Consider the following 56,991-nt stretch of genomic DNA (forward strand, 5'->3'; position numbering starts at 1 on the left):
CCGCCGCCGGGTACACCGCGCCGTCGCTGCTCGGTCTGGCGGGGGCGTGGCTGCTGGCCGCCGGGCACGTCACCGCGCTGCTGTGGGGGGCCACGGCGCTGCTGCTGGCGATGCTGGTGATGGTGCGCAACGCCTACGGGGTGCTCACCGTCGTCCTCACCGGCGGGGCGTTCTTCCTGGTGTCGTGGTTCGCCGGGACACAGGTGCAGGCGGCGTTCGCCTACGGGGTGGTGTGGTTCCTGCTGCTGGGCGGTGTGCGGCCCGTCTTCGAACTCCAGGCCAAGCGGCGCCGGGGCGAGGCCCCGGACTCCGACGCCGACCAGCTCGCGCGGCTGACGAACGCGCCCGCCCCGCTGTGGCTCCTGCTCTTCCACGCCGTCGCGCTGTGCTCGCTGACCGGCGGCGGACGGTGGCTGCTGGGGCTTTGACGCCCCGCTCCGGGCGCCCTTGCCGGCTCCTCCCGTCCGGCCCGGCCCGACCGGACTCCGTCCGGGCGCCCTTACCGGTGTCCGGCCAGGATTCCCGTCCCGCAGGAACCACTAAAGTTGGCCCCATGACCGACCACACCACTGTCTGGCCTGCGCCGCTCGCGTCCGGCGCCGTCGACGCGACCGTCACCGTGCCCGGATCGAAGTCGGTCACCAACCGCGGTCTGGTGCTCGCCGCCCTCGCCTCCGAGCCCGGCTGGCTGCGCCGCCCGCTGCGGTCGCGCGACACCCTGCTGATGGCCGAGGGGCTGCGTGCCATGGGGGTGGGCATCGAGGAGACGGTGTCCTCCAGCTCCGCGCCCGTCGCGGGCGGCCGCACCGCCCCGGAGGCCGGCGGCGAGGCCTGGCGGGTCATCCCCGCGGGGCTGCACGGCCCCGCCGGCGTGGACGTCGGCAACGCCGGCACCGTGATGCGCTTCCTTCCGCCGGTGGCCGCCCTGGCCGACGGCCCGGTCCGCTTCGACGGCGACAAGCGCTCCCACGAGCGCCCCCTCCACGGTGTCATCGACGCGCTGCGCGCGCTGGGTGCCCGCGTCGACGACGGCGGGCGCGGCGCGCTGCCGCTGACCGTGCACGGCGGCGGCTCCCTGACCGGCGGCGCGGTGGAGATCGACGCCTCCTCGTCCTCCCAGTTCGTCAGCGCCCTGCTGCTCTCCGGCGCCCGCTTCAACCAGGGCGTGGAGGTCCGCCACACCGGCGGCCCGCTGCCGTCCATGCCGCACATCCGGATGACGGTCGAGATGCTGCGCGCCGCGGGCGCACAGGTGGACACCCCCGAGTCGGGGGGCGAGCCGAACGTCTGGCGGGTCACGGCCGGCGCACTGCTCGGCCGCGACCTGGTCGTCGAGCCCGACCTGTCCAACGCCCAGCCCTTCCTCGCCGCCGCGCTGGTCACCGGCGGCCGGGTGACCATCCCGGACTGGCCGGCCCACACCACCCAGCCCGGTGACGCGCTGCGCGAGATCTTCACCGAGATGGGCGGGCGCTGCGAGCTGGACGAGCACGGACTGACCCTCACCGGCACCGGCCGGATCCACGGCATCGACGTGGACCTGAGCGAGGTGGGCGAGCTGACCCCCGGCATCGCGGCGGTCGCGGCGCTGGCCGACTCCGAGTCGCGGCTGCGCGGCGTGGCGCACCTGCGGCTGCACGAGACCGACCGGCTGGCCGCCCTCACCAAGGAGATCAACGGGCTCGGCGGCGACGTCACCGAGACCGGGGACGGGCTGGTCATCCGTCCGCGCCCGCTGCGCGGCGGGATCTTCCACACCTACGAGGACCACCGGCTGGCCACGGCGGGCGCGGTGCTCGGCCTGGTCGTCGAGGACGTGGAGGTGGAGAACGTCGCGACGACCGCCAAGACCCTGCCCGACTTCCCCGAGCTGTGGAGCGCCATGCTCGAAGGGGACGGGGCCAGAGGATAAGAGGCGGACCCGCCATGCGCCGCTACGGCAAGCACACCGACGAGGACGACATCCGGATCCGCCCGGGCCGCCGGGGCAGCCGCCCGCGCACCAGCATCCGGCCCAAGCACGAGGACGCCGCCTCCGGCTTCGTCCTGACCGTCGACCGGGGCAGGATCACCTGCCTGGTGGACGGCCGCACGGTCACCGCCATGAAGGCCCGCGAGCTGGGCCGCAAGGGCGTCGTGGTCGGCGACCGGGTGGCGGTCGTCGGCGATCTGTCGGGCGCCAGGGACACCCTGGCGCGGATCGTGCGGGTCGAGGAGCGCTCCTCGGTGCTGAGGCGCACCGCCGACGACAACGACCCCTACGAGCGGGTCGTCGTCGCCAACGCCGACCAGCTCGCCATCGTCACCGCCCTGGCCGACCCCGAGCCCCGCCCCCGGCTGATCGACCGCTGCCTGGTGGCCGCCTACGACGCGGGCCTCGAGCCGCTGCTGGTCCTCACCAAGTCGGACCTGGCGCCGCCCGACGCGCTGCTGGAGACGTACGCCCCGCTGGGGGTCCGGCCTGTGGTGACCGACCGCGACGAGCTGGCCGACGGCGCCGCCGCCGACCGGGTGCGCGAGTTCCTGTGGGGCCGGACCACCGCCTTCGTGGGCCACTCCGGGGTCGGCAAGACCACCCTGGTCAACGCGCTCGTCCCGCCCGACCGCCGGCGGGCGACGGGCCGGGTCAACGCGGTCACCGGGCGCGGCCGCCACACCACGACCTCGGCGCTGGCGCTGCCGCTGCCCGGCGAGGTCTCCTTCCCGCCGGTGGCGGAGGGCGGCTGGGTGATCGACACCCCGGGCGTGCGGTCCTTCGGCCTGAACCACATCGACCCGTCCCGGGTGATCCACGCCTTCCCGGACCTGGAACCGGGCACGGACGGTTGTCCGCGCGCCTGCAGCCACGACGAGCCGGACTGCGCGCTGGACTCCTGGGTCGCCGACGGCCACGCGGATCCGGCCCGGCTGTTCTCCCTGCGCCGCCTGCTGGCCACGCGGGAGCGCCGGGAGGGCGACTGACCCGGGTACGCCGCCCGGCCCGGCCGTCCGAGTGCGAGCTCAGCCGAGCAGTGCCCGCAGCACCTGGGTGACATGGGCGCCCGCGGCCTCCTCCGTCGCCCCGGGCGGGCCGTCGCAGGGCGCCACGACGTAGGACAGCGCCAGCCGCAGGCCCACCTCGCAGGCGTGGCGCAGCGCGGCGGGGCCGGCCGCGCCGTGACCGGCGGCCGCCCCGGCGGACACCAGTGCGGCGGCGGTACGGTCGCGCAGTCTCGCCCCCGCCCGGTCCGGTTCAGGTCCGGGCGGGGGCAGCCGGGACTCCCAGCAGCCGGTGAGCGCGGCGCGCACCAGCGGGTCGCGGTGGGCGGCGCGCACCACCGAGACGGCCGCCGCGGCGCAGCCCTCGACGGGGGCGTCTGCCGGGTCGGCGGCGGCCCGCGCCGCCCGCTGCGCGGCACGGGCGGTGCGGTCGAGGAAGGCCTCCAGCTCACGGGCCACCAGGGCCGTGCCCAGCCCCTCCTTGGAGCCGAACTCGCTGTAGAGGGTCTGGCGGGAGAAGCCCGCCGCCGCGGCGACCTCGACCATGCGGACACGGGGCCACGGCCTGCCGGAGAGGGCGGCACGGGCGGCGCGCAGCAGTGCCTGGCGCGCCGGGGGCTGCGGCACGGTCGCCGCGGCCGGCCCGGCGGAACCCGCGGCAGGGGCCCCGGCACGGTTTCCGGCAGGGCTTCCAGCACGGCTTCCGGCACGGTTTCCGGCGAAGTCTCCGGCAGAGGGCATCACCGAGGTCATCAACACCTCCCCGGACGCGGCGGGTGGCGCACAGCATCGGTGCGGTCGCGGAGGGTGTCAAGACGCCTCGCACCGCCTCACCGCCGCGGGTGTAAGCCCGCACACCCGGTTGGCCACTCCCGTGTGGCTGGCCGGCCGCACCGCTGGATACTGTTCGTCCATGCCCGACTACCACGATGACCTGCGTCTCGCCCACGTGCTGGCCGACACCGCCGACGCCACGACGATGGAGCGGTTCAAGGCCCTCGACCTCAAGGTCGAGACCAAACCCGACATGACGCCGGTGAGCGAGGCCGACAAGGCGGCCGAGGAGCTGATCCGCACCTCCCTGCAGCGGGCGCGGCCGCGCGACGCGGTGCTGGGCGAGGAGTTCGGCAGCGAGGGGCGCGGGCCGCGCCGCTGGGTCGTCGACCCCATCGACGGCACCAAGAACTACGTGCGCGGCGTCCCGGTGTGGGCCACGCTGATCGCGCTGATGGAGCGGACCGAGGAGGGCGACCGCCCGGTGGTCGGCGTGGTGTCGGCCCCGGCCCTGAACCGGCGCTGGTGGGCCGCGCTGGGCGCCGGCGCGTACACCGGCCGCAGCCTGACGTCCGCGACCCGGCTGTCGGTCTCTCGGGTGGCCCGGGTGCAGGACGCCTCGTTCGCGTTCTCCTCGCTCGGCGGCTGGGAGGAGCGCGGCAAGCTCGGCGGCTTCCTCGACCTGACCCGGGACTGCTGGCGCACCCGCGGCTACGGCGACTTCTGGCCGTACATGATGGTCGCCGAGGGGTCGGTGGACATGTGCGCGGAGCCGGAGCTGTCGCTGTGGGACATGGCGGCGAACGCGATCGTCGTCCAGGAGGCGGGCGGCACCTTCACCGGGCTGGACGGGCGCGAGGGCCCGCACAGCGGGAACGCGGCGGCCTCCAACGGGCTGCTCCACGAGGACCTGCTCGCCTACATCGGCGACTGACCGGCGGCTGACCGGCGACCGGGCGTACCACCACTGGACCTCGCCGGACCCAGCGCCGGCTTACGGCCAACTCACCTCCGCACGCCCCTTGTTGCGGCTCCGGCGGCATGTGAACATGAGAATCCGCCCGCTTGTGAGCTTGTGAATCCCTTCTCCAGCGCGGGATTCGCCAAGGAGGTGGCACCAACCGCCATGACCACCCTCGTCCGTGACGCCATGAGCACAGTGGTTCTCACCATCGGCCCCGCCCACACCCTCCGCCAGGCCGCCCGGCTGATGTCGGCCCGGCGGGTCGGCGCGGCCGTCGTCCTCGACCCCGACGCCGGCGGCGTCGGCATCCTCACCGAACGCGACATCCTCAACTCCGTCGGGGCCGGGCAGGATCCCGACCGGGAGCCCGCGCATCTGCACACCACCACCGACGTGGTCTTCGCCGCCCCCGGCTGGACCCTTGAGGACGCCGCACGGGCCATGACCCGCGGCGGATTCCGCCACCTGATCGTGCTCGACGACCGGGAGCCGGTAGGGGTGGTGTCGGTGCGCGACATCGTCCGCTGCTGGTCCCCGGCCCTCGCGGACTCGCCGGCCGCACCCGCCGGCACGGTGGCCGCCTGAGGGCGCCCGCCCCCGCCCCGGAACGCACCGGGGGGACCGGAGCCCACTGGCGTCCGGTCCCCCCGGGTTCATACGGCGAGGAGCCGATGGGTCAGCCGCGCAGGGCCTTGACCGCGGCCTCCAGCCTCCTGCCGTAGTCCTCGTCGGCCTGGCGGAAGTTCTCGATGGCCCGCTTGACGATGTCGTCGCGCGAGACCTTCGCGATGAAGCCCGCCAGGTTGTCGATCAGGCGCCCCTTCTCCTCCTCCGTCATCAGGCGGTAGAGGTTGCCCGCCTGGACGAAGTCGTTGTCCTCGGCGTGCGAGGGGGCGGGGATGTCACCGGTGGTACCGGCGACCGGGACCGGCTGCCACAGCGCCCGGCCGGTCTCGCTCGGGCCGCCGAAGCTGTTGGGCTCGTAGTTCTTCGCCCCGCCGTGGCGGCCGTCGTACATGAAGCCGTCGCGGCCGTGGCTGCGGGCCTCGGTGGCGTGCGGGCGGTTCACCGGCAGCTGGTCGGCGTTGATGCCCACCCGGTAGCGGTGCGCGTCGCCGTAGGCGAACAGCCGGCCCTGGAGCATCTTGTCCGGGGAGGGGCCGATGCCCGGCACGAAGTGGTGCGGGGAGAAGATCGACTGCTCGACCTCGGCGAAGATGTTCTGCGGGTTGCGGTTCAGCTCCAGCTTGCCGATCTCGATGACCGGGTAGTCCGCGTGCGGCCAGACCTTGGTCAGGTCGAACGGGTTGAAGCGGTAGTTCGCCGCCTCGGCCGCCGGCATGATCTGGACGCCGACGGTCCAGCTCGGGTAGTCGCCGCGCTCGATGGACTCGCGCAGGTCGCGCTGGTGGCTGTCGGGGTCCTTGCCCGCCAGGATGTCGGCCTCGTCCTGGGTGAGGCACTTGATGCCCTGGTCGGTCTTGAAGTGGTACTTGACCCAGAAGACCTCGCCGGCCTCGTTGTTCCACTGGAAGGTGTGCGAGCCGAAGCCGTCCATGTGGCGGTACGAGGCCGGTATGCCGCGGTCGCCGAAGAGCCAGGTCACCTGGTGGGTGGACTCCGGGCTCAGGCTCCAGAAGTCCCAGACGTTGTCGGCCTCCTGGGAGCCGGTGTACGGGTCGCGCTTCTGGGTGTGGATGAAGTCGGGGAACTTGATGGCGTCCTTGATGAAGAACACCGGGGTGTTGTTGCCGACGAGGTCGTAGTTGCCCTCCTCGGTGTAGAACTTCACCGCGAAGCCGCGCGGGTCGCGCACCGCGTCGGCCGCGCCCAGGTTGCCGGCGACGGTCGAGAAGCGCAGGAAGACCTCGGTCTCCTTGCCGATCTCGGAGAGGAACTTCGCCCGGGTGTACTTCGTCACGTCGGCGGTGACGGTGAAGGTGCCGTAGGCGCCCGCACCGCGGGCGTGGACGACCCGCTCGGGGATGCGCTCGCGGTTGAAGTGGGCGAGCTTCTCCAGCAGGAGCTGGTCCTGGACCAGGACCGGGCCGCCCGAACCGGCGGTCTCGCTGTTCTGGTTGTCCGCGACGGGAGCACCGGCCTCCGTGGTCAGCGGCCCGGTGTTCTCGATCTGGGCAGTCACATGCGCCTCCTGAATCTGTCCTGTCCCCTTGGCTTGAGCCGAACGCGATCCTACATTGGACATTGTCTAAGTCAAGAAGACGATGAAGACCGTACACGATCCGGCCATGGACACGCGCTGCTAAGGTGGAAGCATGAGTGACCTGCTACAACGTCTCCGGGATCGCGGCTGGCGGCTGACCGCCCAGCGGCGAGTGGTCGCCGAGGTCCTCGATGGTGAGCATGTCCACTACACCGCCGACGAGGTGCACGCGCGTGCGGCCGAGAAGCTGCCGGAGATCTCCCGCGCCACCGTCTACAACACCCTCGGCGAACTGGTCTCGATCGGCGAGGTGCTCGAGGTCAGCACGGACGGCCGCGCCAAGCGGTACGACCCGAACGCGCACCACTCCCACCAGCACCTGGTGTGCTCGCGGTGCGGCGTGATCCGCGACGTCCGCCCCTCCGGCGACCCGCTCGCCCTGCTCCCGGAAGGGGAGCGCTACGGCTTCACCCTCGACGAGGCGACGGTCACCTACCGGGGCCTGTGCCCCTCCTGCGCCTCCGCCTGACGGCCTGACCGCCTGCGACCGCCTGTCGGCCCGGTGCCTCCGGGGTCCTCCCGAGGCGGGGCTCTCCGACGCCCCGCCCACGGCACGGCACGGCACGGACGGCACCGAACCGCACTCATGACATCGCGCGCACGGCACTCGCGCAGCACCCATGGCGGCCACGCGAAAACAGCCGGGCCCTGATCCCTCACTGGGATCAGGGCCCGGCCCATCAGTAGCGGGGACAGGATTTGAACCTGCGACCTCTGGGTTATGAGCCCAGCGAGCTACCGAGCTGCTCCACCCCGCGCCGTTGTGTTCACGACCTTAACCCCACCGCGGCGATCAGTGCAAATCGCGGACGCGCCCCGCTCCCGCCTCAGGCCGTCAGCTCCTCGTGGAGTGCCTCGCTCAGCCGCGCGGCGCGCTCGGCGACCTCCGGCGGCCCCAGCTCGACCGCGCGGGCGCACCAGTGGCGGCCGGCGGCCAGCTCGCCACGCCGGGCGTTCAGCAGCGCCAGGCGCAGGGCGGCCCGTCCGTGGCCCGCCTCGGCCGCACGCGTCCACCACAGGGCGGCCTCCGGCTCGCTGCCCTCGCGGGCCAGCAGCAGGCCCAGGTTGAAGGCGCCGTTGCTGCTGCCCGCCTCCGCCGCGACCCGGTACCAGTGCGCGGCCCGCACCACGTCGCCGCGTGCCGCCGCGCACATGCCCAGCCGGACCTGCGCACGCCGGTGCCCCTGCTCGGCGGCCCGCTCGTACCACTCCTCGTACTCGGCCGGCGGGCCGTGCGCGTCCAGGGCGTCGGCCGTCGGGGCCTGGCGCTCCAGCAGCGCCGCCAGCCGGAAGGCGCCCTCCACGCTGCCCCCTCCGGCCGCGCGGCGCAGATGCCGCTCGGCGGTGTGGGCGTCGCCCTCGCGCAGCAGCGCGATGCCCACCTGGAGCGCCGCCTCGGTGTGACCGGCCGCGGCCGCCTGCTCGTACCACCGCCGGGCGGTCTCCTCCTCGCCGCGGCCCGCGTGCAGGATGCCGAGGTTGAACGCGGCGTCCACGCTGCCGGCTTCGGCGGCCTTGGAGAACCACGGCTCCGCCCCCGCCGCGTCGCCGCGCTGGAGCAGCAGCACGGCCAGCGCGTTGGCGGCCTCGCGGTGCCCTGCGTAGGCGGCACGGCGGTACCACTGCTCGGCCTGGGCGGTACGGCCCTCGGCCGCGCACAGCAGCGCGAGGTTGAAGGCGCCGTTGATGTCGCCCGCCTCCAGCGCGACGCGGTACCAGCGCTCCGCGGTCTGCCGCTCGCCGCGCTCGGCGTGCAGCGCGCCCAGGGCGTTGGCCGCGCTGCCGTCGCCGTCCTGGGCCGCGCGGCGCCACCACTCGGCGGCGCTGTCGGTGTCGCCCGCGTCGCGCAGCAGGAAGCCCAGGGCCCGCGCGGCGCGCGCCTCCCCGTCCTTGGCCGCCGTCAGGTACCAGCGGGCCGCCTCCTGGAGCTCGCCGCGCTCCTCCAGGAGCGTGCCCAGCCGCAGGGCGGCACGCCGGTGGCCGCGCGCCGCGGCCTGGCGGTACCACTGCTCGGCCTCGGCGCCCCCGTCCTGACGGCGCGCCAGGATCCGCGCGATGCGGTAGGCCGCCTCGCGGTGGCCGCGCTCGGCGGCGGCCCGGAACCACTCCTCGGCCCCGCCCTCGCCCCGGTGCTCCAGCAGGTCCGCGAGGGCGTACGCGCCGAGGGGGTGGCCGGACTCGGCGGACTGCCGCAGCCAGTACTCGGCGGCCGTCTCGTCGCCGCGCTCGCGGTGGTGGCGGCCCAGGGAGTGGGCGGCGGCCGCCGAACCGGCGACGGCGGCGACCCGCCACCAGCCGGCGGCCTCCTCGGTCTGGCCGAGCTGGTGGAGCAGGACCCCCAGGTTGTTCGCGGCGGCACGGTCGCCGGCGGCGGTGGCGGCGCGCAGGTACGGCTCGGCCCCCTCCAGGTCGCCCCGGCGCAGCAGCCGGGCGCCGAGCACGCTGATGGCGTTCGTGTCGCGGTGGTCGCGGAGGTCTGTGCGGCCCGCACCGCCCCCCGTGCCCTCATCTCTCGCCTTGTCCCCCATGAGGCCCATCGTCGCACCACCCGCAACCCGCGTACATCTGGTATACCGCCGCCAAGGAAGTCACTTCAGCGTTTTGTCGACTTCCCGATACAGCTACCATCCAAACGCAAAGCGCTACCACGCGCCTCTTTTCTCGCATGCCCAGCACACGAAGAAGGACCCGGAGTCATTGACTCCGGGTCCTTCCCGATCAGTAGCGGGGACAGGATTTGAACCTGCGACCTCTGGGTTATGAGCCCAGCGAGCTACCGAGCTGCTCCACCCCGCGCCGTTGTGTTCACAACCTTACCACGGCGCGAAGGGAGCCCGCTCACCACCGGTTCACTCTTCCCTGCGTCCCTCGTCGTTCCTGTTGTCGGATCCGCCGCCACCGCCGGCCGACTGCTCCGCCTCGGCGGCCCGCTCCAGCGCGTCCTCCAGATCCTGCTGGGCCTGGCCGTAGGCGTCCCAGTCCTGGTTGCCCAGCGCCTCCTGGCCCGCCTCGAACGCCTCCTGGGCGTCCTGGAGGGCCTCCTGCACCGTCGCGTCCCCCGAACCCTCCGCCGGCGGAGGCGTGGTGTCCTCCTCGCCCGCGGGCGGCTCCTCGGTCTCCGCCGGCGGTTCCTCGGAGCCCTCGACCCCGAAGACGGCGTTCAGCGCCTCGCCGAGGGTGTCCTCGAAGGCGGTCTCCTCGCCGTAGGTCACCAGCACCTTGCGCAGCAGCGGGTAGTTGGTGCCCGCGCCGCGGACGTAGACCGGTTCGACGTAGAGCAGGCCGCCCTCCAGCGGCACCGTGAGCAGGTTGCCGTACTCGACCTCCGAGTCACCGCGCCTGAGGATGTTGATCTCGTTGGCGATGTCGGTGTCGGAGTTGAACCGGCTCTGCACCTGCTGCGGTCCGGACACCGTGGTGTTGGAGGGCAGCTTCAGGATCCTGATGGTCCCGTAGTCGTCGCTGCGGGCGTCGGCGTTGACCGCCATGAAGGCGCCGAGCGTCTCGCGGCCGCTGGGGTTGAAGGTCGTCGTCAGGGAGAAGGTCTGCTCCTCCTGGTCCGGCATCTTCATGCTCAGGTAGTACGGCGGTACCGCGTTGCCCTTCTGCGTCGGGTCGTCCGGCACCTGCCAGCGCTCGCTGCCGCTGTAGAACTGGCTCGCGCTGGTGACGTGGTAGCGCGTCAGCAGCTCGCGCTGGACCTTGAACAGGTCCTGCGGGTAGCGGAAGTGGTCCACCAGCGAGTCGCTGATCTCGCTCTTCGGCTCGACCGTGCCGGGGAACGCCTTCATCCAGGTCTTCAGCATCGGGTCCCGGGTGTCCCACTCGTAGAGCTTCACCTCGCCCGAGTAGGCGTCCACGGTGGCCTTGACCGAGTTGCGGATGTAGTTGACCCGGTTCTGCTGGGCGATGACCGCGCGCTGGCCGTCGGTCAGTGCGTCGGCCGTGGTCTCGCCCAGGGTGGTGCGGGACGAGTAGGGGTACTGGTTGGTCGTGGTGTAGGCGTCCACGATCCACTGGATGCGGCCGTCCACCACCGCCGGATAGGGGTCGCCGTCGATGGTCAGCCAGGGGGCCACCGCCTCGACGCGCTCCTTGGGCGTGCGGTTGTAAAGGATCCGCGAGCCCTCGCCGATCGCGCCCGAGTAGAGGATCTGCGGCTCGTTGAAGGCCACCGCGTACGCCGCGCGGTTGACCATACCGCCCAGGCTGACCCCGCTGTCGCCCTTGTAGCTGTAGGTCTTCTCCTCGCTGCCGGCGATGTAGTCCAGCTCCTTCTGCGGACCGCCGACGATGGAGTACTGCGTGGTCTTCTCACCGTAGTAGACCCGCGGCTCGTAACCGTCCTCGGCGAGTTCGCCCTCCGGAGGGAGGTTCTTCTCGATGAAGGCCGGCGCGCCGGTCGAGGCCACCTCGGTGCCCTTGCCTGCCACCATGCCGAAGCCGTGGGTGTACTTGAAGTGGTCGTTGATCCAGTTGCGCTCGGTGATGCCGTTGATGTTGATCTCGCGCAGGCCGACGACGGTGTCCTGCTCCTCGCCGTCCTCGGTGGCGTACCGGTCCACGTCCAGGGTGGCCGGGAACTGGTAGTAGCTGCGGACCTGCTGGAGCTGCTGGAAGCTGGGCGAGACGACGTTCGGGTCGAGCAGCCGGATGCTGGCGGTGGTGTCCGCCGCGTCGCGCAGCTCCTCGTTGCTCGCCTCGCTCTCCCCCGAGTAGTTCGAGACCTTGGCGTCGTCGATGTCGTAGGCGTCGCGGGTGGCGTCGATGTTCTTCTTGATGTACGGCGCCTCCTTGGCCTGCTCGTTCGGCTGGACCTGGAACTTCTGCACGATCGCCGGGTAGAGGCCGCCGATCAGGATGGCCGAGAGGACCATCAGGCCGAAGCCGATCACCGGCAGCTGCCAGGTGCGCCGCCACAGGGTGGCGAAGAAGAGCACCGCGCAGATGGCGGCGATGAAGAACAGGATCGTCTTCGCCGGAAGGTAGGCGTTGGCGTCGACGTAGCGCAGACCCGTCCAGTTGTCGGTCGCCTTGAAGTCCCCGGACTTGACCGCCAGGCCGTAGCGGTCGAGCCAGTACGCCACCGCCTTGAGCGCCACGAAGACGCCCAGCAGCACCGACAGGTGGCCGGTGGCCTGGGAGGTCGCGCGGGCGCCCGGGGTGGTCAGGCGCAGCCCGCCGTAGAGGTAGTGCACCAGCCCGGCGGCCAGCAGGGAGAGCACCGCGGCCGCGAAGCCGAAGCTCAGCAGGAAGCGGTACCAGGGCAGGTCGAACGCGTAGAACGCCACGTCCTTGCCGAACTGCGGGTCGGCCGTGCCGAACGGAACGGCGTTCACCCACATCAGCCAGGTGCGCCACTGACCGGCCGCCGACGCGCCGGCGATCAGCCCCACCAGCGCGGTGACCCCGAGGAGCACCCATTTCTTGTACGGGGCGATGCCCATCCGGTAGCGGTCCAGGCTCTGCTGCTCCAGCGACATCGCGCTCAGCGGAGGCCGCAGGCGGTGGGCCAGCCAGATGTTGAAGCCGACGGCCGCGGCCATCAGCAGACCGAAGACGGCGAACATGCCGATCTTGGTCCACAGGGTGGTGGTGAAGACGGTGGTGTATCGGACCGAGCGATACCACAGCCAGTCGGTCCAGAACCCCGCGAACATGACGAAGAGCATGGCCAGCACGGCCAGCGCGCCCACCGTCATGAGCAGGGTCTTGGCGCGCCTGGAGGGCCTGCCGACACTGATCCGTGGTCCTGAGGGCCCGCCTGGGCCCCGGTCCGGCATCTGGAAAGCCAAGGTGCGCACCTCGAAGATCGCAGCGGATGGGACTGGCCCCGAATGCTAGGGCCCCACCCATGCAACTTACTGAACCTTTACCCGGTTCCCGTTCCCGGGGGGTTCGGCGGCACGATATGAGGATGAACAACCTTCCAATCGACGGCACACCCCTGGCCGCCAGCCCGCTGACCCGTGCCGTGCTCGAGATCGACGAGTACGTCGCGGGCCTGGGCTGGGACCAGCCCGCCCGACTGTTCGCCCTGGTCGACACCGACCGGCTGCGCGCCGAGGAACCCGCCCTCGCCGAGCAGCTCGGACTCGGCGGCGAGGACCGCCGGGACGGCGAGGCCCCACTCACCCCGGTCGAGCAGGACGAACTGCCCGCCGGAATCCCTCTGGACGAGTTCCTCGGCACCATCGCCTGGCCCGACGCGGTCTCCGGATGCGCGATGACCGTGGAACGGCTGATGCTGCCGCCTTCGGCGGAGGCCTCCGTCCCGGAGAACCTCCAGGAGGAGGGCGCCGAGGAGCGGCTGGCCCGCTGGGTGGCCGAGCACCCCGAGCGCCAGGAGGTCCGGATGACCGTGGCGGTGCTGCGCGACGGCGCCCGGGAGTCGGCGCTGCGGCTGCGCGAGAAGGACTCGCCGACCGAGGTGCTGACCGGCCCCGACCTGGTGCCCGGGCTCACCGAGGCGCTGGCCGCCACCTTCGGCGACTGACGTCCGTCCCGCGGCGGGAACCGCGGGACGGGTGCCCGCCGGACGGGCGCCCGCGGGCGGGGAGCGGGTCAGCCTGCCGTGCACCGCGGCAGGCCGGCCGTCTCCCCCTCCCGGATGTCCTCCAGGGCCCTCAGGGCGTCGTCGATCGTGCCGACCCTGACCAGGGTCAGGCCCTCGGGGACGTCGCGGGCGGCGGTGGCGCAGTTGTCCTCGGGGGTGAGGAAGTACTCGGCGCCCTTGTCCCGGGCGGCGATGGTCTTCATCCTTATGCCGCCGATCGGGCCGACCCGCCCCTCGCCGTCGATGGTGCCCGTACCGGCCACGAACTCACCGCCGGTGAGGTCGCCGGGGGTGAGCTTGTCCATGATGCCGAGGGCGAACATCAGCCCGGCGCTGGGACCTCCGACATCGGCCAGCTGGATCTCTATCTCGAACGGGAAGGTGTGGTCGAGCCCCGCCCGGATCCCGACGACGGCCCGTCCGTCGTCGGCCTCGTCGGTGGTGACGGTGACCTCCCGGGAGCCGGTGGGCTTCTCGCCCGCCTTCTCGGCCGCCCGGGCGGCCTTGGCCGGGACGACGGTGAAGACCACGTCCTCGCCGGGCTCGTGCTCGGTCACCAGCTCGGCGACGTCTCCCGGCTGCTTCACGGCCTCGCCGTCCACGGCCGTGATCACGTCCCCGGCGTGCAGCCTGTCCTCGGCCGGCCCGCCCTTGACCACGGAGGCGACGACCACCCGCTCACCGACCGGGACGTCCAGCTCCCGCAGGGCGGCGACCTTGGCGCTCTCCAGCGACTGGGTGAACTCCTCGGCGTTCTCCTCGCGCACCTCCTCGGCCGACTTGTCGTCGGGGTAGAGGGTGTCGTGCGGGACGACGGCGCTGTCCTCCGCCAGCCAGCCGTAGACGGCCTCCACGAGGTTCATCCGGTAGTCGGCGCCGGTGACGCGGACGGTGGTCATGTTCAGGTGCCCGGACGGCTCGTAGGTCTTCCTGCCCTCGATGCTCAGCACCGGTTCGCCGCCGTGCTCACCGAGCGTGTTGACGGTGGGGCCCGGTGACATCTCGGCGTACGGCACCCTGATCAGGACCGCCGCGCAGAGCAGGGCTATGAGCAGCAGGGTGGAGGTGAGCATCGTCGCGGTCCGGCGTGGCATGGCACGACAGTACGGGAACCGCGCGTCAGTCGGCCGCGGGGGCCGGTCCGTCCGGGGCCGTGCGGGACATGGCGGCGGAGTCCTCGCGGCCGTCCCGGTCCTCCCGCCCCGTCCCGCGGCCGTGCGGGCGTTCCATGGCGGCACGGAAGGCCTCGTATCCGGCGACCCCGTCGGCGTCCCCGAAACCGCTGGGTTTGCGCGAGGCCCACACGGACCACACGGCCGCCCCGATCGCGGCGACGAACGGAATCAGCAACCAGGCGAGTGCCGCCACAGTGACCTCCCGATCCTCGAGTGCGCCGGAGATACGGCCTATGAGCAGACTAGATCCCGGATGATTCAACCGTTCCGGCAGGGGTGCCCTTCCGCAACTCCACGCCCCGGGGAACCGCCCGCTTCCCGCACCGGCTCTGCGGGGACTGTTCCCGGCCACCGCTCCGGCATACCCCGCGCGACCGCGGCACTAGACCCCCACCCACTCCTCGGTGCCGTCGGCGAAGGTCTGGTGCTTCCAGATCGGCACCCGGTGCTTCAGGTCGTCGATCAGGCGGCGGCACGCCTCGAACGCCTCGGCGCGGTGCGCGCAGGAGACGGCGACGACCACGGCCAGATCGCCGACCGACAGGTCCCCCACCCGGTGGACCGCGGCGAGCGCCCGCACGGGGAAGCCGGCCGCCACCTCCTCGGCGACCCGGCGGAGCTCGGCCTCGGCTGTGGGATGGGAGGAGTAGCCGAGCCCGGTCACCCCCGCACCCCCGTCGTGGTCGCGCACGGTGCCCGCGAACAGCGCGGTGCCGCCCGCCGAGGCGTCGCCGACGGCCGCGAGGACCTCGTCCACGGAGAGCGGGGTGTCGCGGATCGCCAGGAGGCGGATCGGGTCGGGCGCCGCCCGCTCCCCGGGGTGGTCGTACGTCTGTGCCATGGGGTCATGGTGCCGTACGGGCGCGGGGGCGCGCAGCGGCGGCCCGCCGACACACCGGCACCGGCGGTCCGGCGGGGCGGCGGCCGGACGCGCGGCCCGGCGTCGCACCCGGTGTCACACCCGGCGGCGGGCCTTGCGGGCGCGCCGGACCAGGGCCGCGGTGCCCACCAGTGCGACGGTGGCGCCCGCGGCGCCGAGCGTGGTGGCGTCCTTGCGGCCCAGGCGGCGGCCCGCGACCGCGTGGCGCCCGGCCGCCTCCTCCAGCAGCGCGGCCAGCACCTCCTCGTTGGTCCACTTCGGCCGCCAGCCCGCCTCGTGCAGCCGGGAGCCGCTGACCACCCAGGGGTGCATGGTGTAGGCCAGGTCACCTGCCGGGGAGGGCGTCAGTCCCAGGCGGTGGAGCCGTGAGGCGGCGCCGAGCGCGACGGCGGAGGGCAGCTCCATACGGCGGATGCCGGACAGCTCCTCGACCTCCTCCTGCTCCAGCCAGCCGTCGCAGCCGACCGCCAGCTCGCCCTCCACCTTCTCCAGCGCCGCGTACTCCAGGGCGCCGGCCAGGTCCTCGACGTGGCAGAACTGCCAGCAGGGCCGGGAGCCGGCCACGACCAGCAGGCGCGGGGACTCGAAGTAGCGGGTCAGGGCGGTGTCGGTGCCGCCGACCAGGACGGTGGGGCGCACGACCGTGACGTTCAGCCCCGGGTGCGCGCGGGGGGCGCGCCGGGCGAGGCGTTCGATCTCCAGCAGGTCGCCCACACCGGTGGCCTCGGCGGTCGCCCGCAGCTCGGCGTCCTCGGCCAGCGGCACGTCGTTGTCCGGCAGGGCCCCGTAGACCATCGCCGAGGTGCACAGCACCACCCGGCGCACGCCCGCGGCGGCGGCCGCGGTCAGCACGGTCTGGGTACCGCGCACGTTGTAGGCGGTGCGGGCGGCGGGGTCGGTCTCCAGGTCCAGGTCGAGGGCGAGGTGGACCACCGTGTCCACCGGTTCGCCGTCACCGCGCAGCCGGTCGGCGATGGCCGGGTCCCGCACGTCCAGGACGTGCCACTGCGCGCCGTCCACCGCGCCGCGGCGCTCGTCGAGCGCGATGACCCACCCCACCTCGGGGGAGGCGACCAGCCGCTCGGTGAGCAGCGCGCCGACCCCCGATGCGGCGCCGGTGACCGCGACGACGGGCCCTGCGGCTCCGTTACGCGGACCGCGAACGTTTGGCTCCTGGGAACTCACCCGGTGTCTCCCGCGGTTGTCTCTGGGTACGACGTGCGCAGGCTCCATCCTGCACGAGAGGTGTCTAGGCTGGACGTAAAGCCCGCCACATCGCACACCATCCCACCGACGTCCCAGCGTCCCATCCACCAGAGCCGAGGAACCCCGTGAGTGACATCCCATTCGGATTCGGCATGCCGCCCGAGGAGCCCGAGGAGGGCGACGACGGACGGAAGAAAGGCGGCCAGGGCGATCAGGGCCAGGGCGGCCGGCGGCCGAACCCGTTCGGGTTCGGCGGCGCCGGCGGCGCCGACAACCCGCTCGCGGCGATGTTCGGATCGCTGGGCGGCGGTCCCGGCGGTTTCGACCCGAACGACCTGGGCGCCGCGTTCCAGCGGCTCGGCCAGATGCTCAGCTACGAGGGCGGGCCGGTCAACTGGGACATGGCCAAGGACATCGCCCGGCAGACCGTCGCCGCGGGCACCCCGGACGGCACCAAGGACGCCAGCATCGGCCCGCAGGAGCGGAAGGCGGTGGAGGAGGCCGTACGCCTGGCCGACCTGTGGCTGGACGGCGTGACCTCGCTGCCCTCGGGCTCCGGTTCGGCCCTCGCCTGGAGCCGCGCCGAGTGGGTGGAGTCCACCCTCCCGGTGTGGAAGGACCTGGTGGACCCGGTCGCCGAGCGGGTGGGGGCGGCCATGGGCGACGTGCTTCCCGAGGAGATGCAGGCCATGGCCGGCCCGCTGCTGGGGATGATGCGCTCCATGGGCGGCGCGATGTTCGGCACCCAGATCGGGCACGCGCTGGGCGTGCTGGCCGGCGAGGTGGTCGGCTCCACCGACATCGGCCTGCCGCTGGGGCCGAAGGGCCGGGCGGCGCTGCTGCCGGCCAACATCGCGGCCTTCGGTGAGGGCCTGGGCGTGCCCCTGGAGGAGGTGCGGCTCTACCTGGCGCTGCGCGAGGCGGCGCACCAGCGGCTGTTCGCCCACGTCCCGTGGCTGCGCTCGCATCTGTTCGGCGCGGTCGAGGGGTACGCGCGCGGGATCAAGGTGGACACGGCCAAGCTGGAGGACGTCGTCGGGCAGCTCGACCCCTCGCGCCCGGAGGAGCTGCAGGAGGCACTGCAGCAGGGCATGTTCCAGCCCGAGGACACCCCCGAGCAGAAGGCGGCCCTGGCCCGGCTGGAGACGGCGCTGGCGCTGGTCGAGGGCTGGGTGGACGCGGTGGTCCACGCCGCGGCCGAGCCCCATCTGCCGTCCGCGTCCGCCCTGCGCGAGACGCTGCGCCGCCGCCGCGCCGGCGGCGGTCCGGCCGAGCAGACGTTCGCCACGCTGATCGGGCTGGAGCTGCGGCCCCGGCGGCTGCGCGACGCCTCCCGGCTGTGGGCCTCGCTCACCGACGCCCGCGGGATGGACGGCCGCGACGGGCTGTGGGCGCACCCGGACATGCTGCCGACCGCCGAGGACCTCGACGACCCGGACGGTTTCGTCCACCGCGAGCAGCTGGACTTCTCCGAACTGGAGGGGCTGCTGGGCAAGGAGTCCGGTGGCGGGGACGGCGAAGGCGGCGGGACTGGCGGGACCGGCGGGCGCGGCGAAGACCGCGGGGAGGACGGGGACGAGCGCGGGGACGGCGGGGACGAGCCCGGCGGCGCCCGGTGAGCCTGCACGAGGACGCGGCGCGGACGCTCAAGGAGTGGTCCGCGCCGGACGGGGCGCAGGAGGCGCTGCGCCTGGCGTACTGCGACCACCTGGCCGCCCGCCCGGACGGCGTGTGGCGCTCCTGCGCGGACGGGCACATCACGGCGAGCGCGCTGGTGGTGGACCCCGGCCGCGGACGCGTCCTGCTGACGCACCACCGCAAGCTGCGGATGTGGCTCCAGACGGGCGGGCACTGCGAGCCCGGCGACACCGCCCTCGCCGGAGCCGCCCTGCGGGAGGCCGCCGAGGAGTCGGGCGTCGACGGGCTCACCCTGCTGCCGGGCGGGCCCGTCCGCCTCGACCGGCACCTCACCCCGTGCGCCTGGCACCTGGACGTGCAGTACGCCGCCCTGGCGCCCGAGGGTGCGGTGGAGGCGGTGAGCGAGGAGTCCCTGGAGCTGCGCTGGTTCGGCTGGGACGAGGTGGCGGACGTGGCCGACGACTCCGTCGTACGGCTGGCGGACCGCACTCGCGCACTGCTGTGACGGCGGGGCGCGCGGGCCGTCCTGCGAAGTGGGCCCGCGCGCCCCGCGCCGCCTAGTTGGACCAGATGTTGCCCTGGTTCTGGCCGCGTGCGCCGTGCTGGCCCATGCCGTACTGCGCGCCCAGGCCCGCCGCCGCGTTCTGCGGCGGCAGCAGTTCGCTGGGCTGGACGAGGGCGAAGCCCTGGCCCATGAAGTTCAGCTCCCAGCCCTCCCCCGTGCTGCCCCGCCGGCGGAACACGCTCTGGGAACTGGTCTGGGCCTGCATCTGCACCCGCAGCGAGCTGGACCAGGCGACCACCGCGTCGGAGTCGGCGCTGACGTACCGCTCCGGGGTGACCTGGAGCGCCAGCGGCCGGCCGGAGGTCATCAGCGCGACCTTGCCGCGCCCGGTGATGTTGAGGTTGTAGGCGCCGGAGCCGGAGATCCCGAACTGGCTGTCCACGGCGATCACCTCCCAGTGCAGGGAGGAGTCCAGCGCCAGCACGTAGGAGCTGTCGACCGTCAGCCCCTCGGACTCCACGTCCATGATGTGGATGTACTGGGCGAGGTTGGCCAGGTAGACCGTGCCCTGCCCGGAGCAGCGCATCAGGTCCAGGCCCTCACCGGTCCGCGCCCGCCTGCGGCGCTGCCCGGCGCTCTGGTACTCCCCGTCGAACTCCACCAGGCCCTGGTAGGCGACCATCGCGCCCTTGCGGGCGAGCACGTCGTCCTGGCCGCCGAGCAGGACCCGCAGCAGCTGCGGGTTCTGCAGGGCGTAGCGGTCCTGGCTCTGCACCTCGGTGTGGCCGAAGAGCGGACTCTGCATGGTTCTTCCTTCCCCCTCAGCCCCGGACGCGCAGGCGGTCGGTGCTGTCCTCGCTGGGCTGTACGACGACGAATCCCCGGCCGGAGAAGGCGATCTGGTACGCCTCGCCGCTGCCCCGGCCGATCAGCGCGCCCGCCTTCATGCTCCGCTTGCCCTTCATCTTCAGCCCCGAGGACCAGGCCACCAGTGCGTCGGGATCGACGTACGTCTCGTCCTCGCCGCGTCCGCAGTCCACGACGACGGGAGTGCCGCGGGAGGTGAGGGCGACCCAGCCGGTGCCGGATATCCCGACGTTGAACATCCCCTGTCCGGAGAACTTCGCCAGGCCCTTGACGCGCTCGACCCCCCACTGGAGGTGGGCGTCGAAGGCGAGGAGGTTGGTGCCGTTGACGGAGAGGGCCTCGTTGTCGAGGTTCAGGCAGACGACGTCGGCGCCGTAGTCGGCGAGGTAGAGCAGCCCGTCGCCGCTGCACTTCATCAGCGGGGCGCCCTCGCCGGTGAGCCACTGGGAGGCGGCCTGGCGGACGGCCGGCGGGTTGGCCTCGTACTGGACGAAGCCCTCGTAGGCGACCATCGAGCCGGAGCGGGCGAGGACGTCCTGGCCGCCGACCATGGCGATCTTCACCATGTGCGAGCCGTGGTTCTCCATACGGGCGGCGGGCGGGGTCGGGGCGTAGCCCGAGACCCCCGGGATCACTGTGCGGTCCATGGCGGGCTCCCTCAGACCTCGTAGGGCTGGACGACGATGAAGTTGCCGGGAGCACCGCGGAACTGGAGGTTCACGGTCTCCCCGCTGTGGCCCGGGTAGGCGTTGCGGCGCAGCCTCACCTGGCTGGAGATGATCACCTGGGCACCGGCGGACCAGGCGACGACGGCCTGGCTGTCGGCGAAGGTGGTCGGGGTGACGGGCAGGACGACCGGGGTGCCCTGCGTCTTGACCACCACGGTGCCGGTGCCCTGGAACTGCATGGTGAACAGCGCGCCGCCGGGGATGCCGTGGCCGTCGATCCGGCGCACCTCGTACTGGAGGGTCTCGTCGAAGGCGAGCACGTTGTCGGCGGAGACGCAGATGGCGTCGCCCTGGAGTTCGACGGGGTGGACGTGCGCAGCGCTCTCGGCGAAGAACACCTGGCCGCGGCCGGTGCAGCGCATCAGCTGCATCTCCTGGCCGGTGGCGTTGCCGACGATCCGCCCGGCGAATCCGGCGCCCTTGTAGGAGAAGTCGACCTTGCCCTGGTAGAGCACCATGCTGCCCTGGCGTGCGAGGACACCCTGGCCTTCGTGGGAGAGGTCGGCGCGGATCAGCGCCGGGTTCTGCAGGGTCCAGCGCTGTCCGGTGGGCGCCTCGCGGTACTTCTCCAGTGCGGCGCCGATGCCGGCCGCCGGCCCCTGGGGGATCTGCGGGACACCGGGGTGACCGGGGTGACCGGGGACCTGTCCGAAGGGCTGCTGCGGAGCCTGCGGCTGTCCGAAGGGGCTGGGCGCGGCCTGGCCCGGGGCGGTGGGGGCCGCGGGTATCGGGGCGGACGGGGGCGGCCCGGGCGGGGCCGCCTGCCCGGGGAAGCCCGGCTGGACGGGCCCGCCTCCGTAGGGGGGCGGAACGGGCTGCGCGGGCTGCCCCGGAGGCGGCTGGACGGGCGCGGGAGCCGGGGCCGGGGGGACCTGCGGAGCCGCGGGGGCGGGCGCGGGAGCCGGTGCGGGTGCCTGCTGCGGAGCCGCGGGGGCCGCCGGGGGTGCGAAGCCGGGCGCCGGTCCGGCGGGCGGCGCGAAGCCGGGCACCGCCTGCGGAGCCGGTGCGGGGGCGGGGGCGGGCTCCTCCTCCAGGACCTCACCGCCGAAGTGCTTCAGCAGCGCCTCCAGTCCTCCGTCGAACCCCTGCCCGACCGCCGCGAAGCGCCAGACGTCCTTGAGGTAGAAGTCGCCGAGCATCACCGCCCGCTCGGTGGTGAACTCCGAACCGTCGAACGAATAGCGCGCGACCTCCTCGCCGCCCGCGACGATCCGCAGATAGCCGGGGTCGATCCGGGACATCTGCCCGTCGCCGTCGATGGTGGCGGTGAAGGAGAGCTTGTGGATGCCCGCGGGAATGCGGTCCAGCGTCACCCTGAAGGACTCGGTGTCGCCCGCCTGGGCCCCCAGCAGCCGGATCGCCCTCTCCGGCGACTCGGGCTGGTTGAAGAAGACGAAGTAACGGTCGTCCGACAGCCGCTCTTCGGCGTCGAGCCCGAAGCAGCTGATGTCGAACGACAGCCCCGGCGCGGAGATCCGCACGCCCACGTACAGGTCCGTCCCGGCTGTCAGATCGCTGATCTTGGCCTTGTGGCCTCGTTGGAATTCCCTGGCCATGCGTAACGACCGTCCCCCATCCGAAGCGGTGAATTGCGTTGCGCCAGGCTAACCGGTGCTTCCTCGGGCTCACTCGTCCCCGTCGCGGGGAAGATTGGGCAGCCGGCCCGCGGCGATCACACCCTCCAGGAACCCCCGGGCCCTCTCCGTGCGCGGGTATGCCTCCAACAGCCGCCAGAAGTCCGGCCCGTGACCGGGCACCAGCAGGTGGGCCAGCTCGTGCAGGAGGACGTAGTCCAGGACGTACTCCGGCATGCCCTGCAGACGGTGGGAGAGGCGGATGCTGCCCTCGGCGGGGGTGCACGAACCCCAGCGGGTGTTCTGGTTGGTGACCCAGCGCACGGTGGCCGGGCGGGCGCGCCCGAGCAGGTACTGCTCGGACAGCCGCACCGCGCGGGCGGCCAGCTCTCCGTCGCCGAGCGTCCTCCTGCTCTCCTGGGCGGCCAGCTTGTCGAGCATGACGCCCACCCAGCGCCGCTCCTCCTCCTTCGACATCCGGGCCGGGATGAGGACGACGGTGCGGCCGCCCTCCCGGTAGGCGGAGACCGTGCGACGGCGGCGTGCGCTGCGGCGGACCTCTACCGCGTCCGGCCGCGGTGCCGTGCCGCCCGCGGCCGCGCCGTCCGGGCCGGGGCCCGGCTTCTCGACGCTGTTCAGCGGGTCTGCGGGCATGCCACGACGTTACCCGGCGGCGTCGGCGGAAGTCCCGTCTCCGGGTCGTTCGCGGGAACGCACGCCTCCGTGCGAGCCGCCGGCGCGCCTCCCGGGCGCCCCCGCACATCCGGTATGACGAACGCCGCGCCCTGTGGACGGCTCTCCGCGGCGACCTCGGTGAAGGACGCAGGCTGGAGCCGTCCGATCCCCCCGGCGCCGGGTGCGCCGGCGGTGGTCCGGCGACGGTTCGGCAGTGGTTCAGCAGCGCTCCAGGGGGCTTGTCGTGCATCCGATGATCAAACCGGCGCTTCGGCGCGCCTGGCGGGACAGGAGCACCGTGCGGTACGGGGTGGCGCCCGCGCACGCGGTGCTGCTGGGCCCGGTGGACACCGCGACCGGCGGTTTCCTGGAGCTCTTCGACGGCACCCGCAGCCTCCCCCAGCTCAGACAGGCCGCCGAGGCGATGGGGCTCGGGGCGGACGCGGCGGACCGGCTGGTGGCACGGCTGACGGAAGCGGGGCTGCTGGACGACGCCACGGCCCACCGGCGGGCGGCGGCCCGGGTGGACGACCGGCTCCGTCCGGACCTGGGGTCGCTCTCGGTGCTCCGGCCCGAACCGGGCGGCGGGGTGCGCCGGCTGGCCGCCCGGGCGGCGGCCCGGGTGCAGGTGCGCGGCGCGGGACGGGTCGGGGCGACGGTGGCGGCGCTGCTGTCGGCGGCCGGGGTCGGGCAGGTGGATGTGGTGGACGGCGGCTGTGTGGCGCCGTGGGACACCGCGCCCGGGGGCATCGCCCCCGACCAGACCGGCGAGCGGCGGGCCTCGGCCGCGGGCCGGGCGGTACGGCGTGCGGCCGCCGGGGCCCGGCCGCCCCGCCCCGGCCGGGAAGACGGCGCGCCGGGGCTCGCTCTGGTGGTGATCGCCCCGCGCGACGGCCTGGCCGCCTACGCCCCGGATCCCGCCGCGGCCGAGGAACTGGTCCGGAGCGGGCGGCCGCATCTGTACGCCGGTGTGGTCGAGGCCACCGGCTTCGTGGGGCCGCTGGTGCTGCCGGGCGCGGCGGCCTGTGCCGAGTGCCTGATGCTCGGGCGCGCCGAGCGGGAACCCACCTGGCCGCTGGTGGTGGCACAGTGGAGGTCGGCACGGCGGTCGGCGGTGCCCGCCTGCGACGTGGCGCTGGCGACGGTGGTCGCGGGGGCCACCGCCTCCTGTGCGCTGAGCTTCCTGGACGGGGACGAGAGCTGTGTCACGGACTCGCGGCAGCACTGGGTGCTGCCGCGGCTGCGCGCCGAGTGCGAGCCGGTGCCGCCTCATCCGGAGTGTCCGTGCGGTGCGGCTTCCGGGCACGGCGTCCGCCCGCTCTCGGCGGACGGGGCCCGGCGGTCCACAATGGCCACATGACCGCTGTCCTCGGCGCTGCCACCTGGTCGTGCTGTCGGGAAGTTGGAGGGGCACATGTCGGATCTTCCGCGTAAGGCCGTCACCCGTACCGCCAAGCTGGCCACGCTGCCGCTGGGGATGGCGGGGCGCGCGACCTGGGGGCTGGGCAAGCGGATCGGCGGATACTCCGCGGACCTGGTCGGGCAGGAGTTGCAGCAGCGCACCGCCGAGCAGCTCTTCAAGGTCCTCGGGGAGCTGAAGGGCGGCGCCATGAAGTTCGGCCAGGCGCTGTCGGTCTTCGAGTCGGCGCTCCCGGAGGAGGTGGCCGGCCCCTACCGCGCGGCACTGACCAAACTCCAGGAGGCGGCGCCGCCGATGCCGGTGGCCACGGTGCACGCCGCGCTGGCCGAGCGCATGGGCGAGGACTGGCGGGAGCTGTTCGAGGAGTTCGAGGACAAGCCCTCGGCGGCGGCCTCGATCGGGCAGGTGCACCGCGGTGTCTGGCACGACGGCCGTCCGGTGGCCGTGAAGGTGCAGTACCCCGGTGCCGGTGAGGCGCTGCTGTCGGACCTGAACCAGCTGGGGCGCTTCGTCCGGCTGCTGGGCCCGCTCATCCCCGGTGTGGACATCAAGCCGCTGGTCTCGGAGATGCGCGACCGGCTCAGCGAGGAGCTGGACTACAAACTGGAGGCGCGGGCGCAGCGGGCGTACGCGGAGGAGTTCGCCGACGACCCGGACGTGCGGGTGCCGGACGTGGTGTACCAGTGCGATCAGGTGCTGGTCACCGAGTGGCTGGAGGGTGTGCCGCTGGCCGATGTGATCAGGGACGGCAGCCGTGAGGAGCGGGACCGGGCCGGGCAGCTGCTGGCGCGTTTCCTCTTCTCCGGCACGGCCCGCACCGGGCTGCTGCACGCCGACCCGCATCCGGGGAACTTCCGTCTGCTGACCGGTGACGCCCCCGACGGGCCGCCCGAGCAGTGGCGGCTGGGGGTGATGGACTTCGGCACGGTCGACCGGCTGCCGGAGGGACTGCCGCCGACGATCGGCGTCGCGCTGCGGATGGCGCTCGACGGCGACGCGGAAGGGGTCCACGAGCTGCTGTGCGACGAGGGGTTCATCAAGCCGTCCGTCGAGCTGGATCCGGACGCGGTGCTGGAGTACCTCCTGCCGATCATCGAACCGGCGCAGGAGGAGGAGTTCGTCTTCTCCCGGGACTGGATGCGGGAGCAGGCCGCGCGGATCGCCGATCCGCGCTCCCCCGCCTACCGGCTGGGCAAGCAGCTCAACCTGCCGCCCTCCTATCTGCTGATCCACCGGGTGACGCTCAGCACGATCGGTGTGCTGTGCCAGCTCGGCGCGCAGGTGCGCATGCACGAGGAGATGGAGGCGTGGGTGCCCGGCTTCCTGCCGGAGGAGGACGAGGAGGAGTACTTCGACGGTGTCGAGGAGGAGGCGGAGGTGACTGAGACCTCCGCCTGAGGGGCCTGGGGCGGCCAGCCTCGCCGAGCCCGCCCGGAAGAAGGCGGGAGCCGGGGCGGTGACCGCCCCGGCTCCAGGTCTGTCTCGTTGTCCTCTGATCCCGGCCGTCCGGCTCCGGCTCCGGGCCGGCTACGACCCGGCTCCGGCCCATCAGGGCCGGCGGAGGGGAGCTGTCACCGGCCCCGGCAGCGGCCGGGCCGGTGAGCCGTCACTGCATGATGGCCAGGGCCAGCGCGCGGCGGGCCCGCAGGGAGGCCCGTTCGGCACGGCGCTGCATACGGCGGGCGGTGATCACCCTATGGCCGAGTTGCTCCAACTCGGCCTCCCGCATGCGTTCGCGCATATGGGCACGGGCCATGGCTTCTGGGATGAGTTGCATGTCGCGGGTCCTGTTCTGGAGCGAGGCGGTGGCGTCGGGCTGTGTGCTCGCGTGGTTGTCGGTGTTGAGGGTCATCGCGGATTCCGGCTTCGGGAAGGGACGCAGCGCGGGACCGTGCGTCGCGGGGTGATCGATCGTGCCGACGGTGTTCATGCCGTGACCGGGTTCTTGCGGGGACGGCCGCGCGGCCGCTTGCGGGGGACGACGACCCCCTGGACGAACAGTTCGCCGCCCCAGACGCCCCAGGGCTCGCGGCGGTCCTTGGCACCGGCGAGGCAGGCCTCGCGCAGCGGGCAGGTCTGGCACAGGGACTTGGCGTACTCCACGTCGGCAGGCGACTCGGCGAAGAAGACCTCCGGGTCGTAGCTGCGGCAGGGCACGGCCACACCGAGACGCTCGATGGCGTCGTCGAGCTCGGTGAGCGTGGTGAGCGGGGTCAAGGAGTCCTCCGTGGAATCGGACGTTCGGATCGGGTCGGGCTGTACGGACGGGGCGTGCGTCTGGATGTGCACGGCGGTGGATTCCTCGTCTGTGTGTCGTCTCTTCGACCCGGCTGGTGGCCGGGCCGCTTGGGGAAAACAGAAGGGCCGCGGATCCCGGTGTGGGTTCCGCGGCCCTGGAAGGTGCCGACCTGATCGTGCCGATCAGGCTGGATCTCTCCAGGGTTCGAGCCCACGGAAGGCCCACATCGTGTGGTGCTTGACCTGCTTCTGTCCGTTGCCGGCACCGTTGGCCGCGCCGGTGAAGGCATAGGCATCAGCCTGTGCCGCCGCCACTACCGCGGGTGCCTGGGTCGGTCGCTCGCTGACCCGCTCACGGATCGAGAAAACCGCGAGGGAGGCCGGACGCGCGGCCACGGCACCGAAGGCGCGGGTGCCGGACAGGCGGGAACCGAGCAGGCAGGAGGCGAGGACCTCGCGACCGATCGGTTCCGTGGTGATGGTGGTGATCGTGGTGGTCATCGAAGTTCGCCTCCTCTCGGCGCTTTGGGGGATCGATCGGGTGTGTCGATCCGGGCGTTCAGGGTTCAGTACAGCATGGATTCGGTGGAGCCAGTAGGCCCCGCCTCGTCCATGCCCGGAAGGCTATGAGGGTTTGGACGGCCCGCGCAAACTATTTTCCCGGCGGATTCGTAACAGCCTCTGTGACAGATTCCGGAATCCCGTCGTCCGTTTGTTCGCCCGTTTGTCCGTCCGCCGGTTCGCCCGGATCCGCGCCGATCTCCTCGCCCGCGCACAGGGCCAGCACATCGGCGCCGAACCTCTGGAGTTTGCGCCCGCCCACGCCCGGGATCCGCGCCAGCTCCGCCTCGTTGTCGGGCAGTGCCTCGGCGATCGCCATGAGCGTCTTGTCGGTGAAGACGCAGTAGGCCGGCTGGCCGAGCTGCCGCGCCTGGGCCGAGCGCCACTCGCGCAGCCGCTCGTACAGCTCCTCGTCGAGATCGGAGGGGCAGCCCTCACAGCGCATCAGCTTGATCTCGCCCGCGTCGGTGAGGGTGCGCCCGCACACCCGGCACCGCACCGGACCGCGCCGCCCGCGCGAACGTCCGCCGCCGCGCTCCACCCCGCCGGCGGCGCCGGCGCGGCCGCCGCCCGGCGAGGAGCCTGGCCGCAGCCCCGCCAGGAAACGGCTCGGGCGGCGTCCGCCCCGGCCGCCCGGCGAACGTGACAGCGCCCAGGACAGGGAGAGGTGGTGCCGGGCCCGGGTGACGCCGACGTAGAGCAGCCGGCGCTCCTCCTCGATCTGCTCGTCGGTCTTCGCGTAGCTGATCGGCAGCGTCCCGTCCGTCAGCCCGACCAGGAAGACCGCGTCCCACTCCAGGCCCTTGGCGGAGTGCAGCGAGGCGAGGGTGACGCCTTCGACGGTGGGGGCGTGCTGGGCGTTCGCCCGCTCGTCCAGCTCCGCCACGAGGTCGGCCAGCGTCGCCTGCGGCCGGGCCCGCGCGAAGTCCTCGGCCAGCCGCACCAGGGCGGCCAGGGACTCCCAGCGGTCGCGTACCGCGCCCGATCCGGCCGGGGGCTGCGGCGTCCAGCCGGTGCCGCCGAGCACCGCCCGCACCTGGGAGGGGAGGTCCACGGCGTCGGCCAGCAGCGGGTCGTTGTCCCCGGCGCGCGCCGCGCCGCGCAGGGCGACACCGGCCTCGCGCACCTCGGGCCGCTCGAAGAAGCGCTCGGCGCCGCGCAGCTGATAGGGCACCCCCGCATCCGCCAGGGCCTGTTCGTAGACCTCGGACTGGGCGTTGACGCGGTAGAGCACCGCGATCCCGCTCGCGGGCACTCCCGCGTCCATCAGCTCCCGGATGCGGCGGGCGACGCCCTCGGCCTCGGCGGGCTCGTCCGGGTACTCGGTGTAGACGGGCTCGGGCCCGGCCTCGCGCTGGGAGATCAGCTCCAGCCGGTGCTCGGCGGCCCGGCCCCGGGCCTGGGCCAGCAGCCCGTTGGCCAGGTGCACCACCTGCGGCGTGGAGCGGTAGTCGCGCACCAGCTTCACCACCGTGGCGCCGGGGTGCCGGGTACGGAAGTCGAGCAGGTGGTCCGGGGTGGCCCCGGTGAAGGAGTAGATCGTCTGGCTGGCGTCGCCGACGACGCAGATGCTCTCCCGGTCCCCCAGCCACAACTCCAGCAGCCGCTGCTGCAGGGGGCTGACGTCCTGGTACTCGTCCACCACGAAGTGCTGGTACTGCCGCCGCACGGTGTCGGCGATGTCCGGCCGCTCCTGGAGGATGCCGACCATGAGCAGCAGCACGTCCTCGAAGTCGATGACCGATCGCTCGCGCTTGAGCTGCTCGTAGAGCCCGTAGATCCGGCTGATCTCGGCCGGGTCGCGCGGGGCCTCGCGCGAGGACTTCGCCACCGCGGCCGGATAGTCCTCCGGGACGCTCTGGGTGACCTTGGCCCACTCGATCTCGCCCGTCACATCGCGCAGTTCGTTGCGGTCGAGACGGATGCGGCAGCGCGCCGCGGCCTCGGCGACGAGCTGGACCTTGCGCTCCAGCAGGCGCGGCAGATCGCCGCCGATCGCCTTCGGCCAGAAGAACTGCAGCTGGCGCAGGGCGGCGGAGTGGAAGGTGCGGGCCTGCACACCGCCGGCGCCGAGCTGGCGCAGCCGCCCGCGCATCTCGCCCGCCGCGCGGTTGGTGAAGGTGACGGCCAGCACGCTCGCGGGCGGGAGCACCCCCGCCAGCACCCCGTACGCGATCCGGTGCGTGATCGCGCGCGTCTTGCCCGTACCGGCCCCCGCCAGCACGCACACCGGGCCGTGCAGTGCCGTCGCCACCTCGCGCTGCTCCGGATCGAGTCCTTCGAGCACCGCGTCGGGCGAATCGGGGACGTGTGGGAAGAGGGGGGAGGGCGTTGCTGCTGTCACCCCGCCATGCTGCCAGGTCGGTCCGCGGGCCGGTAACCGTCGTCCACAGGTGGCCGGGACTCGTAGCAGGAACGCCCGCAGAGCCCCGGTCCGGGCACCGGACCGGAGCCGGCAAGGGCGCGGGCACGGACGGCGCCGCCCGGACCGCCGGGAATGAGCCCGGCCGCTTGAACGTTCCACCGATGCCAGTACGCCGACAAGCCGAGACGAGGAGCACGAGAACCCATGGCGGGAACGGTCACGATGTACAGCACCACCTGGTGCGGCTACTGCCGTCGGCTCAAGGGCCAGATGGACCGCGAGGGAATCGCCTACACCGAGGTCAACATCGAGCACGACCCGGAGGCCGCGGCCTTCGTCGAGAAGGTCAACAACGGCAACCAGTTGGTCCCGACCGTGCTCTTCCCCGACGGCTCGGCCCTGCCCAACCCGTCGATCGCGACGGTGAAGGCCGTTCTGGGCGCCTGACGCGCCACCGCCGGCCGCCCGCCGCGCGCCCGGTCGGCCGGGCCCGCGGCGGGCGGTCCGTCACAGCGGACCGGGCAGCGGCTGCCCGTACCACATCTCGATCAGCCGGGCCGCGATCGAGATGCCCGACGGCGGCAGCACCTCGCCGGAGGCGAAGGCGGCGCGCAGTTCCTCGCGGGAGAACCAGCGGGCCTCCTCGATCTCCTCGCCGTCCACCCGGATCTCGGTGGACGTGGCGTGCGCGACGAAGCCCAGCATCAGGCTGGAGGGGAAGGGCCACGGCTGGCTGGCGACGTACTCGACCCTGCCGATCGTGACGCCCGCCTCCTCGCCCGCCTCGCGGACGACCGCCTGCTCGATGGACTCGCCCGGCTCCACGAAGCCCGCGAGCGTGGAGAAGCGGCCCTTGGGCCAGTGCACCTGGCGGCCCAGCAGCGCCCGGTCCCCGGGGTCCGTCACCAGCATGATCACGGCCGGGTCGGTGCGCGGGTAGTGCTCGCCGCCGCAGGCCGGGCAGCGGCGGATGTGGCCGGCGGCGGCGATGACCGTGCGCTCGCCGCAGCGCGAGCAGAAACGGTGCATGCGCTGCCAGTTCTCCAGGGCCACGGCGTGCACCATCAGCTGGGCGTCGCGCTCGGAGAGCAGCATGCCCGCCTCCCGCAGACCGGCCGGGCGGGCCGCGTCGTCCATCCGGCCCGGCAGCGCGTCCTTCTGGAGCGCGAAGTAGCGCACACCGTCCCCGTCGATGCCGAGGAAGTAGCGGTGCGCCTCGGTCAGCGGGGCGTCGAAGGACGGCATGGTCACCAGTTCGGCGCGGCCGTCCCCGGTGTCCTCGATCAGCACCTGCCCGCCGGACACCACGAAGCAGCGGGTCGTCGGGTGACTCCAGGCCGCCCCGAGCCAGGCCTCGTCCAGCCGGTGGTGGGCGGCCCGGTCTATGCCGCCGGTGGCGGTGAGCGTGACCGGAGGGCGGGCGGTGGTGTGGTCGGGCCAGGTGATCACGGCTGCTACCAACTTCCCCTGCTGCGTGAGCGGTGGTTCGGGTGCGTACGACGGCCGCCGGACCATCCCGTGCAGTCCGGGTGCGGTGGAAGACCCGTCCCCCTCCGTCCGCGGCGGCGCCCGCGCACAGCCGTCCCGTCCGCTCCCCCGTGCCGGGGGGAGGGGGGCGCCGACCGTCCGCGGGGACGGCGGGCCGGCCTGCGGTGCGCACGCGGACGGCGGTGTCCACGAGCGGCCGGGGTGGTGCTCATGTCCCGAGCCTATCCGGCCGTACCGCCCGTCCCGGAATCGGCCGCCGCGTCCCGCCGGACGCCCGGCGCCCCCCGGCCGCCCGGGATGTCCGGAACATCCGGGGCGTCCGTGCCCCTCGTGCCCCGCAAGCCTTCCGTGCCCCGCAAGCCTTCCGTGTCGTGCAAGCCGTCCGCGCCGTGCAGCAGCAGCCGTTCCAGAGCGGCTCGGCCCGGCAGCCGGGCGGGGCGGACCAGCTCCCCGCTGCGGACGTGGAGGAAGGCGGCGCCCACGGCCTCGGGCGGCAGCCCGTGCCGCTCGGCCCAGGCGAGGCGGTAGACGGCGAGCTGGAGCGGGTCGGCCCTGCCGGAGTGCCCGGTCTTCCAGTCGATGATCTCGAAGCGGCCCTCCTCGTCGCGGTACACCGCGTCGATCCGGCCCCGGACCACCCGGCCCGCGAGCACCAGCCGGAAGGGCGCCTCGACGCGGTAGGGGGTGCGGTGTGCGTAGGGAGTGCGGCCGAACGCCTCCTTGAGCGCGGCGAGGTCCTTCTCGTCGGCGATCCCGGGGTCGCCGTCGCCCGGGTACGTCCCGCCCTCGTCCTCTCCGCCGGGCAGCTCCTCGGGGTCGTGCAGGGGCAGCTCCAGCTCCTCGAAGCGGGACTCCACCCAGGCGTGGAAGCGGGCGCCCCGGCGGGCGGCCGCGGGCCGCGGCGGCCGCGGCATGGGCCGGGCCAGGTCCCGCGCGAAGCCCTCGGGGTCGGCGGCCAGGCGTACGAGCTGCGTCGCGGAGAGCGCCGGGGGCAGCGGCACCTCCCGCACGCCCGACCGGGCCCGCCGCAGTTCGGCGGTGAGCGCCTCCATGTCGCGGTCCCAGGAGGCGACGGTCCGCGCTTCCTCCCCCGCCAGTTCCGGCTCGGGCTCCGGGGCGGGCGCGGGTTCCGGTTCCGGGGCGGACTCCACCGCCGGGGCCACCGGAGCCGCCGGGGCGGGCTCGGGGGCCGTACGGGGGCGGGGCAGCGTACGCCCGCCCGCGCGCCCGTCCGTCCCCGCCCGCCCGTCCAGGTGGGCCATGACGCGCGCGGCGGCGGCGCGGCGGCGCGCCAGGGCCTCCTCGTCCAGCGGCAGGGGCCAGACACGTTCCTCGGCCGGCTCCTCCAGGGCCGGGTTCTCCTCGCCCTCCTCCGGCTCCTCGGCCCAGTGCTCGACCTCGCCGTGCCGCGGGTCGGCCTCGCAGTGCGCGCGCAGCGCCTCCAGGAAGGAGGAGGGGCCGCGCGGCCTCTTCTGGCTGGGCCCCCACCAGTGGCCCGAGCCCAGCAGCAGGGAGCGGGGCCGGGTGAAGGCGACGTAGCCCAGCCGCAGCTCCTCGGTGTGCTGGTGCTCCTTGACCGCCTCGTCGTAGGCCTTGCGGTCCTTCGCCGTCCAGCCGGCCAGTTCGGGGAGTGTCCCCGCGTCGCCCCGCAGCGCGGGCGGCAGCACCTTCGGCTGGGAGAGCCAGGACTCGCGGGCCTGCCCGCTGGGGAAGTTCCCGGCCACCAGCCCGGGGACGGCGACCACGTCCCACTCCAGGCCCTTGGACTTGTGCGCGGTGAGGACCTTGACGGTGTTCTCCTCGCCGGGCAGCGAGCTGTCCAGGCCCTTCTCGTACTCGGCCGCGGCGCGCAGGAAGCCCAGGAAGGCCAGCAGGGTGGACTGCCCGTCCAGCGAGGCGAATCCGGCGGCGATGTCCAGGAACGTGCCGAGGGTCTCCCGGCGGCGGGCGGCCAGCGCGTGCGGGGACGCGGAGAGTTCGACCTCCAGGCCGGTGACGGACAGCACCCGGTGCAGCACGTCCATCAGCGGGTCGGCCAGCGAGGCCCGCAGATCGCGTATCTCCTTGGCCAGCCGGGCGAAGCGCACCCGGGCGTCGGCCGAGAACGGCAGCGGGTCGTCGTGGCCGCCGGTGCCCAGGAAGGTGTCGAGGGCGTCGGCGAGCGAGACCACCTCGGCCGGGTCGGTGCCCTCCACGGCCGCCGCCAGCCGCGCCTCGACGCCGGCGTCCCCGCCGCCCGTACGCGGGCCGCCGGGCACCAGCAGCCGGGCGCGGCGGCCCAGCAGGGCGAGGTCGCGCGGGCCGATGCGCCAGCGCGGCCCGGTGAGCAGGCGCACCAGGGCGGCGTTGGCGGTCGGGTCCTGGAGGACCTCGCACATGGCGACCAGATCGGCGATCTCCGGCAGATGCAGCAGCCCCGACAGGCCGACGACCTCGACCGGCACCCCCCGCTCCACCAGCGCGCCCTGGATCTGCGCGAAGTCGCCGGCGGTGCGGCACAGCACGGCGATCCGGCCGGGCTGGGTGCCGGTGTTCACCAGGTGGGCGACGGAGTCGGCCAGCCACGCGATCTCCTCGGCGTGGGTGCGCAGCAGCGCGCAGCGCACCAGGCCGTCGTGCTCGGCGCCCGGTGCGGGGCGCAGCGCCTCCACACCCGCGTGGCGGGCGCGCAGCGGCGCGGCCAGGGTGTTGGCCAGCTCCAGCAGCCGTCCGCCGCTGCGGCGGTTCTCGCTCAGGGCGTGGCGGCGGGCGGGGGTGCCGTCGGCGAGGGGGAAGTGCTCGGGGAAGTCGTCGAGGTTGGCCACGGACGCGCCGCGCCAGCCGTAGATGGCCTGGCAGGGGTCGCCGACGGCGGTGACGGCATGGCCGGTGCCTCCTCCGAACAGGCCGGCCAGCATGACGCGTTGGGCCACGGAGGTGTCCTGGTACTCGTCCAGCAGCACCACGGCGTACTCCTCGCGCAGGATCCGCCCGACCTCGGGCACGTCGCGCGCCAGCCTCGCCGACAGTGCCATCTGGTCGCCGAAGTCGAGCAGTTCGCGCTCCCGCTTGCGCCTGCGGTACTCCTCGACCAGCCCCAGCAGTTCCAGGCGGCCCCGCGCGGTCTCGGGCACCTTCCGCAGGGCGGCGTTGGTGAGCCTCACCGCGCCGCTCTCCAGCAGTTCGAGCAGCTCGCGGTCGTGGGCGCGCAGTCGAGCCGGTTCCACCAGGTGCTCGGAGAGTTCGCCGTCGAGGGCGAGGAGGTCGCGCACCAGCTCGCTGACGGACTTGGTCAGCGCCGTGAAGGGACCGGGCGCGGTGCGCAGCACCGAGGCGGCGAGCTGGTAGCGGGTGGCGTCGGCCAGCAGCCGGGCGGACGGCTCGACGCCCAGCCGCAGTCCGTGCTCGCCCAGCAGCTGCCCGGCGAAGGCGTGGTAGGTGGAGATCCGCGGCTCGCCGGGCGGCTGCTCGGGATCGGCGGGGTCGGGGTCGAGCACGCCCGCCCTGTGCAGCGCCCCGCGCACGCGTTCGGCCAGCTCGCCCGCCGCCTTGTTGGTGAAGGTCAGGCCCAGCACGCGCTCGGGCGCGACCTGTCCGGTGCCCACCAGCCAGACCACCCGGGCGGCCATCACCGTCGTCTTGCCCGACCCGGCTCCGGCCACGATGACCTGCGGCGCGGGCGGAGCGGTGATGCACTCCATCTGCTCGGCGGTGAAGGGGATGCCGAGGATCCGCCGGAGGTCGTCGGGGTCGGTGAGCTGTGCGGGCACCCACAAGACGCTAGCGCGCCGCGCCGACAGCCGCGGTACGGCGGGGGCGGGCGGGGGCCGTCCGGGATGCGGCGACCCGGCTCCGACGGGGCGTCAACGCCTTTCAGACGGACTCGTGTCGGCCGGAGTCCTCGCGCGTCCCGCTCAGGTCGAGGACCTCGTCCGGATCCGGCGCCTCGACCACGACCTCCTCACCGTGGCCGGTGAAGTCCATCACACCCGGCTCGTCGCTCCCCTCGTTCTCCATCCTCAGCAGATAGGGCCGGTCGTCGTCGTTGGCGACATAGGCGGTGGTGGTCCCCTCGCCGTCCTCCTCCCGGACCAGCGGGATGGCCTCCCGGCCGCCGAGGTCGACGAGCTCGCGCTTCCCGGTCTCCCCGGACCCGCCGGACTCCATGTCCCCCAGCAGCCCGTCGAGGTCGCAGAAGCCGCCCGGGCCCGCGCCGGACTCCCCGGAGCCCGTCTTCACCCAGCGCTCCGAGAGCATCTCGACGGCCACGTCCTCCCCCGGCCCGCCGTCGCTCCGGCTCTCCCAGAACCGCTCGTCGCCCTTCATGTACGTCTGCCCCTCGGCGGCGAGGATCTCGGCGGTGCCTCCGCCCACCGTCATGGTGCCGGTGCACTCCCCGTTCCCGGCGAGCGCCAGGTCGATCGTCATCCTCCCGTCGTCGGCGGCGGCCACCCAGCCGGTGACGCGCAGCGAGTCGGCCTCCCTCATCGCCTCGGCGGCCCGTTCCATGATCTTCCCGGCGGAGCTCTGCTCCAGCCTCGTCCTGCCGAACCCTCCGGTGAGGGGGGCGTCCCCCTTCTCCTCCGCCTGCTCCGGGACCGCCGGATCCGTCCCGCCGATCCCCAGCGGGAAGCCGCCCCCCGGTCCGGATTCCGGTCCGCCCGTACCGCCCGGCCCCCCGGAGCAGCCCGTCAGTCCCACGGCCATGGCGCAGACCACCGCCGCCGCCAGAACCCCCCGCTTCTCCCCCACCGGTTCGCCGCCTCCCGTTCGTACGATGCCGTTCGGAACATGGGACCACACCGCGCCGACAGCCGGTTCCCGGGACCGGGGCCGGATTCCCGGCCGGGGCGGCACCCCCCACGCCCGCCCCCGCGCTCACTCCACGATGTGGCGCCCCTCGGGGCGGGCGCTGCACGCCCCCTTGAACGAGCAGGTGTCGCAGTGCCGTCCGGGAGAGGGCGTGAACCGCTCGTCCAGAACACGCCCTGCGGCGTCGGCCAGCAGCTCGCCGACCCACTCCCCGTCCCCGTCGTAGGAGGACAGGGCACGCTGCCGCTGCACGGCGGGGAGTTCGTCGCCGCCCTCCCGCTTCGGCGCGCCGATCCTGAGCTGGACGAGCTCCGCGCCGCCCGGCTCCGGCCGCTCCCCGAAGCCCTCGACCCCGTCGAGGGCGCCCTCGCGCACCGCGAGCTGGTAGACGGCCAGTTGGGGGTGGCGCTCGACCTCGGCCGCGGTCGGTTTGCTCCTGCCCGTCTTGAAGTCGACGACGTACGCCCGGCCGTCGGGCCCGCGCTCGACCCGGTCCATGGAGCCGCGGACGCGGACCCGGTGGCCGCCCGCCTCCAGCGTCACGTCGAAGTCGTGTTCGGTGGCGGCCGTCTCGCGCCCGAGGTCGCGCTCCATCACGTGCCAGCGCAGGAAGCGCTCCAGGGCCGCGCGGGCGTTCTCCCTCTCCTGCCGCGACTTCCAGGGCGCGTCGAAGGCGAGCGAGTCCCACACCGAGTCCAGCCGCTCCAGCAGGACGGACAGGTCGGCGGGGGTGCCGCCGGAGGCGACCTCGTCGGCCAGGACGTGCACCACGTTGCCGAAGCCCTGGGCCGCGGTCGCGGGCGGCTCCGCCTTCACCTCGCGGCCCAGGAACCACTGGAGCGAGCAGGCGGTGGCCAGTTGGTGCAGCGCGCTGCCGGAGAGGGCGACCGGCCGGTCCCTGTCCCGCAGCGGCACCTCGCAGCGGGTCGGCTCGTACAGCCCCCACCAGCGGTGCGGATGGGCGGCGGGGACCAGGGGGACGCCGTCGTCGTCGCGCAGCGCGGCCAGAGCGGCCAGCCGTTCGGCCGCGGCCTCGCGCAGCGCGGGGGTGGCCCGGGGATCGACGGTGGTGGCGCGCAACTCGGCCACCAGGGCGGACACCGAGAGCGGGCGGCGCGGGCGGGCGGTGACGTCCTTCGGTTCGACGCCGAGCTCGGTCAGGAAGCGGGAGGGCTGGTCGCCGTCCTCGGCCGCGGCCCGCACCGCGGTGACGACCAGGCGGTCGGCCGCGCGGGTGGCCGCCACGTAGAACAGCCGGCGCTCCTCGGCCAGCATCGCGCCGGGGGTGAGCGGTTCGGCCAGTCCGTCGCGGCCTATCCGGTCGGGCTCCAGCAGGGAGCCGCGCCGCCGCAGGTCGGGCCAGAGCCCCTCCTGCACCCCGGCGACGACCACCAGCCGCCACTGCAGGCCCTTGGCCCGGTGCGCGGTCATCAGCCGCACCGCGTCGGGGCGCAGCGCGCGGGGGGCGATGGTGTCGCCGGCGATGTCCTGGGCGTCCAGCTCCTCCAGGAAGTTGAGCGCGCCGCGCCCGCCCACGCGCTCCTCGGCGCGGGCGGCGGCGGCGAACAGCGCGCAGACCGCGTCCAGATCGCGGTCCGCGTTGCGGCCGGCGGTGCCGCCGCGCTCGGCGGCGCGCCGAAGCCGGGCGGGCCACCGGCCGTCCCGGTCGCCGTCCAGGCCGTCGTTCCACAGCAGCCACAGCGCCTCCTCGGCCGTGGCACCGCCGGCCAGCGCCTCGCGCGCCTTGCGCAGCAGCAGCCCCAGCTCGCGGGCGCCGCGCGCGTACGACGGGTCGTGCGCCACCAGCCGTTCGGGCTCGGACAGCGCTTCGGCCAGCAGCTCGTCCGAGGGGCGGGGTACGGCGCGGCCGGCGGCGCGCTCCTCCTCGCGCAGGGCCCTGCCCAGGCGGCGCAGATCGGCGCCGTCCATGCCTCCCAGCGGGGAGGCCAGCAGGGTGAGCGCGGTCTCCACATCGATCCAGGGCCCGTCCGTACCGCCGTCCGCGCCGCCGGACTCCTCCGCGGGCTGCCCGGCTCCGCCGGCCCGGTCCGCCGCGGCGGACACCGCCGCGGCGGCCCGCGCCGCCACCCGGAGCGCGGTCAGCAGGGGCACCACCGCCGGCTCCCGGCTCAGCGGCACGTCGTCGCCGTCGGTCTCCACCGGGACGCCGGCGGCCGTCAGCGCCCGCCGCACCGCGGGGATGGTGCGGTGGCCGGCGCGCACCAGCACCGCCATCTCCCGCCACGGCACGCCCTCCTCCAGACGGGCGCGGCGCAGCAGGTCGGCGATGTTGTCCAGTTCGGCGCCGGGGGTGGGATAGGTGTACACCTCCACCCGGCCGCCCTCCCGGGCCGCCGACAGTTCCCGGTGGGCTCGTACGGTCTCGGCCGGGAGCCGGGTGAGCGGCATGCGGAGGGTGATCCGCCGGGTGGCCTCCAGCACCGCCGAGGCGGAGCGGCGGCCGGTGCGCAGCACCGCCACCGGGGCCGGGGCGCCGTCGCGCCGCCGGAAGACGTGGGGGAAGTCGAGGATGCCGTTGACGTCCGAGCCGCGGAAGGCGTAGATCGCCTGGTCGGGGTCGCCGAAGGCGACCAGGGTGCGGCCCTGTCCGGCCAGCGCGCGCAGCAGCCGCACCTGCGCCGGGTCGGTGTCCTGGTACTCGTCGACGTACACCGCGTCGTAGCGCGCGGCGAGCCCCGCCCCCACCTCGTCCCGTTCGGCGAGCAGCACCGCGCGGTGGACCAGTTCGGCGTAGTCCAGCACGCCCTGGAGGTCCAGCACGTCGAGGTACTCGGCCAGGAAGGACGCGGCGGCCCGCCAGTCGGGGCGGCCGGCACGGCGGGCGAAGGCGTCCAGCGCGTCCGGCCCCAGTCCCAGTTCCCGGCTGCGGGCGAGGACGGCCCGCAGTTCGTCGGCGAAGCCGCGCGTGGTCAGGCAGGCGCGCAGTTCCTCGGGCCAGCGGGCCCGCTCCCGTCCGGTGTCCTCCAGCTCCGCCTGGCCGGCCAGCAGCTCGCGGATGCGCAGGTCCTGCTCGGGGCCGGACAGCAGCCGCAGCGGTTCGGCGAACAGGTCGGCGTCCTGGTGGGCGCGGACCAGCGCGTAGCAGTACGAGTGGAAGGTCGTGATCTGCGGAGTCCGTGGCGCGGGCCCGGGCAGGCGGGCCGCCATCCGGTCCCGCAGTTCGACCGCCGCCTTGCGGCCGAAGGTCAGTACGAGGACGCGCTCCGGATCGCCCCCGCGCCGCACGCGCTCGGCGACGGACTCCACCAGGGTGGTGGTCTTGCCGGTGCCGGGCCCGGCCAGGACGAGCAGCGGTCCGCCGCGGTGGTCAACCACCGAGCGCTGGGCTGCGTCCAAGGCAGGGAGGCTCGCCGGACCGGGCGGGGTACGCACCAACCGGTACGTATCGGACTTGTGGGAGGAACTCACGTGGATCGCCGGTCCTGGTCGCTGTGCTGGATGGTGCAGACGGTACGCCAGAGGACAGCCGTGGCGCACGGCGTCGCGCCCGCGTCCCGTCCGGGCGGCTCACCGCGGGTACGGCGGCGCCATGACGGAAGCTGGTACGTGTGAGGAGTCCAGCCGCCGGGGGGTCAGCGACGCCGGGCGGGCCGCTCGCGGGTCCCGGCCCCGCCGGCGCTTCCGTCCGCGCTTGCGCCGGCGTCCCCGTCCCACCGGGCCCGGCGCATGTCGACGCGCACCGCCGGGGCGGTGCGGCCGGCCGTACCGCCGGGGCCCCCGCGCAGCGGGGTGTCCTCCTCGCGGTAGTGGGCCAGGGCCCGGCCCTCGTGGCAGGGCGGCGGCGTCCCGTCGGCCCGCACCACGCGCCACCACGGAACCGCGCCGCCGTAGAGGGACATCACCCGGCCCACCTGCCGCGGACCTCCCTCCTCCAGCCACTCGGCCACGTCGCCGTACGTCATCACCCGACCGGGCGGGATGCTCTCCACCACGGCCAGCACCCTCTCCGCGTAGTCCGGCAGCTCGCCGGCGGGCCCGGTCATGGCGGCCATGGTGCCCCATGCCGCCGCCGGTCCGCACGGGCGGCGGCGCGCGGCCCGGCGCGACACGCGCAAACTCGGCTTTCCGCGGAGAAAAGCGACCTCCCTCACCGGTCCGCCGCCTCCTCGTGCCACCATCGTCCCGGCGGTGACAGGTGATACGAGAGCGAAAAGGGACCGACGAGCGGTCCGGAGACCAGGGCGGGCCCCCTCCGCGGGAGGAGCCCCGTTCCGCTCACTCCTCGCCGCACACCGGCGGTCCCGGCCGGGAGTCCGCGGAGCCGGACACCGACAGGGCCGGCGCGGGGACGGGCCAGGAGCACGTCGAGGGCGACGAGCCGATCCTCCCCGCCCGGGTGCACCGCCCCTCCGATCTGGTGCGGCTGCTGCTCGGGATCCTCGGCATCGCCGTCGTACTGGTCGTCGCCGCCTTCGCGCACGGCACCACCGCGGGCCTGGAGCAGGACATCGGCAAGGGCGCGGGCCAGGCCCCTCCCCTGCTGATCAGCTTCGCCGGCTTCGCCTCCAGCGTCGCCGTGCTCATCGTGCCGGTGGCCTTCGCGCTGGAGCGGCTGATCAAACGCGACGGGCTGCGGATCGCCGACGGCGTGCTCGCCGCCGTCCTGGCGCACGGCGCGTCGCTCGCCACCGACCTGTGGGTCGCCGGACAGGCCCCCGGCTCCATCCGGAACGCACTGACCAGCCCGGCCCCGGAAGGCGGCCTCACCGATCCGGTGCACGGCTACCTGGCCCCCGTCATCGCCTACATGACGGCCGTCGGCATGGCCCGCCGGCCCCGCTGGCGGGTGCTGCTGTGGGCGGTGCTGCTGCTGGACGCCTTCGCGGTGCTGGTCGGCGGCTACACCACACCGTTCTCGATCCTGGTCACCGTGCTGATCGGCTGGACCGTCGCCTACGGCACGCTCTACGCCGTCGGCTCCCCCAACGTCCGTCCCACCGGCCAGAACCTCCTGGCGGGGCTGCGGCGGGTGGGCTTCAGGCCGGTCCGGGCGCTGCGTCTGGACCCCGCCGACTCCACCGATCCCGCGGAGTCCGAACGGGCCGAGCAGAGCGATCGGGCCCGGTGCTACCTGGTCACCCTGGAGGACGGCCCGCCGCTCGACGTCACCGTCGTTGACCGCGAGCAGCAGGCGCACGGCTACTTCTACCGCGCCTGGCGCCGCTTCGCGCTGCGCGGCATCACCCAGCGCCGCAGCCTCCAGTCGCTGCGCCAGGCGCTGGAGCAGGAGGCCCTGCTGGCGTACGCGTCCATCGCCGCCGGGGCCAACGCCCCGAAGCTGATCGCCACCTCCGAGCTGGGCCCCGACGCCGTCATGCTCGTCTACGAGCACGTCGACGGGCACAGCCTGGGCTCCCTGCCCGACCAGGAGGTCACCGACGAGCTGATGCGCGCGGTCTGGCGGCAGGTGCGGGCGCTCCAGTCGCGGCGGATCGCCCACCGCCGGCTGGAGGACGACGCCCTGCTGGTGAGCCCGTCCGGCGAGGTGTTCCTCACCGACCTCAGCGCCGGTGAGATCGCGGCCGGCGATCTGGTGCTGCGGATGGACGTGGCACAACTGCTGACCACCTTCGGCCTGCGCGTCGGCGCCGAGCGCTCGGTCGCGGCGGCGGTGGAGGTGCTCGGCCCGGACGCGGTGGCCGACAGCCTCCCGCTGCTCCAGCCGATCGCGCTCAGCCGCGGCACCCGCGCCACCCTGCGCAGACTGGCCAAGGAGCGGGCGCAGCGCGAGCGGGAGGCGGCGATCGAGGCGTCCCGCCACAGCCGCGAGCTGCGCCACGCCCAGGGGCACGCGCCCGCCGGCGACCGGAAGTCGCTCCGGGCCGAGAAGCACGCCGAGAAACAGGCCGTCATGGAGGCTCTGGAGGAGGCGCGCGAGGAGGACCTGCTGGCGCAGATCCGCCGGCAGGTGCTGCTGATCCGCCCGCAGGCCCCCGTACAGCCCGCCCGGCTGGAGCGCGTCAGGCCGCGCACGCTGGTCAGCTTCATCGCCGGGGCCTTCGCCGCGTACTTCCTGCTCTCCCAGCTCACCCATGTGGACTTCCGCCAGGTCATCGCCGGGGCGGACTGGGGCTGGGTGGCCGCCTCGCTGCTGTTCTCCGCCCTGACGTACTTCGCGGCGGCGATGAGCCTGCTCGGCTTCGTGCCCGAGAAGGTCCCCTTCCTGCGCACGGTGGTCGCCCAGGTGGCGGGCTCCTTCGTCAAGCTGGTGGCGCCCGCGGCGGTCGGCGGCGTCGCGCTCAACACCCGCTTCCTGCAGCGTGCCGGGGTCCGGCCCGGCCACGCGGTCGCCAGCGTCGGCGCCTCCCAGCTCTTCGGCCTGGGCAGCCATGTCGTCCTGCTGCTGACCTTCGGCTATCTGACGGGCACGGAGCACACCCCGACCCTCTCCCCGTCCCGCACGGTCATCGCGGGGCTGCTGACGGTGGCGGTGCTGTCCCTGATCGTGACGGCCATCCCGGCGCTGCGGAAGTTCGTGGTGGAGCGGGTGCGGGCGCTGTTCGCCGGTGTCGTCCCGCGGATGCTGGACGTCGTCCAGCGCCCGCAGAAGCTGCTCAGCGGCATCGGCGGCATGCTGCTGCTGACGGTGTCGTTCGTGCTGTGCCTGGACGCGTCGGTGCGCGCCTTCGGCGGCGAGCTGAGCTACGCGAGCATCGCGGTCGTCTTCCTGGCGGGCAACGCGCTGGGCTCCGCGGCGCCCACCCCGGGCGGTCTGGGCGCGGTGGAGGCGGCGCTGATCGCGGGTCTGATCGCGTTCGGGCTGCCCAAGGAGATCGCCACCCCCGCGGTCCTGCTCTTCCGCCTGATGACCTTCTGGCTGCCGGTCCTGCCCGGCTGGCTCTCCTTCACCCACCTCACGCGCCGGGAGGCGCTGTGACCGTACGGTGCCGCACGGGCGCCTGGAACCCGCGAATGCGAACCCCGTAGCCCGATTCGCCTTGCTCATGCCAGCCCGTGCGCCGTAATGTCACGCGTATGCGCTCCTACTCCATGGGCCGGGCGGCCCGGCTGCTCGGCGTCAGTCCCGACACGGTGCGCCGCTGGGCGGACGCCGGACGGCTGCCCACCAGCCGGGACGAGGGCGGCAGGCGGCTGGTGGCGGGCGAGGACCTGGCCGCCTTCGCCGTAGCCCTCGCGTCGGAGGGCCCCGGCGGCTCCGGCGGCTCCGACAGGGACGACGAAGGACCGCACACCAGCGTCCGCAACTCCTTCCCCGGAATCGTCACCGCCGTCCGCCTCGGCGACGTCGCGGCCCAGGTGGAGATCCAGGCCGGGCCCCACCGGCTGGTCTCCCTGCTGACCCGGGAGGCCGTGGAGGAACTCGGACTGGCGGTCGGCATGGAGGCCGTGGCCCGGGTGAAGTCCACCAGCGTGCACATCGACCGGGCGTGAGGCGGCCCGACATGCCCGGTACGCCCGCGCCCCGTGCGCCCCGCGCGCTCCGGCGCCCGCCCCGGCGCCCGCGCGCGGGTACCGGGGCGGGCGCCCTGCTCCTGGCCGTCCTCGTCCCGCTGACCGCCCTGACGGCGGCCTGCGGGGGCGGGGCTCTCGGCCGCACCGGCGACGGCGGCGCGAAGGCCACCGTGACGGTCCTGGCGGCCTCCTCCCTCACCGACGTCCTCGCCGAGGCGGGCGCCGCGTACGAGGAGGAGCACCCGGGCGTACGGCTGCGCCTGTCCTTCGCCGGCTCCCAGGAGCTGGCCGCGCAGATCCGCCAGGGCGCGCCCGCCGACCTGGTCGTCACCGCCGACACCGCGACGATGGAGACCCTGCGGGACTTCACCGGCCCGTCCACCGTGATCGCCCGCAACCGGCTCGTCATCGCCACGGCCCCCGGCAACCCCCTGGGCGTCGGCTCCCCGGGCGACCTCGCCCGCCAGGACGTGAAGGTGGTGCTCGCCGCCCCCGAGGTCCCCGCCGGGCGGTACGGGCAGCGGCTGCTGGAGCGGCACGGCGTCACCGTGCGCCCGGTCTCCCGGGAGCCGAGCGTGCGGGCCGTGCTGAGCAAGGTGGAGCTGGGCGAGGCGGACGCCGGGCTGGTGTACGCCTCCGACGCGGCCGCCTCCGAGGGGCGCGTCGAGGCGGTGCCCGTCCCCGGCGGCGGAGCCGGTGTGCGCTACCCCGCCGCGCCGCTGAAGGACGCCGCCCACCCCGGGCGGGCCGCGGACTTCATCGCCTGGCTGGGCTCCGAACCGGCCCGCCGCCTGCTGCGGGAGGCCGGTTTCCTGCTGCCGTGAACCACCGCACCGCACCCCGCGCCCGGCCGCGCCTCCTGTCCCGCGTACGCACCCGCACGCCCGCGGCGCGCACCCGTACACCCGCTGCGCTCGGCGGTCCTGCCGCGCTGGCGGCCGCCTTCCTGGCCGTGCCCCTGGCCGGGGTGGTGACCCACACGCCCTGGCGGGACCTGGCCGGGCAGCTCTCCTCACCCGACGTGGTCCGGGCGCTGGGGCTGTCCCTGCTGGTCTCCGCCCTGGCCCTGCTGCTCTCCCTCGTCCTGGGCGTGCCGCTGGCGTGGCTGCTGGCCCGCGCCGACTTCCCCGGCAAGGCGCTGGTGCGCTCCCTGGTGCTGCTGCCGATGGTGCTGCCGCCGACCGTGGCGGGCGTCGCCCTGCTGCGCGGCTTCGGGCGCGGCGGCCTTCTCGGCGGGCCTCTGGAGGCTGTGGGGGTGACGCTGCCGTTCTCCACCGCGGGCGCGGTGGTCGCCGCGGCCTTCGTGGCGATGCCGTTCCTGGTCATCGGCCTGGAGGGGGCGCTGGCCGGGATCGACCCGCGCTACGAGGAGGCCGCCGCCACCATGGGCGCGACCCTCCCCCAGACGCTGCGGTACGTCACCCTGCCCATGGTGGCGCCCTCCCTGGCCGCGGGCGCCGCGCTGTGCTGGGCGCGGGCGCTGGGGGAGTTCGGTGCGACGATCACCTTCGCGGGCAATCTGCCGGGGGTCACCCAGACCCTGCCGCTCCAGGTCTACCTGCTCCTCCAGCAGGACCCGGCCGCCGCGACCTCGGTCTCGCTGCTGCTGCTCGCGGTGGCGGCGGCCGTCCTGATCGCGCTGCGCGGACGGTGGCTGGGCCACTCGCGCTGACGCACGCGGCGGCCCCGGGGACATGCCGTCCCCGGGGCCGCTCCCGCGCTCGTTCCGCGCTCGTTCCGCGCCCGCTCGCGGGTGGGTCAGTAGACCGGCTTCTCCGGCTCGATCTGGGTGACCCAGCCGACGACGCCGCCGCCGACGTGGACGGCGTCGGAGAAGCCCGCGTTCTTCAGGACCGCGAGGACTTCCGCACTGCGGACACCCGTCTTGCAGTGCAAGACGATCCGCTTGTCCTGCGGCAGCTCGCCCAGCGCGTTGCCCATCAGGAACTCGTTCTTCGGGATCAGGCGCGCGCCCGGGATGGAGACGATCTCGTACTCGTTGGGCTCGCGGACATCGATGATGTCGATGTTCTCGCCCTCGTCGATCCACTCCTTGAGCTGCTGCGGGGTGATGGTCGAGCCCATCGCGGCCTGCTGGGCCTCGTCGGAGACGACGCCGCAGAACGCCTCGTAGTCGATCAGCTCGGTGACCGTCGGGTTCTTGCCGCAGACCGCGCACTCGGGGTCCTTGCGGACCTTGACCTGGCGGTAGTTCATCTCCAGGGCGTCGTAGATCATCAGACGGCCGAGCAGCGGCTCGCCGATGCCCGCCAGGAGCTTGATCGCCTCGGTGGTCTGGATCGAACCGATGGACGCGCACAGCACGCCCAGCACGCCGCCCTCGGCGCAGCTCGGGACCATGCCCGGCGGCGGGGGCTCGGGGTACAGGCAGCGGTAGCACGGCCCGTGCTCGCTCCAGAAGACCGACGCCTGGCCGTCGAAACGGTAGATCGAGCCCCACACGTACGGCTTCTTCAGCAGCACGCAGGCGTCGTTGACCAGGTAGCGGGTGGCGAAGTTGTCGGTGCCGTCCACGATCAGGTCGTACTCGGCGAAGATCTCCATCACGTTGGAGGAGTCCAGCCGCTCGGTGTGGAGGTTGACCTTCACGTACGGGTTGATCCCGAGCACCGTGTCCCGCGCGGACTCGGCCTTGGGGCGGCCGATGTCCGCCTGGCTGTGGATGACCTGGCGCTGGAGGTTGGACTCGTCGACCTCGTCGAACTCGATGATGCCGAGCGTGCCCACGCCCGCGGCGGCCAGGTACATCAGGGTGGGCGAGCCGAGGCCGCCCGCGCCCACGCAGAGCACCTTGGCGTTCTTCAGACGCTTCTGCCCGTCCATCCCGACGTCCGGGATGATCAGGTGGCGGGAGTATCTGCGGACCTCGTCGACGGTGAGCTCGGAGGCCGGTTCGACCAGGGGTGGCAGCGACACGGAGACCTCAACAGGGTTGGTCGGTGGACGGTTGTTCCTTCCGTAACACTGCCACGCCCTATCTCATTCCGAGACACCAGGTCCGAGGCGCGAGACGATCTCGTCCCAGTAGCCGGGCATGGCCTCCCAGGGGTCCACGGCCTCCCCCCGGCGCCCGCGGCGGGTGCGGTCGGTGAACCAGACGGTGCCCGCCCCCTGCCAGCGCGCGATGCGCACGGCCTCCTCCAGATGGGTGCGCGGCACCCCGTGCACCAGGTGGCAGAAGCGTTCCGGCGAGTGCTCCGCCGTCCACTCGGCCACCTGCGACCAGCGGTAGTCCGCCCACGACCCGGAGAACGTCACGAGCTGGTCGCCGGCCTCCGCGTAGCCGGGGAAGGGGTGGGTGCCGTGCCCGAGGACGATGTGGGCCTCCTCGCCCAGGGCGCGCAGCGCGGCCACCACCCGGCACACCTCCGGCAGGGCGGCCCGGTCGCCCGGGCAGCGGTCCAGGTAGAAGCCGTCCACCCCGTACCAGTCGAGGAAGCGGTGCGCGTCGTGGACCAGCGGGCCGAAGTCACGGGTGCCGTGCCGCAGGTCCAGGTGGCCCAGCACACGCACCCCGGCCTCGCGCAGCCCGGCGGCCGCCGCCGCGCAGTACGGGTCGGAGCGCTCCCCCGGTCCGCGCGCCACGTTGAGCACCGCCCAGTGCACCGGCGCGCCCGGCCGGGTCAGCTCGGTCCACTCCACGGGCGCCACCATCGGGTGCGCGTAGCCGGGCACCCCGACGCCGAGGCGGCCTGGTACTCCGGCGGCCGGTCTGCGCCGGCCGGAACTGGTCAGATACGGCATGCCGCCTCCATCCAGATGTCCGCGAGCGACTCCTCCAGGCCGATCCGGGGCCGCCACCCGAGCCGGTCGCGCGCGCTGCGCACGTCCGCCTGCTGCCAGGGGCCGCAGCCGTCGGGGTACGGGGGCGCCTGCGGGCCGCCCGCCTGGTGCTGGTCGTCCATCTCGTGCACCGCGCCGGTGTGGCCGGCCACCCGGCCCAGCACGGAGACCACCTCGCGCAGCCGCACCGCGCGGCCGGAGCCGATGTTGACCACGCCCTGGGCGGCCGACAGGGCGGCGGCGTGCACCGCCCTGGCCACGTCCCGCACGTCCACGAAGTCGCGCTGGACGGCCAGCCCGGCCAGCCTCAGCTCGCCGTCGCCCTGCTGCATCACCCGGCGCATCGCCTCCGCCAGCCGTCCCAGCGGCGAACCGGTGGGCGTGCCCGGACCGACCGGGGAGAAGACGCGCAGCACGATGGCGTCCAGCCCGGAGCCCAGCACCAGTTCGCTGGCGGCGAGCTTGCTGACGCCGTACGGACTGCCGGGGCGCGGCACCGCGTCCTCCCCGGTGGAGGAGCCCGCCGGGGAAGGCCCGTACTCGGCGGCGCAGCCCAGGTGGACCAGCCGGGCCCCGCAGCCGCTGCGGCGCAGCGACTCGCAGACGGTGGCGGTGGCCACGGTGTTGTGCCGGATCAGGTCCCGTGCGCCGCCGCGGGTGGCGCCGGCGCAGTTGACGACGACGCCCGGGTGGACGGCGTCCAGGAAGCGGGTGAGCGCCCCGGGACTGCCGGTGGACAGGTCGAAGCGGACGTCGGCGTCGTCGCCCCGGCCCAGCGCGGTGAGCTGGACGGCGGGGTCGGCGAGCAGGCGGTCGGCCACATGGCGGCCGAGGTATCCGTTCGCGCCGATCAGCAGCACTCTCATCGGGCGTCCTCCCGCACTGCTGTGGTGACGCCGGTGGCGCGCGAAACGGTCATCGGGTGTGCTCCTTGGTCGATGGTGCGCGGCGCGCGAGGGTCGTGTGCGCCGGCGGAGACGGTCGAGGGGCGGAAGGGGCCGGGCGCCGGATCACGGCTCCTCCCGGTGGTGGGCGGACGCGCCGGTGAGACGGGAGGCGGCGACGGCCGACAGGGCCAGGGCCGCGCAGGCGCAGGCCGCGGCGGGTACGGCAGCCGGCCCCCAGGCGGTGGCCAGCGCCTCCACGGGGCGGCCCGGGAGCGTCAGGCGGGTGTGCCCGGAGGCCGCGGCGGCGGCGAGCGCCGCGGCCTCCAGCGCGCAGGCCGCGACGACGCCGCCCGCGGCGGCGGCCGGGAAGCCGTGGGCGGACAGCAGCAGGGCGGTGAACAGCAGGGTGCCCAGCGCGGCCGCCTCGGCGATCCGCGCGCCCTCCGGGCCGGTCACGCCGCCGATCACGCCGTCGATCACACCGCCGGACGGGCCGCCGGTGAGGCCGCCGTCCACGAGCGCGTGCGCGGCGGCCAGCACGGCGAGCAGGGTGGCCGCGAACAGCGCGACGGCGGCGGCGAGCAGCGGGCGCGTCCGGGCCGCGAACTCCTCCAGGCTGCGGCTGTCGCCGAGCCGCGGCCTCGCCCGCGCGGCGAACCAGCGCGCGCACCACACGGCGGGCGCGACGGCCAGCGCCAGGCCCAGCGGCACGCACCACTCGCCGGGGAGAACGTCCACCACGGGCACCCGGCCGTCCAGCGCCCAGGCCAGAGGGCGGCCGCCGGCCAGAGCGTGTCCGGCCAGCAGGCAGCCGCCCAGCACGGCGGTCCCGCTCAGCGCCGTACCGCGCAGGCACAGCCGTACCGACAGCAGGACGAGCAGGGCTCCGGCCGCGCCGGCGGCGGCACGGGCGGGCGCCGGGAGGCTCTCGGTGAGCGCGTACGCGGCCGGTGCCGCCGCGCACAGTCCGCCGGGTAGCAGGGGGAGCAGCGCGGCGACCGCCGAGCGCGCCCGTCCGGCCCCCCGGCTGTGCCGGAGGGTCCGTGCGCCGGGCGCCTCGTCCCGGGGTCCTCCGGCGCCGGCTCCGTCCGCTCCGTGGACCTCGCCGGCTCCGTCGGCGCGGGGAGTGCGGGCGTACAGCTCCTCGGAGAGGGAGAACACGTCCCGGTGCCGGTAGCGGGCCGCGGTGCGGTCGGTGATCCCGTGCGCCTCCAGGGCCGCGGCGATCTCCAGCGGGTCCACGGCCCGTGCGCACAGCTCCCGGTGGTGGTGCAGCAGCGAGCGCACGGGGTCGGCGGGCCGGTGCGGATACGGCGGGACGTTCACCGGCGCCCCCTCCCCCGTCCGGCGGGCACGCCCGCCGCGGCCGTACGGGCCCAGCTCGGGGCGCGGGCCGGACGCCCGCCGGATCGGGCGGCCGCCGGGGCGGCGGGCGCGGCGGGAGCGGTCCAGCGGCCGGGAAGGTGGGCCTCGGGCGGGCGGGCGAACGGCAGCGCGGCGGAGGCCGGGTCGGCGGGCCGCGGACGCCGCGAGAGCAGTTCCAGGTAGATGCCGCGGAACGACGCGGCGTTCCGCTCCGCGGTGAACAGCTCCTGGGCCCGGGCCCGCGCGGCGGCGCCCAGCCGGGCACGGCGGGCCGGGTCGCGCAGCAGGGCCGTGCAGGCGTCCGCCAGGGCGCGGGGATTGCGCGGCGGCACCACCAGCCCCGTGCCTCCGATGGCCTCGCACACCGCGCCGACGTCCGTGGAGACCGTGGCCCGGCCGGCGAACATCGCCTCGACCAGTGAGACCGGGAAGCCCTCCACCACGCTGGAGAGCACGGCGACGTCGGCGGCGGCGTAGGCGTCGGCGAGCCGGGGAAGCGCGGGGTCGCCGATCCGCGCGAAGCAGACCGGGTTCTCCCCGACGCTGAGGGGGCCGGCGGCCTCGTCGGGGAAGAGCTGCGCGGCCAGCGCCCGGCAGTGCGCCAGGTACCGCGCCGACTCCGGGTCCCGTTCCGGGGCCGGGCCGCCGGGCCGTTCGGCGATCAGCAGCCGGGTGCCGGGCACGGCCCTGCGCACCTCGGCGAAGGCGTGCAGCAGGCCGACCAGATCCCTGGCGGGACCGGTCCGCCCGACCCACACCAGCACCGGGTCCGGCCGCTTCCGCCCCGCGTCCTCCCCGATCTCCGTCAGCTCCGTCAGCTCCGTCGCGTCCATGCCCGGGTAGACCGTGCGCAGTCTCCCGCGGTCCGCCCCGCACCTCTCCTGCCAGCGCCGGGCGTGGGTGTTGCCGGAGGTGACCAGCTCGGCTCGGCGGTACGCCTCGCGCGCCAGGTTCCCGTGGAGGGAGGCGAGCAGGGCCCGCACCGGCGCGCTCACGGCGTCCGGCGCGACGGCGTGAGCGGCACTGGCGAGGTAGTGCTCGCGCAGCCGCACGCCGTACTCGGTCACCAGCAGGGGCGTGCCGAAGAGGCGCCGGGCCAGCAGGCCGGGGAGCGCGGCGGGGCCGCTGCCCACCGCGTGGCAGAGGTCCGCGGCCGCGAGACCGGAGGTCTTCCCCCCGCTCCCGTCCCCGTACCAGTCCAGCGACAGCGGCCGCAGCGCCCTCTCCAACTGCTCGGCGACCGTGAGCAGGTCGGCCGGTGTCGCCGAGCGCACGGCCCGGAGCGCACCGGGGGCGCGGCACGCGCTCTCCAGCAGCCGGACCGCCTGTTCGGAGCGGAGGGCCGCGGGGAGTCCGCCGTGCTCCCGGGCCAGGTCCGCCAGCCCGTGGAGGCCGTCGGCGAAACGGTCCGCCTCGGCGGCGGCCCCTCCGTCCCCGCCCTCCGCGCCCTCCACCACCGCGCCGCCCGCACCCGCGCAGACCGCGCGGGCCAGGTCCGCGAAGTGCTCGCCGAACCGGCGCCTCGGGCGCCGCCCGTATCCGCTGCGGCGCCCGTCGCCCCCGGGGGCGGGGCCCCACAGCGGGGCGGTGCGCACCCTCCGGACGTTGACCGGCAGCGCGGGCCATGCGCCGTCCCTGTGCCGCTCGTCGCGGCCGAGCGCGTGGACCTCGAAGTCGTGGCCGTCCAGACCGCGCACCAGCCGGTCGCACCACACGGACGAGTCACCGCGCGGATAGGGATAGCCACCCTCCGTGAGCAGTGCGATGCGCACCTGTCCACCCCCGTTCCTCCTCCGGGCCACCGGCCGTCGCCGTGGCGTCGCGGGAAGACGTTATGCGCGAGGCGGGGCGGCGCGGCGGACGGTTGTCCGCCACACCACCGGAAGGGGTGAACTACCGTGACTTTCGGCGCGATTGAACGTTCGGTCGTCTACGGCGGGCCGGAGGGGCCGTCAGGCGTCCGGGAACGGCCAGGCGTTGGGCCGGCAGGTCGCCCCGCCCACCGTCAGGTACTTCGTCTGCTGCATCATCACCGGCGCCAGGGCGCCTTCCTTCGGGCAGTTCACATGGCCCTTGCCGAGCCGGTGGCCCACCTCGTGGTTGATGAGCATCTCCCGGTACTCCCGGATCCGGTCCGGGCCGAAGGTGTCCGCACCGCGCGCCCACCGGTAGGCGTTGATCATGACGCGCTCGGTCGAGGCCGAGTCGCACGAGACGTTGTCGACCGTGGTGTCCAGACCCGATCTGGCGCACCACTTCGCGGTGGTGGAGGGCGAGGCGAGCGTGATCACGAAGGCCGGGGCGACGCCTCCGGACCCCCGGGGCTTCCCGGAGACCCGCTCGAAGGTGCGGGCGCCCCCGTGGCTCCAGCTCCGCTCGTCGTTGAGGGTGCGGTGGACGGCCTCGGCGAACAGTTCCCCGTCCAGCGGCAGCCCGTCCTCGACGTCGACCCGGTAGCGGACGACCTCCCCCTTGCCGGGCGCCTCGTCCCGTCCGGCGACGGCGGTGAGCCGGCCCGATCCCTCGAAGTCCGGGGCCAGGTCGAACAGCCGCCCCATCCGCTCGCCGTAGGAGGCCCGCGTCCCGGACCGCGCCTTCCCCTCGTCCGCTCCGTCCGAGGGGGTGGGACGTGCCTCGGAGCGGGAGGCGTCCGAGGCGCCCGCCCGCGGGGCGTCCCCGCCGGCCCGCAACTGCCGGTCCATGCCGCTCCGGCCGTCGGCGACCTGCCCGGCCACCACGACGGCCAGCACGGTCGTCACGGCCGCGGCCGCGACCCCGGTGAAGGCCCGGCCGCGCCCGCCCCGCGCGCCCCGTGCGCCGCGCCCGTCCCGGCCGCCACCGCCTTCGCCGTTCCGGCCGTCTTCGCCGTTCCGGCCGTCCTCGCCGTTCCGGCCGTCCTCGCCGTCCGGCTCGTCCGCGCGGAGGCCGCCGGCCCGTCCCCGGGCCCCGGCTCCGGGCTCCGGCTCGGACCCGTCCGCACGCGGTACGCCCGGCGAGCCGTAGACGCCGTCGTCGAACGCCTCGACGTACTCCCGGCGCGGCATCCGCCCCGTCCCGTACACCGTCTCCCGCGGCGGTCCGGCGGGCCCGTGCCCGGCGCCCGGGGCGGGGGGCCGCCGCGGCGGCAGGCCCCAGCCGCCGCCCGGTTCGCGCTGCTCGGGATGGCCACCGCGGACCCGTGGCGCGCCGTGCGGGCCGGCGACGCGCCCGTCGGGCTGGAGGTGCGGCGGGGCCGGACGGGGGTGCGGGGCCTCCTCCGGGGCCGGCCGGGCCGCGGGCCGCTGCCCGTCGGCCGTGGCCGTCGGCTTGCCGCTGCCCGGCCGGCCCCGGCGACTGTGACGTCCCACGACTGTCAACCCCTGCCCGTATCGGTTTCTCCCAGCAGATCCCGGAAGGCGCTCGCTACCGCCTCCGGATATTCCATCATCGCGACGTGCCCCGCGTCGGGAAGCGCCAGCAGCCGCGATTCGCGGAACGCGGCGGCGGCCCTGCGCGCCATGCGGAACGAGACCAGCAGGTCCCGCCCGCCGTACACCAGCAGCGTCGGCGCCAGCACCCGCTCGGCCTGGCGCCACAGCGCGTGCTGGCCGCCGAGGGTGTAGGCGTTCACCAGGCCGCGCGCCGACCGGGAGAGCGAGTCCCAGAAGTACGGCAGGGCCAGCCGGCGCTCGTACTCAGCCACGGCCGCCTCGAACTCCTCCTGCGAGACCGCCGCCGGATCGCCGTAGCACAGCGCCAGGAGCTCCCGGGTGCGCCGCTCGGCCGTCCAGTGGCGGGTCATCCGCCCGAAGAGCCTGGTGGCTCCGGGCACCGCCAGCAGGGCGGTGGGGATCGCGGTCCGCTGCGGGCGCAGTTCGGGCAGGGCGGGCGAGACGAGGGTGAGGGTGCGCACCAGGTCGGGCCGGACCGCCGCGACCCGGGTGGCGACCGCGCCGCCCAGGGAGTTGCCGAACAGGTGCACCGGGCCGCGCCCGCGGACGTCGAGGTAGCGGATGACGGCGCGCGCGTGCGCGGAGACCGAGTAGTCGCCGTCGTCGGGCGGCGGCGAGTGGCCGAAGCCCGGCAGGTCGAGCGCCTCGCCCTCGACCTCGTCGGCCAGCTCCCGCATCAGCGGGGACCAGTTCAGGGAGGATCCGCCCAGGCCGTGTACGTACAGCGCGGCGGGCAGCCCCGCGCGCCGGCCCGGCCGTCCGCGCACCGACAGCGTCAGGCCGGGCAGCGACACGGACCTGTGCGTCTCGCCCTCCCCGGCGCGCGACCGACCCGAAGGGGGGACCTCGATCGGGGCCGCCGCCTGCGGCTGCGGCTGCTCGGTCGATGACATGGGGCAATGTTACGAGACGATCACTGCCGCTCTCACGTGTTCGGGGTCACACCTTCCTCGCCTCCGCGATTCTCCTCTCCTAGGCTCGTGTGGAACCCCTTCAGCCTGGAAAGAGGATCGTCATGTCTGTTGACCCCACCGACCCCGACACCTTCGACCGGTTCGAGGACGAGGAGGAGAGGCCCGCGGCCGAGCGGTTCGGAGTCGAGGCTCCCGAGGCGGACGCGGCCGAACAGCACGCGGAGGTCCTGCCCCGCGGGGACGCGCCGCCGCTGGCCACCGCCTCACCGGAGGTGAATCCCGCGGACGCCGCCGAGCAGGCGCGCGTCGTCGAACTGGACGAGGACGATTACCGCTAAACCGATACATCGCGCGTTCGAGGCGCGGATTTCCGTGCCCGCCGGACGCACAGGCGGTTTACCCAAAAGTACGATGGCGGACGCAGCGCACCCCGCGCGCGGAAGCATCGACGACCTCTCCCCGGATTCCCCGGGCCCCCGGACCCCCGGGGCTCGGTCCGGGCCCTGCCCGGGAGACGTTCCAGGGAGACCCCAGGAGGCGAGCGTGACAGCCATCGAGCAGACCGAGGCACGCCCGCGTGGCACACGGCTGCCACGCCGGGCCCGACGCAACCAGTTGCTCGGTGCGGCACAGGAGGTGTTCGTCGCCCAGGGCTACCACGCCGCGGCCATGGACGACATCGCCGAGCGCGCGGGTGTCAGCAAGCCGGTGCTCTACCAGCACTTCCCCGGCAAGCTCGACCTGTACCTGGCCCTGCTCGACCAGCACTGCGAGGCGCTGGTCCAGTCGGTGCGCGCGGCACTGGCCTCGACCTCGGACAACAAGCACCGGGTCGCGGCGACGATGGAGGCCTACTTCGCGTACGTGGAGGACGAGGGCGGGGCGTTCCGGCTCGTCTTCGAGTCCGACCTGACCAACGAGCCCGCGGTGCGCGACCGCGTGGACAAGGTGAGCCTGGACTGCGCCGAGGCGGTCAGCGAGGTGATCTCCGAGGACACGGACCTGCCCCCGGACCAGGCGATGCTGCTGGCCGTCGGGCTGTGCGGCATGGCGCAGATCACCGCCCGGTACTGGCTGAGCGCCGGGCAGAAGGTCCCGCGCGACACCGCCACCAGGCTCATCTCCTCGCTGTCCTGGCGGGGCATCGCGGGCTTCCCGATGCACGGCTGACCCCTGGCCGCCCTCCGCCGCGCGACCGTCCGGTGTTCGCTGTCGGCGTGCGGTCGCGAGCGGCCCACCGCCCCCGCGAGGGCTAATGTTGCTGGCATGACGGCGCGGCCTGCCCGCGCACCCCGCCCCGGCTCAGCCAGGGAGAATCACCAACCGTTCGGAAGGGACATAGCCGTGGAGGTCAAGATCGGCGTGCAGCACGCGCCCCGCGAGATCGTTCTGGAGAGCGGGCAGACGGCCGAGGAGATCGAGCGCGCCGTCGCCGAGGCGCTGACCGGCAAGTCGCAGCTGCTCAGCCTGGTGGACGAGCACGGTCGCCGGGTGGTCGTCCCGGCCGACCGGCTGGCCTACGTGGACATCGGCGAGCCCAGCGGCCGCAAGGTGGGCTTCGGGGCTCTGTAAGGACCCGCAGGGATCCGCGGCGCTCCGGAACCCGGCGACGGGACCGGCCGCGAGGTTCGTGGGAGCGGTGTACGGAGGGCCGGGCGGGATTCCCGCCCGGCCCTCCGTTTCGTCCTCCGCGCGCCCTGGGTAGGACCGAGTAGCCCGATGCGCACCCCACCGGCCCGCAGGAGGACCCAATGCTCTGGGAAGTGCTCGGCTCGGCGCTCGTCGGTCTCGCCGTCGCCCTCGTCGCCGGCCACCGTTTCGCGGACCGGTTCCGCGACCGGTCCCTGGTTCTGGTCACCGGACCCGCGGCCGCCTTCGGCGGCGGCGTGATCACGCGCGTGGTGCTGGGCCCCGGGTACGCGCTTCCCACCCTCGTGGTCGCCGCCCTGGTCGCGGCGGCCCTGCTGTCCCTGCTGGTCCGCCCCCGCCACCGCGGCGGTCCGGCGGCCGGCCGGCCGCGCGTGGGCGCGGCCTGAGGCGGCGCGGCCCGAAGGCCGTGCCGCCCGGGCGGCGCGGCGCGCCCGTCAGGCCGCCAGTCCCAGCGCGGCCATGCGCTTGGTGTGGGCCTCGGTGATCCGCGAGAACATCCGGCCGACCTCGGCCAGGTCGAACCCCGCGGTGACCCCGCCGACCAGCATCGTCGACAGCGCGTCGCGCTCGGCGACCACCCGCTGGGCCTGCGACAGCGCCTCGCCCATCAGGCGGCGGGCCCACAGGGCGAGCCGGCCGCCGACACGGGGGTCGGCCTCGATGGCCCCGCGCACCTTCTCCACCGCGAAGCCGGAGTGCCCGGTGTCGTCCAGCACGCCCAGCACCAGGGCGCGGGTGTCGGAGTCGAGGCGGGCGGCGACCTCCCGGTAGAAGTCGGAGGCGATCGAGTCGCCGACGTACGCCTTGATCAGGCCCTCCAGCCAGTCCGACGGCGCGGTCTGGCGGTGGAACTCGTCCAGCGCGGCGGCGAACGGCTCCATCGCCGCGGCGGGGTCCTCGCCGATCTCCGCGAGCCGGCCGCGCAGCCGCTCGAAGTGCTGGAACTCCGCCGACGCCATGGAGGCCAGCTCCGCCTTGTCCACCAGGGTCGGGGCCAGCTTGGCGTCCTCCGCGAGTCTTTCGAAGGCGGCCAGCTCCCCGTAGGCCAGCGCGCCCAGCAGGTCCACGACCGCCGCCCGGTACCGGGGGTCGGCCGAGGCCGCGGCCCAGTCCTGGACGGCGGTCTCCTCGGTCTCCTCGACTCCTCCGGTCCTCTCGGCCTTCTCGGGTCCCTCGGGGCCGGCGGGGGATGTGTCAGACGTCTCCATGCCGGGCACAATAGCCCGCCGCCAGGCCGTCCGACCTGCCCGGGAGGTGCCCGGCACGGTCCGGGGCGGCCTCCGCGGCGGCCCGGAACCGAAGATCGGCCGGGCGCGGATGCGGGATCAGGGGGTACAGTGATATTAGGCCCGCTTCCTGACAGCGGGTTCTGCGCATACTGTGTTATCCGGGCTCCGGGGACGTTCCCCGGGCCCGCAACGGATGCCCGGTCGGTGGCCCGATCGGCTCCGACACGACCGCCCTCCACGCGGGCCGTATGCGGAGCGACGGCTGCGGAGACACGCAGCCGGGCGTTCCGTACGGACCGCGGTGAGGGGCCCGCTCGCGCGGTACGAGCGCTTGAGCGAGAGCCCGTGGTCCTGCGCCGCGAGGCCGCCCGACAGGCAGCCGGCGTCCGGCGCGGTACGACCCACCCCGCTCCCCCGGGGTGCGCCCTCGCTCCCCCGTCCCGCGTCTCACGGAAGAGGCAAGCATCCTGACCACCACATTCCGAGAGCTCGGGATCCTTCCCGAGACCGCCGAGGCCCTGGAAGCCGTCGGCATCACGTCCCCGTTCCCCATCCAGGAGATGACCCTCCCGGTCGCCCTGTCCGGATCGGACGTCATCGGCCAGGCCAAGACCGGCACCGGCAAGACCCTCGGCTTCGGCCTGCCGCTCCTGGACTCCGTCGTCGTCC

The 56,991-nt window shown here is 74.3% G+C and carries 50 protein-coding genes and 2 tRNA genes (2 of these 52 cut by a window edge); 21 read left to right on the top strand and 31 right to left on the bottom strand.

Translation table 11 applies throughout. The annotated features are described in order from the left end of the window. From QPK52_RS08325 to rsgA, 3 genes are all read left to right on the top strand, one after another. A protein-coding gene (locus QPK52_RS08325; RefSeq protein WP_410536546.1) for a M50 family metallopeptidase crosses the window boundary here: on the top strand, positions 1-428 show its 3' portion. It extends 292 nt beyond the left edge of the window; 428 of the gene's 720 nt are visible here — the last part of the coding sequence; its start codon lies beyond the left edge, outside the window; it ends in the stop codon at positions 426-428. A 125-nt stretch (positions 429-553) separates the two neighbouring features. Beyond that, entirely contained in the window at positions 554-1,912 is a 1,359-nt protein-coding gene (gene aroA / locus QPK52_RS08330; RefSeq protein WP_410536548.1) for a 3-phosphoshikimate 1-carboxyvinyltransferase, read from the top strand. Between the two features lie 14 nt (positions 1,913-1,926). After that, positions 1,927-2,961 (top strand): ribosome small subunit-dependent GTPase A, encoded by a 1,035-nt coding sequence (gene rsgA, locus QPK52_RS08335; RefSeq protein WP_410536549.1) that lies wholly within the window; start codon positions 1,927-1,929, stop codon positions 2,959-2,961. A 39-nt stretch (positions 2,962-3,000) separates the two neighbouring features. On the opposite strand, the gene QPK52_RS08340 is transcribed toward rsgA, so the two are convergent. Beyond that, positions 3,001-3,606: a TetR/AcrR family transcriptional regulator gene (locus QPK52_RS08340; RefSeq protein WP_410536551.1), complete on the bottom strand. Its 606-nt coding sequence runs from the start codon at positions 3,604-3,606 to the stop codon at positions 3,001-3,003. 286 nt (positions 3,607-3,892) lie between these two features. Here QPK52_RS08340 and hisN point away from each other — a divergent pair, with 286 nt between their 5' ends. Further along, positions 3,893-4,687 carry a histidinol-phosphatase gene (hisN, locus tag QPK52_RS08345; protein ID WP_093661353.1) on the top strand — a complete coding sequence of 265 codons (795 nt, stop codon included), beginning with the start codon at positions 3,893-3,895 and terminating at the stop codon, positions 4,685-4,687. Positions 4,688-4,879: 192 nt separating this feature from the next. Next, positions 4,880-5,302: a cyclic nucleotide-binding/CBS domain-containing protein gene (locus QPK52_RS08350; protein ID WP_410536553.1), complete on the top strand. Its 423-nt coding sequence runs from the start codon at positions 4,880-4,882 to the stop codon at positions 5,300-5,302. 91 nt (positions 5,303-5,393) lie between these two features. Here QPK52_RS08350 and QPK52_RS08355 read toward each other — a convergent pair whose 3' ends face one another. Continuing rightward, on the bottom strand, positions 5,394-6,860 hold the full coding sequence (locus QPK52_RS08355) for a catalase (RefSeq protein ID WP_410536554.1): 1,467 nt from the start codon (positions 6,858-6,860) through the stop codon (positions 5,394-5,396). Between the two features lie 133 nt (positions 6,861-6,993). On the opposite strand from QPK52_RS08355, the gene QPK52_RS08360 reads away from it, so the two are divergent. Continuing rightward, positions 6,994-7,410, top strand: a complete 417-nt coding sequence (locus tag QPK52_RS08360) for a Fur family transcriptional regulator (protein WP_410536555.1) — start codon at positions 6,994-6,996, stop codon at positions 7,408-7,410. Positions 7,411-7,625: 215 nt separating this feature from the next. On the opposite strand, the gene QPK52_RS08365 is transcribed toward QPK52_RS08360, so the two are convergent. The 4 genes from QPK52_RS08365 to QPK52_RS08380 all read right to left on the bottom strand — a co-directional run bounded on the left by QPK52_RS08365 (position 7,626) and on the right by QPK52_RS08380 (position 12,724). After that, a tRNA-Met gene (locus QPK52_RS08365) sits at positions 7,626-7,699 on the bottom strand. A 69-nt stretch (positions 7,700-7,768) separates the two neighbouring features. Next, on the bottom strand, positions 7,769-9,478 hold the full coding sequence (locus QPK52_RS08370) for a tetratricopeptide repeat protein (protein ID WP_410536557.1): 1,710 nt from the start codon (positions 9,476-9,478) through the stop codon (positions 7,769-7,771). 185 nt (positions 9,479-9,663) lie between these two features. Further along, a tRNA-Met gene (locus tag QPK52_RS08375) sits at positions 9,664-9,737 on the bottom strand. Positions 9,738-9,790: 53 nt separating this feature from the next. Continuing rightward, positions 9,791-12,724 carry a UPF0182 family protein gene (locus tag QPK52_RS08380; RefSeq protein WP_410540258.1) on the bottom strand — a complete coding sequence of 978 codons (2,934 nt, stop codon included), beginning with the start codon at positions 12,722-12,724 and terminating at the stop codon, positions 9,791-9,793. 128 nt (positions 12,725-12,852) lie between these two features. Here QPK52_RS08380 and QPK52_RS08385 point away from each other — a divergent pair, with 128 nt between their 5' ends. Next, entirely contained in the window at positions 12,853-13,437 is a 585-nt protein-coding gene (locus QPK52_RS08385; protein WP_410536559.1) for a PPA1309 family protein, read from the top strand. 68 nt (positions 13,438-13,505) lie between these two features. Here QPK52_RS08385 and QPK52_RS08390 read toward each other — a convergent pair whose 3' ends face one another. The 4 genes from QPK52_RS08390 to QPK52_RS08405 form a co-directional block, all read right to left on the bottom strand. Continuing rightward, positions 13,506-14,591: a PDZ domain-containing protein gene (locus QPK52_RS08390; RefSeq protein WP_410536561.1), complete on the bottom strand. Its 1,086-nt coding sequence runs from the start codon at positions 14,589-14,591 to the stop codon at positions 13,506-13,508. A gap of 25 nt (positions 14,592-14,616) precedes the next feature. Further along, a complete protein-coding gene (locus tag QPK52_RS08395) occupies positions 14,617-14,865 on the bottom strand; it encodes a hypothetical protein (protein ID WP_410536563.1) in 249 nt (82 codons plus the stop codon). A gap of 189 nt (positions 14,866-15,054) precedes the next feature. Beyond that, positions 15,055-15,513 (bottom strand): molybdenum cofactor biosynthesis protein MoaE, encoded by a 459-nt coding sequence (locus QPK52_RS08400; protein WP_410536564.1) that lies wholly within the window; start codon positions 15,511-15,513, stop codon positions 15,055-15,057. 114 nt (positions 15,514-15,627) lie between these two features. Beyond that, positions 15,628-16,737, bottom strand: coding sequence for an SDR family oxidoreductase (locus tag QPK52_RS08405; RefSeq protein ID WP_410536565.1), 1,110 nt, complete (start codon positions 16,735-16,737; stop codon positions 15,628-15,630). A 146-nt stretch (positions 16,738-16,883) separates the two neighbouring features. Here QPK52_RS08405 and QPK52_RS08410 point away from each other — a divergent pair, with 146 nt between their 5' ends. Next, positions 16,884-18,377, top strand: coding sequence for a zinc-dependent metalloprotease (locus QPK52_RS08410; protein ID WP_410536567.1), 1,494 nt, complete (start codon positions 16,884-16,886; stop codon positions 18,375-18,377). Further along, entirely contained in the window at positions 18,374-18,901 is a 528-nt protein-coding gene (locus tag QPK52_RS08415) for an NUDIX hydrolase (RefSeq protein ID WP_410536569.1), read from the top strand. The genes QPK52_RS08410 and QPK52_RS08415 overlap by 4 nt, the downstream gene beginning before the upstream one ends. A 52-nt stretch (positions 18,902-18,953) precedes the next feature. Here QPK52_RS08415 and QPK52_RS08420 read toward each other — a convergent pair whose 3' ends face one another. From QPK52_RS08420 to QPK52_RS08435, 4 genes are all read right to left on the bottom strand, one after another. Further along, on the bottom strand, positions 18,954-19,706 hold the full coding sequence (locus tag QPK52_RS08420) for an AIM24 family protein (RefSeq protein WP_410536570.1): 753 nt from the start codon (positions 19,704-19,706) through the stop codon (positions 18,954-18,956). A gap of 16 nt (positions 19,707-19,722) precedes the next feature. Beyond that, complete coding sequence (locus QPK52_RS08425) at positions 19,723-20,415, bottom strand: AIM24 family protein (protein WP_410536572.1); 693 nt, start codon at positions 20,413-20,415, stop codon at positions 19,723-19,725. A gap of 11 nt (positions 20,416-20,426) precedes the next feature. Beyond that, positions 20,427-22,052: a TerD family protein gene (locus tag QPK52_RS08430; protein WP_410536574.1), complete on the bottom strand. Its 1,626-nt coding sequence runs from the start codon at positions 22,050-22,052 to the stop codon at positions 20,427-20,429. Between the two features lie 69 nt (positions 22,053-22,121). Next, positions 22,122-22,724, bottom strand: a complete 603-nt coding sequence (locus QPK52_RS08435; RefSeq protein ID WP_410536576.1) for a M48 family metallopeptidase — start codon at positions 22,722-22,724, stop codon at positions 22,122-22,124. A gap of 274 nt (positions 22,725-22,998) precedes the next feature. On the opposite strand from QPK52_RS08435, the gene QPK52_RS08440 reads away from it, so the two are divergent. Both QPK52_RS08440 and QPK52_RS08445 read left to right on the top strand, forming a co-directional pair. Beyond that, the gene (locus tag QPK52_RS08440) at positions 22,999-24,105 is read left to right on the top strand and encodes a ThiF family adenylyltransferase (RefSeq protein ID WP_410536578.1); all 1,107 of its coding nucleotides are present in this window, start codon (positions 22,999-23,001) and stop codon (positions 24,103-24,105) included. Positions 24,106-24,159: 54 nt separating this feature from the next. After that, positions 24,160-25,563: an ABC1 kinase family protein gene (locus QPK52_RS08445; protein ID WP_410536580.1), complete on the top strand. Its 1,404-nt coding sequence runs from the start codon at positions 24,160-24,162 to the stop codon at positions 25,561-25,563. Between the two features lie 208 nt (positions 25,564-25,771). Here the strand turns inward: QPK52_RS08445 and QPK52_RS08450 are convergent, their stop codons facing one another. The 4 genes from QPK52_RS08450 to QPK52_RS08465 form a co-directional block, all read right to left on the bottom strand. After that, on the bottom strand, positions 25,772-26,095 hold the full coding sequence (locus QPK52_RS08450; protein ID WP_410536582.1) for a hypothetical protein: 324 nt from the start codon (positions 26,093-26,095) through the stop codon (positions 25,772-25,774). Continuing rightward, positions 26,092-26,454 (bottom strand): WhiB family transcriptional regulator, encoded by a 363-nt coding sequence (locus QPK52_RS08455; protein ID WP_093661313.1) that lies wholly within the window; start codon positions 26,452-26,454, stop codon positions 26,092-26,094. Before QPK52_RS08455 ends, QPK52_RS08450 begins: the two co-directional genes overlap by 4 nt. Before the next feature lie 132 nt (positions 26,455-26,586). Then, the gene (locus tag QPK52_RS08460) at positions 26,587-26,904 is read right to left on the bottom strand and encodes a hypothetical protein (protein ID WP_410536584.1); all 318 of its coding nucleotides are present in this window, start codon (positions 26,902-26,904) and stop codon (positions 26,587-26,589) included. Positions 26,905-27,055: 151 nt separating this feature from the next. Next, positions 27,056-29,308 carry an ATP-dependent DNA helicase UvrD2 gene (locus QPK52_RS08465; protein ID WP_410536585.1) on the bottom strand — a complete coding sequence of 751 codons (2,253 nt, stop codon included), beginning with the start codon at positions 29,306-29,308 and terminating at the stop codon, positions 27,056-27,058. Between the two features lie 225 nt (positions 29,309-29,533). On the opposite strand from QPK52_RS08465, the gene QPK52_RS08470 reads away from it, so the two are divergent. Beyond that, entirely contained in the window at positions 29,534-29,776 is a 243-nt protein-coding gene (locus tag QPK52_RS08470; protein WP_093661309.1) for a mycoredoxin, read from the top strand. A gap of 60 nt (positions 29,777-29,836) precedes the next feature. On the opposite strand, the gene nudC is transcribed toward QPK52_RS08470, so the two are convergent. From nudC to QPK52_RS08495, 5 genes are all read right to left on the bottom strand, one after another. Beyond that, positions 29,837-30,778 carry an NAD(+) diphosphatase gene (nudC, locus tag QPK52_RS08475; RefSeq protein ID WP_410536587.1) on the bottom strand — a complete coding sequence of 314 codons (942 nt, stop codon included), beginning with the start codon at positions 30,776-30,778 and terminating at the stop codon, positions 29,837-29,839. A 260-nt stretch (positions 30,779-31,038) separates the two neighbouring features. After that, the gene (locus QPK52_RS08480) at positions 31,039-34,566 is read right to left on the bottom strand and encodes an ATP-dependent DNA helicase (protein WP_410536588.1); all 3,528 of its coding nucleotides are present in this window, start codon (positions 34,564-34,566) and stop codon (positions 31,039-31,041) included. 103 nt (positions 34,567-34,669) lie between these two features. Then, positions 34,670-35,548: a hypothetical protein gene (locus QPK52_RS08485; protein ID WP_410536590.1), complete on the bottom strand. Its 879-nt coding sequence runs from the start codon at positions 35,546-35,548 to the stop codon at positions 34,670-34,672. A 126-nt stretch (positions 35,549-35,674) separates the two neighbouring features. Continuing rightward, a complete protein-coding gene (locus QPK52_RS08490; RefSeq protein WP_410536592.1) occupies positions 35,675-38,965 on the bottom strand; it encodes an ATP-dependent helicase in 3,291 nt (1,096 codons plus the stop codon). A 236-nt stretch (positions 38,966-39,201) separates the two neighbouring features. Continuing rightward, entirely contained in the window at positions 39,202-39,621 is a 420-nt protein-coding gene (locus QPK52_RS08495; RefSeq protein ID WP_410536593.1) for an MGMT family protein, read from the bottom strand. 143 nt (positions 39,622-39,764) lie between these two features. Between QPK52_RS08495 and QPK52_RS08500 the strand changes: the two genes are divergently transcribed. The 4 genes from QPK52_RS08500 (at position 39,765) to QPK52_RS08515 (ending at position 44,714) form a co-directional block, all read left to right on the top strand. Then, positions 39,765-42,506, top strand: a complete 2,742-nt coding sequence (locus QPK52_RS08500; protein ID WP_410536595.1) for a flippase-like domain-containing protein — start codon at positions 39,765-39,767, stop codon at positions 42,504-42,506. A 98-nt stretch (positions 42,507-42,604) separates the two neighbouring features. Next, positions 42,605-43,021, top strand: coding sequence for a TOBE domain-containing protein (locus QPK52_RS08505; RefSeq protein WP_410536596.1), 417 nt, complete (start codon positions 42,605-42,607; stop codon positions 43,019-43,021). Positions 43,022-43,032: 11 nt separating this feature from the next. Then, positions 43,033-43,866, top strand: a complete 834-nt coding sequence (gene modA, locus QPK52_RS08510) for a molybdate ABC transporter substrate-binding protein (protein ID WP_410536597.1) — start codon at positions 43,033-43,035, stop codon at positions 43,864-43,866. Beyond that, entirely contained in the window at positions 43,863-44,714 is an 852-nt protein-coding gene (locus QPK52_RS08515) for an ABC transporter permease (protein ID WP_410536598.1), read from the top strand. The genes modA and QPK52_RS08515 overlap by 4 nt, the downstream gene beginning before the upstream one ends. An 86-nt stretch (positions 44,715-44,800) precedes the next feature. Here the strand turns inward: QPK52_RS08515 and moeZ are convergent, their stop codons facing one another. The 7 genes from moeZ to QPK52_RS08550 form a co-directional block, all read right to left on the bottom strand. Then, positions 44,801-45,979: an adenylyltransferase/sulfurtransferase MoeZ gene (moeZ, locus tag QPK52_RS08520; protein WP_410536600.1), complete on the bottom strand. Its 1,179-nt coding sequence runs from the start codon at positions 45,977-45,979 to the stop codon at positions 44,801-44,803. A 63-nt stretch (positions 45,980-46,042) separates the two neighbouring features. Continuing rightward, on the bottom strand, positions 46,043-46,807 hold the full coding sequence (locus QPK52_RS08525; RefSeq protein ID WP_410536601.1) for a spherulation-specific family 4 protein: 765 nt from the start codon (positions 46,805-46,807) through the stop codon (positions 46,043-46,045). Next, positions 46,795-47,712, bottom strand: a complete 918-nt coding sequence (locus QPK52_RS08530; protein WP_410536603.1) for an NAD-dependent epimerase/dehydratase family protein — start codon at positions 47,710-47,712, stop codon at positions 46,795-46,797. The genes QPK52_RS08525 and QPK52_RS08530 overlap by 13 nt, the downstream gene beginning before the upstream one ends. Positions 47,713-47,856: 144 nt before the next feature. Then, positions 47,857-49,059: a hypothetical protein gene (locus tag QPK52_RS08535; RefSeq protein WP_410536605.1), complete on the bottom strand. Its 1,203-nt coding sequence runs from the start codon at positions 49,057-49,059 to the stop codon at positions 47,857-47,859. Further along, positions 49,056-50,870 (bottom strand): DUF3492 domain-containing protein, encoded by a 1,815-nt coding sequence (locus QPK52_RS08540; RefSeq protein WP_410536606.1) that lies wholly within the window; start codon positions 50,868-50,870, stop codon positions 49,056-49,058. Before QPK52_RS08540 ends, QPK52_RS08535 begins: the two co-directional genes overlap by 4 nt. Before the next feature lie 180 nt (positions 50,871-51,050). Continuing rightward, positions 51,051-52,445 (bottom strand): DUF3152 domain-containing protein, encoded by a 1,395-nt coding sequence (locus QPK52_RS08545; protein WP_410536607.1) that lies wholly within the window; start codon positions 52,443-52,445, stop codon positions 51,051-51,053. Between the two features lie 5 nt (positions 52,446-52,450). Then, positions 52,451-53,422: an alpha/beta fold hydrolase gene (locus tag QPK52_RS08550; RefSeq protein ID WP_410536609.1), complete on the bottom strand. Its 972-nt coding sequence runs from the start codon at positions 53,420-53,422 to the stop codon at positions 52,451-52,453. Between the two features lie 122 nt (positions 53,423-53,544). Here QPK52_RS08550 and QPK52_RS08555 point away from each other — a divergent pair, with 122 nt between their 5' ends. The 4 genes from QPK52_RS08555 (at position 53,545) to QPK52_RS08570 (ending at position 55,479) form a co-directional block, all read left to right on the top strand. Beyond that, entirely contained in the window at positions 53,545-53,781 is a 237-nt protein-coding gene (locus QPK52_RS08555) for a hypothetical protein (RefSeq protein ID WP_410536610.1), read from the top strand. A 205-nt stretch (positions 53,782-53,986) separates the two neighbouring features. Next, positions 53,987-54,613: a TetR/AcrR family transcriptional regulator gene (locus tag QPK52_RS08560; RefSeq protein ID WP_093661277.1), complete on the top strand. Its 627-nt coding sequence runs from the start codon at positions 53,987-53,989 to the stop codon at positions 54,611-54,613. 174 nt (positions 54,614-54,787) lie between these two features. After that, positions 54,788-55,015, top strand: a complete 228-nt coding sequence (locus QPK52_RS08565; RefSeq protein WP_410536612.1) for a DUF3107 domain-containing protein — start codon at positions 54,788-54,790, stop codon at positions 55,013-55,015. Between the two features lie 179 nt (positions 55,016-55,194). After that, positions 55,195-55,479 carry a hypothetical protein gene (locus tag QPK52_RS08570; protein WP_093661273.1) on the top strand — a complete coding sequence of 95 codons (285 nt, stop codon included), beginning with the start codon at positions 55,195-55,197 and terminating at the stop codon, positions 55,477-55,479. A 48-nt stretch (positions 55,480-55,527) separates the two neighbouring features. Here the strand turns inward: QPK52_RS08570 and QPK52_RS08575 are convergent, their stop codons facing one another. Continuing rightward, positions 55,528-56,301: a ferritin-like fold-containing protein gene (locus QPK52_RS08575; protein ID WP_410536614.1), complete on the bottom strand. Its 774-nt coding sequence runs from the start codon at positions 56,299-56,301 to the stop codon at positions 55,528-55,530. 581 nt (positions 56,302-56,882) lie between these two features. Here QPK52_RS08575 and QPK52_RS08580 point away from each other — a divergent pair. Then, a protein-coding gene (locus tag QPK52_RS08580) for an alpha/beta fold hydrolase (RefSeq protein ID WP_410536616.1) crosses the window boundary here: on the top strand, positions 56,883-56,991 show its 5' portion. It continues 2,555 nt past the right edge of the window; only the first 109 of its 2,664 coding nucleotides appear in the window; its start codon is at positions 56,883-56,885; the stop codon falls past the right edge of the window.

It is taken from the genome of Streptomyces sp. KL2 (assembly GCF_046529545.1).
In the GTDB taxonomy this organism is placed as follows: domain Bacteria; phylum Actinomycetota; class Actinomycetes; order Streptomycetales; family Streptomycetaceae; genus Streptomyces; species Streptomyces radiopugnans.

Bases quoted from the DNA above. Each gene is read 5' to 3' on its own strand.
- aroA (WP_410536548.1), top strand. From the start codon at position 554: ATGACCGACCACACCACTGTCTGGCCTGCGCCGCTCGCGTCCGGCGCC.
- rsgA (WP_410536549.1), top strand. From the start codon at position 1,927: ATGCGCCGCTACGGCAAGCACACCGACGAGGACGACATCCGGATCCGC.
- hisN (WP_093661353.1), top strand. From the start codon at position 3,893: ATGCCCGACTACCACGATGACCTGCGTCTCGCCCACGTGCTGGCCGAC.
- QPK52_RS08350 (WP_410536553.1), top strand. From the start codon at position 4,880: ATGACCACCCTCGTCCGTGACGCCATGAGCACAGTGGTTCTCACCATC.
- QPK52_RS08360 (WP_410536555.1), top strand. From the start codon at position 6,994: ATGAGTGACCTGCTACAACGTCTCCGGGATCGCGGCTGGCGGCTGACC.
- QPK52_RS08370 (WP_410536557.1), bottom strand. From the start codon at position 9,478: ATGGGCCTCATGGGGGACAAGGCGAGAGATGAGGGCACGGGGGGCGGT.
- QPK52_RS08380 (WP_410540258.1), bottom strand. From the start codon at position 12,724: ATGCCGGACCGGGGCCCAGGCGGGCCCTCAGGACCACGGATCAGTGTC.
- QPK52_RS08385 (WP_410536559.1), top strand. From the start codon at position 12,853: ATGAGGATGAACAACCTTCCAATCGACGGCACACCCCTGGCCGCCAGC.
- QPK52_RS08390 (WP_410536561.1), bottom strand. From the start codon at position 14,591: ATGCCACGCCGGACCGCGACGATGCTCACCTCCACCCTGCTGCTCATA.
- QPK52_RS08400 (WP_410536564.1), bottom strand. From the start codon at position 15,513: ATGGCACAGACGTACGACCACCCCGGGGAGCGGGCGGCGCCCGACCCG.
- QPK52_RS08420 (WP_410536570.1), bottom strand. From the start codon at position 19,706: ATGCAGAGTCCGCTCTTCGGCCACACCGAGGTGCAGAGCCAGGACCGC.
- QPK52_RS08425 (WP_410536572.1), bottom strand. From the start codon at position 20,415: ATGGACCGCACAGTGATCCCGGGGGTCTCGGGCTACGCCCCGACCCCG.
- QPK52_RS08430 (WP_410536574.1), bottom strand. From the start codon at position 22,052: ATGGCCAGGGAATTCCAACGAGGCCACAAGGCCAAGATCAGCGATCTG.
- QPK52_RS08435 (WP_410536576.1), bottom strand. From the start codon at position 22,724: ATGCCCGCAGACCCGCTGAACAGCGTCGAGAAGCCGGGCCCCGGCCCG.
- QPK52_RS08440 (WP_410536578.1), top strand. From the start codon at position 22,999: ATGATCAAACCGGCGCTTCGGCGCGCCTGGCGGGACAGGAGCACCGTG.
- QPK52_RS08445 (WP_410536580.1), top strand. From the start codon at position 24,160: ATGTCGGATCTTCCGCGTAAGGCCGTCACCCGTACCGCCAAGCTGGCC.
- QPK52_RS08450 (WP_410536582.1), bottom strand. From the start codon at position 26,095: ATGAACACCGTCGGCACGATCGATCACCCCGCGACGCACGGTCCCGCG.
- QPK52_RS08460 (WP_410536584.1), bottom strand. From the start codon at position 26,904: ATGACCACCACGATCACCACCATCACCACGGAACCGATCGGTCGCGAG.
- QPK52_RS08470 (WP_093661309.1), top strand. From the start codon at position 29,534: ATGGCGGGAACGGTCACGATGTACAGCACCACCTGGTGCGGCTACTGC.
- QPK52_RS08495 (WP_410536593.1), bottom strand. From the start codon at position 39,621: ATGGCCGCCATGACCGGGCCCGCCGGCGAGCTGCCGGACTACGCGGAG.
- QPK52_RS08505 (WP_410536596.1), top strand. From the start codon at position 42,605: ATGCGCTCCTACTCCATGGGCCGGGCGGCCCGGCTGCTCGGCGTCAGT.
- modA (WP_410536597.1), top strand. From the start codon at position 43,033: ATGCCCGGTACGCCCGCGCCCCGTGCGCCCCGCGCGCTCCGGCGCCCG.
- QPK52_RS08525 (WP_410536601.1), bottom strand. From the start codon at position 46,807: ATGCCGTATCTGACCAGTTCCGGCCGGCGCAGACCGGCCGCCGGAGTA.
- QPK52_RS08530 (WP_410536603.1), bottom strand. From the start codon at position 47,712: ATGAGAGTGCTGCTGATCGGCGCGAACGGATACCTCGGCCGCCATGTG.
- QPK52_RS08550 (WP_410536609.1), bottom strand. From the start codon at position 53,422: ATGTCATCGACCGAGCAGCCGCAGCCGCAGGCGGCGGCCCCGATCGAG.
- QPK52_RS08555 (WP_410536610.1), top strand. From the start codon at position 53,545: ATGTCTGTTGACCCCACCGACCCCGACACCTTCGACCGGTTCGAGGAC.
- QPK52_RS08570 (WP_093661273.1), top strand. From the start codon at position 55,195: ATGCTCTGGGAAGTGCTCGGCTCGGCGCTCGTCGGTCTCGCCGTCGCC.
- QPK52_RS08575 (WP_410536614.1), bottom strand. From the start codon at position 56,301: ATGGAGACGTCTGACACATCCCCCGCCGGCCCCGAGGGACCCGAGAAG.